Consider the following 45252-nt stretch of genomic DNA (forward strand, 5'->3'; position numbering starts at 1 on the left):
CCGGCAGTCCCTCGGCACGACGACGCGTGGCGAGCGCGTCCAGATACGCGTTGGCAGCGGCGTAGTTGGCCTGGCCGGGGCTGCCCATGACGCCGGCGACCGACGAGTACAGCACGAACGCCGACAGGTCGTGGCCGCGGGTCAGCTCGTCGAGGTGACGGGCGGCCTCGGCCTTGGGCGCGAACACCCGGTCGATCCGCTCGGGAGTCAGGTGATCGACAACGCCGTCGTCGATCACGCCCGCCGCGTGCACCACGGCGGTCAGCGGACGCGTCAGGCCGGCCAGCAACGCGGCCAGCGCGTCGCGGTCGGCGACATCACACGCGGCGACGGTCACGTCGGCACCGGCCGCCGTCAACTCGGCGTGCAGGTCGACCGCCCCCGGGGCATCGGGCCCACGCCTGCTGGTCAACACCAGCCGCCGGACCCCACGCGCCGTCACGAGATGACGGGCCAGAACGGCACCGAGCCCACCGGTGCCACCGGTGATCAGGACGGTGCCGTCGGGGTCGAGTCCATGGGGGATGGTCAGCACGAGTTTGCCGACGTGCCGGGCGCCGCTCATGAAGCGGAACGCGTCGCGCGCGTGCCGCACGTCCCAGGTCCGCGTCGGCAGCGGGGTCAGCGCGCCCGCGTCGAACAACGCGACCAGCTCCCGCAACATCCCCTGGATACGGTCCGTGTCCACCCAGCCGAGGTCGAAGGCCTGGTAGCGCACGGCCGGTAGGGTCGCGGCGTCGCGGATGTCGGTCTTGCCAAGTTCGACGAACCGGCCGCCGTCGCGGAGCAGGCCAAGCGAGGCGTCCACGAAGTCACCGGCCAGCGCGTTGAGCACCACGTCGATGCCGGCGCCCGCGAACCGCTGCGCGAACTCCAGGGTCCGCGAGGACGCGAGGTGGTCGTCGTCGACGCCGAGTGCGCGCAGGGTGTCCCACTTGGACTCGCTCGCCGTGGCGTACACCTCGGCGCCCAGCCACCTCGCCAGTTGGACGGCCGCCATGCCGACGCCGCCCGCGCCGGCGTGCACGAGGACCTTCTCCCCCGCGGCGAGTCCGGCCAGATCGACGAGCCCGTGGTAGGCGGTGAGGAACGCCAGCGGCACCGAGGCCGCCGTCTCGATCGACCAGTCGGCCGGCACCGGGACCAGCAGTCGTTCGTCGGTCACGCCAAGCGGTCCGAAACCGCCGAACAGCATGCCCATCACACGGTCGCCGACCTTCAGGCCGGTGACCTCGGGGCCGATCTCGGCGACCACACCGGCCGCCTCCGAGCCGTACAGCCCGCCTTCGCCCGGGTACATGCCGAGCGCGTTCAGCACGTCCCGGAAGTTCAGCCCGGCGGCACCGATCGCCACCCGCACCTGCCTGCCGGCCAACGGACCGGCGACCTCCGGGCACGGCAGCAGCGCCAGATCGTCGAGGGTTCCCTGCCGGGTCACGCCGAGCCGCCACGGAGTGCCGCCGGGCGGCACCAACGGCCCCGACGCGAGCGGCGCCAGGCGCGGCACGCGGACCTCGCCGCCCCGGACGGCCAGTTGCGGCTCACCGGCCGCGAGCACCGGCAGCACGTCCGCCACGACCGACGCGGGATCGGTGACCTCGTCGAGGTCGAGCAGCACGAGCCGACCCCGGTGCTCGATCTGCGCGGTGCGGACCAGCCCCCAGCACGCGGCGGCGGCGGGGTCGGTGACCGGCTCGTCGTCGACGGACACCGCGCCGCGGGTGACCACCATCAGGCAGGAGCCGGCGAACGGTGGTTCGGCGAGCCATTCCTGGACGAGAGCCAGCGTGCGGTGGGTTGCCGTGCGGGGGTCGTTCTCGCGCGGCAGGCGCAGCAGCACCAGCTCGGGCACCTCACCGGTCAGCTCGGTGAGCGAGTCGACCAGGGGCGCGGTGAAGCCCTCGGCGCGCTCGTGGCCGCCGGGTTGAGGTACCCACTCGACGCGCAGCAGCGTCTCGCCCGTGGTGGAGTCGGGGGTGGGCGCGGCCGGGGCACGCAGGTCCAGAGCGCCGACGGACAGCACCGGCCTGCCCGCCGGGTCCGAGGCGAGGACTGACACGGTGTCGGTGTCCGCGCCGAGCAGCCGCACCCGCAGCGCCGAGACCTGGGTGGCGTGCAGCGTCACGTCCCGCCAGGAGAAGGGCACCCGGCCCATGGTGGAGTCGCGGAGCAGGAGCCCGGGGTGCAGCACGGCGTCGAGCAGCGTCGGGTGGATCCCGTAGCCGGCGGCGTCGGACGCGTCGGGCAGCGTGATGTCCGCGTACAGCTCGTTTCCACGCTGCCAGACGGCAGTCACGCTGCGGAACGCCGGGCCGAAGTCGAGTCCCAGCTGCGCGTAGGTGTCGTAGAGCCGTGTGACATCCACCGGTGCGGCGCCGGCCGGCGGCCATTCGGTGGTGTCCAGCCCTGGCTCCTCGGGGGCGGCGGGCTCGACCGAGCCGGTCGCGTGCCGGGTCCACTCCAGACCGGTGTCGGCCCGGCGGGAGTACACGCCGACCTGGCGCGCGCCCTCGCTGTCCGGTGCGGCCAGCCACACCTGGATGTCCAGCGGTTCGGTCCCGCCGAGCACGACCGGCACCAGGATGGTCAGTTCCGCCAGGTGTTCGCAGCCGACGTGGTCACCGGCGTGCAGTACCAGTTCGACCAAACCGGCGCCGGGCACCAGGTTCCGGCCGCCGACCCGGTGGTCACCGAGCCACGGGGTGACCGCCGTCGACAACCGTCCGGTGAGCACACACTCACCGGTCCCCGCGACGGTGAGTACGGCGCCGAGCAGTGGGTGTCCGGCCTCGGTCAGTCCCAGCGCGGACACGTCACCCGCCCTGGCCACGACCTCGGGCCAGAACCGTTCGTGGGTGAACGCGTAGGTGGGCAGGTCGTGGTCGATCACCGCACCGGTACCGACGTAGAGCGGCGCCCAGTCGACCGTCACGCCCGCGACGTGCAGGCGGGTGAGCGCCCCGACGAACGCGTCCTGCTCATCACGGTCGCGGCGCAGCGCGGGGACGGCGAGTCCGGTGTCGGCGGCGAGCGCGGACAACGTACCGTCCGGACCGATCTCGAGGAAGCCGGTGATTCCGGTCTCGGCGGCCTCGGTGAGTCGGTCGGCGAACCTGACGGTGTCACGGACGTGGTTCACCCAGTACTCGGGGTCGGTGACCGCACCGGCGATCGAGATCTCCGGTTGGTGGAACACGATCCCCGCGATCGCCGCCCGGAAGTCGTCGAGCATCGGGTCCATCAGCGGTGAGTGGAACGCGTGCGACACCGGAAGCCGCTTGTGCTTGCGGTCACCGACGATGGCCATCACCTCGGCCTCGACACCCGCCACCACAACGGAGTTCGGGCCGTTCACCGCGGCGATCGACACACCGTCGGTCAACGTCAGCTCGTCCTCGCCGGCCTGTACGGCCACCATCGCGCCGCCGGGCGGCAACGCGCCCATCAGCGACGCGCGAGCACTCACCAGACGACACGCGTCCGACAGCGACAACACACCCGCCACGTGAGCCGCCGCGATCTCACCGATCGAGTGCCCGACAACCAGATCCGGCCGCACACCGAACGACTCGACCAGACGGTACTGCGCGATCTCCAGGGCGAACAGGGCGGGCTGCGCCCACGTGGTGTCGTCCACCAGACTCGGATCGACACCCCACATCACCTCGCGCACCCGAGGATCCAGCTCCGCGAACACCGCCTCGATCGCCGAGGCGAACACCGGGAACCGCGCATACAACTCACGACCCATACCGAGACGCTGCGCACCCTGACCGGCGAACAACATCCCCAACTTCACCCGCGCGGGCGCCACACCGGTCACGACACCCGGCGCCCGGCCATCGGCGCGCCACGCCGCCAACGTCTCGCACAGCTCGGCCGTGGTCTCGGCTGTCACGCCGAGCCGGTGCTCGAACGACACCCTGGCGGTCGTCAACGACCGCGACAGATCCCCGACGGCGACGTCCCTGGTCGACAGATGCGCCAGCAGTGCGTCGACCTGAGCGGCCAACGCGTCCGCGCCACGACCGGACAACACCACCGGCACCGAAGCCGACACCGAGGCGACCGGCTCCGCGTGGGCCGTCTCGGGCGCCTGCTCCACCACGACATGCGCGTTCGTGCCGCTCACGCCGAACGACGACACGGCCGCACGACGGACCCGGCCGGTCTCCGGCCACGGGGTCGCCTCGGTCACCAGCTCGACACCGCCGGTCGACCAGTCCACATGGGACGATCGGGTCGCGGCGTGCAGCGTCGGCGGGACCACGCCGTGGCGCATCGCCTGCACCATCTTGATCACACCGGTCACCCCCGCGGCCGCCTGCGCGTGCCCCAGGTTGGACTTGACCGAACCGAGCAGCAGCGGCCGTTCCCGGTCGCGGCCGTACGTGGCGAGCAGGGCGGTCGCCTCGATCGGGTCGCCCAGCGGTGTGCCCGTGCCGTGCCCCTCCACGACGTCGACGTCCTGGGTGGACAGTCGAGCGTCGTCGAGCGCGGCGCGGATGACCCGTTGCTGCGCGCGGCCGTTGGGCGCGGTGAAGCCGTTGGAGGCGCCGTCGGCGTTGACCGCCGAGCCGCGGACCACGGCCAGCACCTGGTGCCCGTGGGAGACCGCGTCGGACAACCGCTCCAGCACCAGTACACCGACGCCCTCGGACCAGCCGGTGCCGTCGGCGTCGTCGGAGAACGCCTTGCTGCGGCCGTCGCGGGCCAACCCGCCCTGGCGGCTGAACTCCAGCAGCGGTCCCGGGGTGCACATGACGTTCACACCGCCGGCCAGCGCGAGAGCGCACTCCCCCGCCCGCAGCGCCTGCGCCGCCAGGTGCAAGGACACCAGCGACGACGAGCACGCGGTGTCGACGGTCACCGCCGGGCCCTCGAAGCCGAACGTGTAGGCGATCCGCCCGGACGTGGCACTGGCGGCGATGCCGGTGCCGACGTCGCCGGTGGCGTCGTCCAGCGACCGCATCATCAGGTACTGGTAGTCCTGACCGTTGGTGCCGATGAACACCCCGGTGCGGGACCCGCGCAGCCGCGAGGTGTCGATGCCGGCCCGTTCCAACGCCTCCCAGCTGGTCTCCAGCAGCAGCCGCTGCTGCGGGTCCATGGTGAGCGCCTCACGGGGCGAGATGCCGAAGAAGCCGGGGTCGAAGTCGGCCATCCCGGACAGGAACCCGCCCTGCTGGCTGACCTCCATGCCGCGGGCGTCGACGTCGGCGTCGTGGAGGACGTCGGTGTCCCAGCCGCGATCGGTCGGGAGCGGCCCGATCGCGTCCCGGCCGTTGACGACCAGATCCCACAGGTCCTCCGGCGAGGACACGTCACCGGGCAGCCGGCAGCTCATGCCGACGATCGCGATCGGTTCCGTGGCCGCGGCGACGAGCTGCCGGTTCTGCCTGCGCAGGCGGTCGGACTCCTTGACCGCCGCGCGCAGCGCCTCAACGACCTTGTCGCTAGTCATTCTCAACTCCGTCCAGTGCCGCACGCACCAGGTCGTCCACGGACATGTCGTCGACCGCGTCAGCTCCGGTCTCGGTCCCGTTCGCCAGCGCCAGCAACGGTTCCAGGACGCCCAGGTCCCGCAGTCTGGTCAGCGGGACGGTGGCCAGCAGCGCGCGCACCGTGGTCTCGTCGTCCGGCTCGGCCTGGTCGTCGCCGAGCAGCTCACCAAGCAGGTGGGCGGCGAGGTCGGCCGGGGTCGGGTGGTCGAACACCAGGGTCGACGCGAGGGACAGGCCGGTCACGGCGGTGAGCTGGTTGCGCAGCTCCACGGTGGCCAGCGAGTCGAACCCGAGGTCACGGAACGGCTTGTCCGGGCCCACCTCCGACACGTCGGGGTGTCCCAGCACCTCCGCGGCCCGCTCGCGAACCAGGTCCAGCAACAGCTCCTGCCGCCCCGCCTTCGGCGCGGCGCGCACCTGGTCGCGGAACTCCTCCGGTGCGGGCAGTTCGACGCCGTTCTGTTCGCCGTTGCCGGGCAGGTCCCGCAGCAGCGCCGGCCCGCGGCCCGTCGGACCTCCCTGCCCGGCGAGCGCGGCGACCAGTGCCGTCGCGCCCGGCTCGGCGACCAGCTCGACGAGCGCGGCGCACGCCAGGACCGGGTCCATGAAGGCGATCCCGGCGCGTCGCGCCGCCTGGGTGGCCTCGGCGTCGTCCGCCATCCCGCCGCCGGCCCAGGCGCCCCACCCGATGGAGGTGGCGGCCCTACCCGTGGCGCGCCGCCGTTCGGCGAGCGCGTCGAGCACGGCGTTGGCGGCGGCGTAGCCGGCCTGGCCTGGGTTGCCGATGGTGGCGGTGGCCGAGGAGAACAGCACGAACGCGTCGAGGTCGCCGGTCAGCTCGTCGAGCAACAGCGCCGAGTCGACCTTGGCGCGGAACACCTCGGTGAACCGGTCCGGGGTGAGCCGGTCGAGTACGCCGTCGTCGAGCACCCCGGCGGTGTGCACGACGGCCGACGGCGGGTGTTCGGCGAGCAGCGCCGCCAGCTGGTCGCGGTCGGCGACGTCGCACGCGGCCAGCGTGACCCGGGTGCCGGCCAGCTCCTCGACGAGGCCCTCGGTGGCGGTGCCCCGTCGGCTGGCGAGCACCAGGTGGTCGGCTCCCGCCTTCGCCATGGCTCGTGCCACGTGCGCCGCGAGCGCGCCGGAACCGCCGGTGACCAGCACCGTTCCCCGTGGCGTCCACCGGGGACGGTCGGCCGGGGCTGGGGCGGGAGTGAGCCTGCGGGCGTAGACGGCGGTCGGACGGATCGCCAGGTGGTTCTCGTCGATCCCGCCCAGAGCCACCGCGAGGCTCGCGGCGCCGCGGTCGTCGAGGATCTCCGGCAGGTCGACCAGGCCGCCCCAACGGTCCGGGTACTCGAGTGCCGCGACCGTGCCCAGCCCGTGGATCGCGGCCTGGGCCGGGTCGGCCGGGATCTCGCTGCCGACGGTCATGGCGCCTCGGGTGGCGCACCACAGCGGCGCGGACAGTCCGGCGTCGCCGAGTGCCTGGAGCAGGGTGGTGGTGCGGGCGGCGTGGTCGCCGGCCTGGCCAGCGCCGGGCAGGGCGAGAACACCCGTGACGCCGGCGACACCGGCGGTGGCCGCGCGCAGCATGTCGGCGGTGGCGTACCGGTCGCCCGACGGCAGGACCACCGTGTGCGCGCCGAGCGCGGCGGTGACCGAGGCGGTCCACTCCGGCGGCGGTCCGTCCTCGGGGACCACCACGAGCCAGGTGCCGGCGACCGGCCGTGCCGGCACGTCGACCGGCCGCCAGTCCGCGCGGTAGCGCCAGCTGTCCACGGTGGCCTCGTCGGCGCGGCGGCGTCGCCAGTCCGACAGCGCCGGCAGCACCTTGGCCAGGGCGTCGCCGTCGACGTCGAGCGCGGACTCCAGGCCGGCGAAGTCCTCGTCGGTCACCGTGTTCCAGAAGTCGCCCCCGGTGCTCGCTGGGGCGGTGACGGCCTGTGGCCAGTAGCGGCGGCGCTGGAAGGCGAAGGTGGGCAGGTCGGTCCGAACGGCGCCGGTGCCCGCGAAGAACGCCGCCCAGTCCACCGGTACCCCGAGGGTGTGGGCGGTGGCGAGCGCGGTGACCAGCGTGGTCTCCTCGTCGCGGTCGCGGCGCAGTGCCGCGATGCCGCCGGTGAGCGCGGTGAGGGTCGCGTCGGGGCCGATCTCCAGGTAGGTGCCGGTGAATTCGGCGACGTCGTCGGCGAAGCGGACGGTGTCACGGACGTGGGTCACCCAGTACTCGAGATCGGTGACGTCCTTGGCCATCCGGATCACCGGGGTACGTGGGGTGATCCCGGCGACCGCGGCGCGCAGGTCGTCGAGCATCGGCTCCATCAGCGGCGAGTGGAACGCGTGCGACACCGCGAGCCGCTTGTGCCTGCGATCCCCGACGACGGCCATGACCTCGGACTCGATCCCCGACACCACGACGGACTCCGGCCCGTTGACCGCCGCGATCGACACCCCGTCGGTCAGCGTCAGCTCCTCGGGCGCGCACTGGAGCGCGACCATGGCGCCGCCCTCGGGGAGTGCCTGCATCAGGCTGGCGCGTGCCCGCACCAGCGTGCACGCGTCGTCGAGCGAGAAGACCCCGGCGACGTGTGCGGCGGCGATCTCACCGATCGAGTGGCCGACCACGAGGTCGGGCCGCACACCGAAGGACTCCACCAGCCGGTGCAGCGCCACCTCCAGCGCGAACAACGCGGGCTGCGCCCACCCGGTCCGGTTCAACTCCACGGCGTCGGTGCCCCACATGACCTCACGCAACCCGGGGAACCGATCCACGATCTCGTCGAACGCCGACGCGAACACCGGGAACCGCGCGTGCAGCCCCCGGCCCATGCCCGGACGCTGCGAACCCTGACCGGAGAACACGAACGCCAGCGGGCTCGTGCGGGGGGTCTCGTGCAGCAGCAGGTTGGGGGCGCGGTCACCGTCGGCCAACGCGGTCAGCCCGGCGACCAGGCCTGCCCGGTCGCCGGCGAGGACGGCGGCGCGGACGTCGAGCGTCGCGCGCGTGGTGGCCGAGGCCGCCGCGACATCCAGCGGCCGGGCGTCGGTCTCGGCGAGCCGAGCCAGCAGCCGCCTGGCCTGCGCCGCCACCCCGTCCTTCGAGCGTGCCGACACGAGCACCGGCACCACGGTCGTCTCCCGACCGGCCACGGAATCGACCGGCTCCTCGGGAGCGGCCTCCAGGATCATGTGGGCGTTGGTGCCGCTCGCACCGAACGCCGAGACCGCCGCGCGCCGTGGCCGGTCGGTGTCCGGCCACGGGGTGTTCTCGGTGAGCAGCTCGATCGCGCCGGACGACCAGTCCACGTGCGACGACGGCCGGTCGACGTGCAGGGTGCGCGGCAACAGCCCGTGCCGCATGGCCGCCACCATCTTGATCACGCCCGCGACCCCCGCCGCGGACTGGGTGTGGCCGATGTTGGACTTCACCGAGCCGAGCAGCAGTGGAGTCTCACGGTCGCGGCCGTAGGTGGCCAGCAGCGCGCCCGCCTCGATCGGGTCGCCGAGCGTGGTCCCGGTGCCGTGCGCCTCCACCGCGTCGATGTCCGATGTGGCCAGTCCGGCGGCGGCGAGCGCGCGACGGATGACCTTGCGTTGCGCGGGACCGCTCGGCGCGGTCAGGCCGTTGGAGAAGCCGTCGGAGTTGATCGCCGAGCCACGCACGACGGCGAGCACCCGGTGTCCGGCAGCGCGGGCGGCGGAGAGCCGCTCGACGACCAGCATGCCGACCCCCTCCGACCAGCCGGTGCCGTCGGCCGAGTCGGCGAACGCCTTGCAGCGGCCGTCGGAGGACAACGCGCCGAGCCCACCGAACTCGACGAACACCGCCGGGGACGACATCACGGTGACACCGCCGGCGAGCGCGGCCGTGCACTCACCCGACCGCACGGCGGCGGCGGCCAGGTGCAACGCCACCAGCGACGACGAGCACGCCGTGTCGACCGACACCGTCGGACCGTGCAGGCCGAACGTGTACGCGACACGACCGGACAGCAGGCTGCCGGACTGCGCGGTCTGCCAGTAGCCGTCGGTGTCGCCGATCGGGGGCCGGTAGTCACCGGTGCCGCCGCCGACGAACACGCCGATGTCCTGGCCGTCGACCGACATCGGGTCGATGCCGGCCCGTTCCAGCGCCTCCCACGTGACCTCGAGGACGAGCCGCTGCTGCGGGTCCATCACCATCGCCTCGGCGGGCGAGATCGCGAAGTGACCGGCGTCGAACTCGGCGGCGCCCGGCAGGAACCCGCCGCGCCGCGCCACACTCGCGCCTTGGCCGTTCCGGTCGCCGTCCCGCAACCCGTCGAGATCCCAGCCGCGGTCGGCGGGCAGGTCGCCGGTGGCGTCACCGCCGTCGACCACGAGCCGCCACAGGTCCTCGGGAGAGGAGATCCCGCCGGGGTAGCGGCAGGCCATACCAACGATGACGATCGGATCGTCGTCGGCGGCCGTGCCGACCACCTCGGCGTTCTCCTCCGCGCCGTCGCCGGTCAGCTCGGTCAGCACATGCGCGGCGAGGGCGGCCGGCGTCGGGTGGTCGAACACGAGCGTCGAGGCCAGGTTCAGGCCGGTGGCGGCGTTGAGCTGCCTGCGCAGATCCAAGGAGGACAGTGAGTCGAAGCCGAGCTCGGCGAACGGCCACACGGGCTCGATGTCGGCCGCACCCGAGTGGCCCAGCACGGTCGCCACGGTCTCCCGCACGAGGGTCAGCACGTGGGAGGCGCGGGCCGCCTCAGGAAGGGCCGCCAGCTCGGCGCGCAGTGCGTTCGTGGTCTGGCCGGAGTCGTTCTGGTCGGCGTCGCGCAGGGCGGCGAGGGCCTCGGGCAGTTCGTCGAACAGTCGGCTGTCGCGCCCGGCCGTGTGGGCGGGGGCGAACCGATCCCACGCGACGTCGGCGATCGCCACCGACGGCCCGGTCGCGGCGGGCAACGCGGCCAGCGACAGGGTGGCGTCCATGGCGGGCAGGCCCGTCAGCCGCAGGTGGTTCTCGTGGTTGCCGGCCTCGGCGGGGGTGACGCCGGCCCACGCGCCCCACGACACGGCGAGCGCGGGCAGACCCTCGGCGTGTCGCATCGCGGCGTAGGCCTCCAGCGCGGCACCCGCGACGGCCGTGTGGGTCTGGCCGCGCAGCCCGCAGAACCCGGCGAGGGAACCGAACAACACGAACGCGTCCAGCTCATGGTCGGCGACGGCGGCGGCCACCGACCCGGCGGCGGCGAGCACCTCACGCACCAGCACTTCCAGCCCGGGGTCTCCGGTCACCTCGGCGTCGACCAGTACGACCGCGCTCGGCGCCCGGTCGGCGACCACCGAGGCGAGCCCGGCGGTGTCGTCGGCGGCACAGGTCACCACCGTGGTGTCGGGGCCCGCCTCGACGCCGTCGCGACGGGTGGTCAGCACGACGTGCTCGGCGCCGTTGTCCAGCAGCCACCGCGCGGTCGCCGCGCCCATGGCACCCGCCGCGCCGACGACCAGCACGGTGCCGCGGGGTTGCCACGCCTGGCCCGCTGTCGCGCGGACGACCCGGCGGGCGGCCACACCGTCGGCGCGCACCACCACCTGGTCCTCGGTGCCGTCGGTGAGGACGGCGACGAGGGCGTCGGGAACATCGCCGCCGGGCAGGTCGACGAGGCCACCCCAACGCCTCGGGTGCTCCAGCGCCGCGATCCGGCCGGCGGCCCACAACGCGGCCTGGCCGGGTGCGGTGACGCCGGTGTGCACGGCGCCGCGGGTCAGGCACCACAGCGGCGCGGACACTCCCGCCGCGATGAGCACGGTGACCAGTTCGGCCGGCCACGCGAGGCGGGGCGGGACCGAGGAGTCCAGTGCCAGCAACGAGATCACGCCGGTGACCTCGCGCGCGTCGCTGGTGGCGAGCACCAGGTCGACGACCAGCTCGGCGGCGTCGGCGGCCGGGTCGGCCACTGTCACCACCTCGGCGCCGAACGCGGCGGCCACCGCGTCGGCGTCGGCCGAGCCCGCCGCGGCGAGCACGAGCCAGCGACCACCGGGGTGCGCGGTCGGTGTGACCGGGACCCAGTCGGCCCGGTACCGCCAGCTGTCGGCGGTGGTGCGGCCGAGGTTCGCGCGCCACGTGGCGAGCGCGGCGGTGTCGCCGCGGTCGACGGCCGCCCAGAACTCGGCGTCCACGGGCAGGGCGGTCGCCGGGGTCCTGGGCCAGTAGCGGGTGCGCTGGAACGGGTAGGTGGGCAGGTCGACCCGGCGGGCACCGGTGCCGTCGAAGAGCACCGCCAGCTCGACCGGCACGCCGGTGGCGTGCAGCGCGGCGAGCGCGGTCACGAACGTGGTCTCCTCGTCGCGATCCTTGCGCAGCGACGGGATTCCGTCGACGAGCGCGGACAGTGTCGCGTCCGGCCCGATCTCCAGGAAGGTGGCGGCGTTCGCGGCGGTGACGTCGTCGGCGAAGCGGACGGTGTCGCGCACATGGTTGACCCAGTAGTCGACCGACCCGACGTCCTTGGTCAACGCGATCGTGGGTCGGGCGAACACGATCCCGGCGATGGCCGCACGGAAATCGTCCAGCATCGGGTCCATCAACGGTGAGTGGAACGCGTGCGACACCGCGAGCCGCTTGTGCTCACGGTCCCCCACCGCCGCCATGACCTCGGCCTCGACACCCGCGAGAACGACATTGTCCGGACCGTTGACCGCCGCGATCGACACGCCGTCGGTCAGCGTCACGTCGGCGCTCCGGATGGCGACCATCGCGCCGCCCTCGGGCAACGCCTGCATCAACCGGGCGCGCGCCTCCACCATCACACACGCGTCATCCAGCGAGAGAACACCGGCGACGTGCGCGGCGGCGATCTCACCGATCGAGTGGCCGACCACGACGTCGGGCCGCACCCCGAAGGACTCCACCAGCCGGTGGAGCGCCACCTCGAACGCGAACAACGCGGGCTGCGCCCACCCGGTCCGGTTCAACTCCACGGCGTCGATACCCCACATGACCTCACGCAACCCGGGGAACCGATCCACGATCTCGTCGAACACCGACGCGAACACCCGGAACCGCGCATGCAGGCCCCGGCCCATACCCGGACGCTGCGAACCCTGACCGGAGAACACGAACGCCAGCGGGCCGGGCTCGCCGGTGACCACGCCGGTCGCGACCTCACGCGTCCCCAACCCTGACGCCAACAGCACCGACCGGTACGGCAGGTCGGCCCGGGCGGTCGCCAGCGTGTAGCCGACGGCCAGGGTGTCGGCCTCCGCCTTCAGTCGTTCGACCTGCTCGGCCAGCGCCGCGCGGGAACGGCCCGACACCGGCCACGGCACGACCGTGGGGACGACCGTCGTCTCCGGCTCGGTCACGGCGATCGGCGGTGCCTGCTCGACGATCACGTGCGCGTTCGTCCCGCTCACGCCGAACGCCGAGACACCGGCGCGCATCGGCCGTCCGGTCGCGGGCCACGGGGCGGCCTCGGTCAGCAGGTCGATCGACCCGCCCGACCAGTCGACGTGCGGGGTCGGCTCGTCGACGTGCAGCGTGCGCGGCAGCAGCTCGTTGCGCATGGCCAGCACCATCTTGATCACCGCGGCCGCTCCGGCGGCGGCCTGGGTGTGGCCCAGGTTCGACTTCACCGACCCGACCAGCAGCGGAGTCTCGCGCTCACCGAACGTCGCGAGCAGCGCGTGCGCCTCGATCGGGTCGCCGAGCGTGGTCCCGGTGCCGTGCGCCTCCACCGCGTCGATGTCCGACGCTGACAGTCCGGCGTCGGCGAGCGCCGCGCGGATGACCCGCTGCTGTGACGGCCCGTTCGGCGCGGTCAGGCCGTTGGAGGCGCCGTCGGAGTTCACCGCGGAGCCGCGCAGCACCGCCAGCACCTCGTGTCCGTTCGCGACCGCGTCGGACAGCCGCTCCAGCACGAGGACACCGACGCCCTCGCCCCAGCTGGTGCCGTCGGCGGCGGCCGCGAACGCCTTGCAGCGGCCGTCCGGCGCGAGGCCGCCCTGGGTGGAGAACTCGACGAACGCGTCGGGTGAGGCCATCACCGACACGCCACCGGCGAGTACGAGCGAGGCGTCCCCCGACCGCAGCGCACGCAGGCCCCAGTGCATGGCCACCAGCGACGCCGAGCAGGCGGTGTCGACGGTGACCGCGGGGCCCTCCAGTCCGAGCGCGTAGGCGACCCGGCCGGACAGGACGCTCGCGGTGGTACCGGTCGCGATGTAACCGGCGACCTCGGCGCCCTCGCCGCGCACGACGTTGGCGTAGTCCTGGCCGTTGGTGCCCACGAACACGCCGGTTCGGCTGCCGCGCAACGTGGTCGCGTCGATCCCGGCCCGCTCCAACGCCTCCCACGCGGTCTCCAGCAGCAGCCGCTGCTGCGGGTCCATGGCCAGCGCCTCACGCGGCGAGATGCCGAAGAACTCGGCGTCGAAGTCCGCGATCCCGTCGAGGAAACCGCCCTCACGGGTGATCGACCCACCGGCGGCGAGCCCGGCCAGGTCCCAGCCCCGGTCGGCGGGGAACCCGGACACTCCGTCCTCGCCCTGGGCCAGCAGCCGCCAGAACTCCTCCGGCGAGGACACCCCGCCCGGGAACCGGCAGCCGATACCGACGATCGCGACCGGCTCGTCGGTCGCGACGGTGGTGGTTGTCTCGTCCGCGCCCGAGGTGCCGCTCAGTTCCGCCACCAGGTGCTCGGCGAGCGCGCGGGCGTTCGGATAGTCGTAGACCAGCGACGCCGGCAGGGTCAGCCCCGTGGCGGCGGCGAGCGCGTTGCGCAGTTCCAACGTGGTCAGCGAGTCGAACCCGAGGTCGCGGAACGCCTTGCCGGCGTCGACGGTCGAGCCGTCGGCGTGCCCGAGCACCGCGGCGATCTGGGCACGAACCAGGTCGAGCACGTCGCGGGCGGCCGGGGCGGGCCGTGCCGGATCGCCCGCCGGGCGGATGGCGGCGACCTCGGGCAGGTCGGCGAGCAGCGGCAGCGGGCGCAGCGCGCCGTGCACGCCGGCGTACCGCGCCCAGTCGACGTCGGCGACCGCGCTCACCGCGTCGTGACCGGCGATGGCGTCGGCGAGCGCGGCGAGCGCGCGGTCGGTGGCCATCGGGGTGAAGCCGCCGCGTCGCACGCGTGCCGCGACGTCCTCGGTGTCGGCCATGCCGCCCTTGGCCCACGGCCCCCACGCCACCGACGTCGCGGGTTCTCCCCTGGCGACGCGGTGTTCGGCGAGCGCGTCGAGGTAGGCGTTGGCGGCGGCGTAGTTGGCCTGGCCGGCGGCACCGAGGAACCCGGCGGTCGAGGAGAACAGGACGAACGCGTCGAGGTCACCGGTCAGCTCGTCCAGGTTCGCGGCGGCGGTCGCCTTCGCCCGCAGCACCGCGTCGAGGTCGGCCGAGGTCACGGTGTCGAGCACACCGTCGGCGATGACCCCGGCGGCGTGGAAGACCGCGGTGACCGGGGTCTCGGCGAGCAACGCGGCCAGCTGGTCGCGGTCGGCGACGTCGCAGGCGGCGACACTGACCTGCGTGCCGCCGGCCACCAGCTCGGCGGCGAGATCGGACGCGCCGGGTGCCTCCACACCCCGGCGCGACACCAGCAGAAGGTGCTCGGCGCCGAGCCCGGCGAGCCAGCGGGCGACGTGCCGGCCGAGTCCGCCCGTGCCGCCGGTGACGAGCACCGTGCCGCGGGGAACGTACGGGGTCGGGACGCCGGGCGTCGCGCCCCGCACGATCCGCCTGGCGAACACGCCGGTGGCGCGGACGGCGACCTGGTCCTCCTGCCCGCCCAGCACGGCGTGCACCCGGGACACGGCGACGTCATCCGGCTCGGGCGGGACGTCGACCAGCCCGCCCCACCGGTCCGGGTGTTCGAGCGCGGCGACCCGGCCAAGGCCCCACACCATCGCCCGCGCCGGCTCGGAGGGCGTGTTCTCGACGGCCACCGCCCCGGAGGTGAGGCACCACAACGGCGCCGCGACGCCCGCGTCGCCCAGTGCCTGGACAGCCGTGGTCGTGAGCGCCAACCCGTTGTCGGCGAAGGCGAGCAACGAGACCACGCCCGTGACGTCGGTCTGGTCACGCAGCCGCCGCGCCACACCGGCCCGGTCCGCGTCGGTCACCTCGACGACCGTCGCGTCGGGAGCGACCGCTGACCAGGCGTGCCCGCCGGGCGGGGTGAGCAGCAGCCAGTGGCCGGACAACCCGGCCGGCGCCGGCGAGATCGGCCGCCACACCGCGCGGTGGCGCCAGTTCCCGGCCGAGGCGGGCGGCGGCGCCGGCCAGAAACGCCGGCGCTGGAACGGATAGGTCGGCACGTCGACGGTGCGGGCGCCGGTGCCGGAGAAGAACGCGCGCCAGTCGACCGGCGTGCCGGCCACCGCCAGGCCCGCGACCGCGGCGGTCAGGGCCGCGACCTCGGGGCGGTCCGCGCGCAGCGCGGGAACCGGTGTCGCGTCGGTGAGCGACTCGGCCACCATGCCGCACAGCACGCCGTCCGGCCCCAGCTCCAGGTACCGGCGGGTGCCGAGCGAGGCCAGGGTCGTGACGCAGTCGGCGAAGCGGACGGTGCGCCGCACGTGCTCGGTCCAGTACTCGGGCGTGCACACCGTCTCGGTGGCGACCTCGCCGGTCAGTCCGGACACCAGGGCCAGGCGCGGTGGGTGGAACTCGACGGTCGCGGCGACGTCGGCGAACCCGGCGAGCATCGGGTCCATGAGCGGCGAGTGGAACGCGTGGGAGACCGGCAGCCGCCTGTGCTTGCGGTCGCCGACAGCGGCGAGCACCTCGGCCTCGACACCGGCCAGCACGACCGACGACGGCCCGTTGACCGCGGCGACCGACACACCGTCGGTGAGCGTCAGCTCCCGCTCGGCGGCCTGGACGGCGACCATGACACCGCCCTCGGGCAACGCTGCCATGAGCTGGGCACGGGCGGCGACCAGCCGGCACGCGTCGTCGAGGGAGAACACCCCGGCCACGTGCGCGGCGGCGAGCTCACCGATCGAGTGGCCAGCCACGTACTCGGGCACCACACCCCAGAACTCCACGAGCCGGTAGAGCGCGACCTCCAGCGCGAACAGCGCGGGCTGCGCCCACCCCGTCCCGTTCAGCTCCTCGGCGTCGCCGCCCCACACGACCTCGCGCAGGCCGTCGAAGCGGTCCACGATCTCGTCGAACGCGGCGGCGAAGACGGGGTGCCGGGCGTGCAGTTCGCGACCCATCCCGAGGCGCTGGGCGCCCTGCCCGGTGAACAGCACGGCGAGGCCACCGGTCAGGTCCGGCCCGCCCCGGTGCAGCCCCGAGGACGGCACGCCGTCACGCAGCGCGGTCAGCCCGCGCCGCAGCTCGTCGTGGCTGTCGGCGAGGACCGCGGCACGGTGGTCGAGGCCGGACCGGCCGAGCGCGCTCGAGTACGCCAGGTCCAGCAGGGACGTTCCGTCGTCCACGATGGACATCAGGTGTGCGGCGGCGGCACGCAGCGCCGGCTCGGACCTGGCCGACAGCATGACCGGCAGCACGGCAGGAACCGTCCCGGCGGGTCGCGCCGGCTCCGGCTCCTCGTCCGGTGCCTGTTCCAGGATCACGTGCGCGTTGGTGCCGCTGATGCCGAACGAGGACACTCCCGCCCGCAGGGGGCGACCGGCGGCGGACCATTCCCGCTGCTCGGTCAGCAGCTCGACCGACCCGGACGTCCAGTCCACATGCGAGGACGGGCGGTCAACGTGCAGGGTCTTCGGCAGGACGCCCTCGCGCAGCGCGAGCACCATCTTGATGATTCCGGCGACACCCGCCGCGGCCTGGGTGTGCCCCAGGTTCGACTTGACCGAGCCGACAGGAAGCGGGGTGTCCCGGTCCTGGCCGTAGGTGGCGAGCAGGGCCTGCGCCTCGATCGGGTCACCGAGCGGGGTCGCCGTGCCGTGCGCCTCAACGGCATCGACCTCCGACGTGGACAGCCCGGCCGACGCGAGCGCCGCGCGGATGACCCGCTGCTGCGACGGCCCGTTCGGCGCGGTCAGCCCGTTGGACGCGCCGTCGGAGTTGATGGCCGAGCCACGCACGACCGCGAGCACCGGGTGCCCGAGTTCACGGGCCCGCGACAGTCGCTCGACCAGCACGACGCCGGCACCCTCGGCGAGGGTCATGCCGTCGGCGGCCTCGGCGAACGCCTTCGTACGGCCGTCCGGCGCCAGCGCGCGCTGGCGACTGAACCCGACGAACGGGGCGAGGCTGCTCATCACGGCGACCCCGCCGGCCAGCGCCAGGTCGGTCTCACCGTCACGTACCGACTTCACGGCCAGGTGCAGCGCGACCAGCGACGACGAGCACGCGGTGTCCAGGGTGACCGCCGGTCCCTCCAGCCCGAGCAGGTAGGCGACCCGGCCGGACAGCACGCTCGACGACGAGCCGGTCATGAGGTACGCCTCGGCGCCGTCCATGCCACCCGTGTTGCCGTAGCCCTGGTCGCTCGCCCCGAGGAACGCGCCGGTTCGGCTGCCGCGCAACGACTCCGGGTCGATCCCGGCCCGCTCGATAGCCTCCCACGCGGTCTCCAGCAGGACCCGCTGCTGCGGGTCCATGGCCACGGCCTCGCGCGGGGAGATGCCGAAGAACTCGGCGTCGAAGTCGGCGGCGTCGCGCAGGAACCCGCCGCGCACGGCGTAGGTGCGTCCGGGTGCGTCCGGGTCAGGGTCGTAGGCCGTCTCGATGTCCCAGCCTCGGTCGGTGGGCAGCTCGGACGTGGCGTCGACCCCGTCGATCACCAGCCGCCACAGTGCCTCCGGCGAGCTGACCCCGCCCGGGTAGCGGCAGGCCATGCCGACGATCGCGATCGGCTCGCCGTCGGCGGCCGCCACGGTGGTCGTCACCGTCGGCGTGGTGGCGGTCGACGTGCCGAGCTCGTTGGCGAGGAACGTCGCCAGTGCCAGCGGGTTCGGGTGGTCGAAGACCATCGTGGCCGGCAGCCGCAGCCCGGTGGCGCGGGTGAGCCGGTTGCGCAGGTCCACCGCGGACACGGAGTCGAAACCGACCTCGCGGAACGCGCGCCGCTCGGGCAGCGCGTCGGCCGAGGCGTGGCCGAGGACAGCGGCTGCCTCGGCGCGGACCAGCTCCGAGAGCAGACGTTTCTGCTCCGCGGCCGGTTGCGCGCGCAGCCGGGCGGCGAACGCGTTGTCCGACACGGCTTCCGTGGGGACGGCCGCCCGCAGCTCGCGGACCTCCGGCACCTCGTCGAACAGGGTGGTCTCGCGGGCGGCGGTGAAGACCGGGTAGTAGCGCGCCCAGTCGACGTCGGTGACCGCGATCGCGGTGTCGTCGTCGGCAAGCGCGCGGCCGAGCCCGGTCATCGCCAGGGCCGGATCGAGGTAGACCAGTCCGCTGCGCAGCACGCCGTACGGGTCGCGCTCGCCGATCCGCTCGTCGTCGGGCCACTTGCCCCAGTGCAGCGACAGCGCGTGGCGTCCCCTGGCGCGGCGGGCGGCGGCCAACGCGGCGAGGTAGGCGTTGGCGGCGCCGTACGCGCCGTGGTCGCCGCTGCCCCACATGCCGGTGATGGACGAGTACATGACGAACGTGTCGAGCTGGTCGCCGAGCAGTTCGTCGAGGTTGCGGGCGCCCAGCACCTTCGCCGCGATCACATGGGAGAACTCGTCGAGCGAGGTCTGCGCGATCGAGCCGACACGGATGACCGCGGCGGCGTGCACGACGGTGCGCACCACCCGGCCCTGCCCGGCCAGATCGTCAAGCATCGCGGCGAGCGCGGCGCGGTCGGACACGTCGCAGCGGCGGACCTCGGCGCCGTCGACCTCGAGGTCACCGGAACGGCTGGTGAGTACCACGTCCCGCGCTCCGGCCTCGACCAGCCAGCGCACCAGGTCGGGGCCGATGGCGCCGGTGCCGCCGGTGACCAGCACGGTCCCGGTCGGTCGCCAGGTGTCCGCGGGGACCTCCGACGGGCGGGCGCGGACCACGCGGCGGGCGTACACGCCGGAGCCGCGCAGGGCCACCTGGTCCTCGACTCCGCCGGCCAGGACGGCCGCGAGGCGGCGGGCGGCGGTCTCGTCGAGGACGTCGGGCAGGTCGACGACACCGCCGACGGCCTTCGGGTGTTCCAGCGCGGCGGTCCAGGCCAGGCCGTGTACCTGGGCCTGGGCGGGGCTGGGGACCGGGTCGTCCGTGCCGGTGGTGACCGCGCCTCGGGTGGCGAACCACACCGGCGCGGAGGTACCGGACTTGATCAGCGACACGGTCAGCGCGAACCCGAGCGGCAGCGCCGGGTACCGCTCGCCGTGGTCCTGCGCGAACGCGAGCGCGGACAGGATGCCGTCGGCCTCGCCCGCGCGCGCCAGTCGTGCCGCGAGCACCTCGCTGTCCACACAGCTCTCATCGAGCTGGACGGGGACCGCGTCGGGCAGCGCGGCGAGCAGGTCGGCCGGCTCGTCACCGGCGTGCAGCAGCAGCCAGCGGCCCGTCGGGGCACCGGAAGTGGGAGTGGTCGGGCGCCAGGCGACGCGGTAGCGCCACCCGTTCACCGTCGCCCGCTCGGACCGGGAACGGCGCCAGCCGGCCAGTGCGGGCAGGACCGCGGCCAGCGACTCGGTGTCGACATGCAGGCTCGCGGTGAGCGCGGCGAGGTCGGCACGCTCCACCGCGGACCAGAACTCGGCGTCGGCGGGGTCGGCGTGCCTCGGGGCCGGGACGTCGAGCCAGTAGCGCTCGCGCTGGAAGGCGTAGGTGGGCAGCGGGACCGGGCGAACGTCACCGACGACGGCCCGCCAGTCCACCACCACGCCGCGCGTGAACACCTCGGCCAGCGAGGTCACGAACCGTGCCATCCCGCCGTCGTCGCGCCGCAGCGTGCCCGCCACGACCGTCGGGTCGGCGTGCTCGCCGATCGCGTCCTCGATGGCCGGGGTCAGGACCGGGTGCGAGCTCACCTCGACGAACGCCCGGTAGCCGCGTTCGGTGAGCGAGGTCACCGCACCGTGGAAGCCGACCGTGTCGCGCAGGTTCTCGTACCAGTAGGCGGCGTCGAACGCCGGGGTCTCGATCCACTCGCCGGTGACCGTGGAGAAGAACGGCACCTCGGGCGTGCGCGGCACCACCGGCGAGAGCACGTCGAGCAGAATCCCGTGCAGGGCCTCGACGTGCGCGGAGTGCGACGCGTAGTCCACGGCCACGGTCTTCACCCGAGCACCGGTCCGGGCGACCCTGGCGGACAGTTCGGTGAGCGCCTCCGGGTCGCCGGACACCACGACCGAACGCGGCCCGTTGACCGCGGCGAGCGAGATCCGATCGTCGGTGGTGAAGCCCGCCAGGTCGGCCGCGGAGATGCCGAGCGACACCATCCCGCCCCGGCCCGCCAGCTCCGCGTTGATGGCCTGACTGCGCCGCGCCACGACCAACGCCCCGTCCTCGACGGACAGCGCGCCCGCGACGACGGCGGCGGCGATCTCACCCTGCGAGTGGCCGACGACGGCGTCCGGGGTGACCCCGTGCGCCTGCCACACGGCGGCGAGCGAGACCATCACCGCCCACGACGCCGGCTGCACCACGTCGACCCGGTCGGCCGGTGCGTCGCCACGCAGCACGTCGACCAGCGACCAGTCGATGTGCGGGGCGAGCGCGGCCGCGCACTCGGCGACCCTGGCGGCGAACACCGGCGACTCGGCCAGCAGCGCGGCACCCATGCCGATCCACTGCGAGCCCTGGCCGGGGAAGACGAACACCGTGTCGCCGGTGACGTCGGCGACGCCCTCGACGACGCCGGGGTGCGGCAGGCCCTGGGCGAGCGCGGCGGCACCGGCCGCCGGGTCCTCGCCGAGCACGACGGCGCGGTGCTCGAAGGTCGAGCGACGGGCCAGCGCGGCGGAGATCCCCGCCCGGTCACCGATCCCGGCCAGGTTGGCCGCGTTCGCGGCGAGTGCCGCCGGGGTCCGGCCGGACAGCACCCACGGGGTGATCCCGTCGTGCGGACCGGCTTCCGACGCCGGACGCTGATCGGCCGACTCCAGCACGATGTGCGCGTTGGTGCCGCTGACGCCGAACGAGGACACGCCCGCGCGCAGCGGGCCGTCCCACGGGCGGTTCTCGGTGAGCAGTTCGACGCTGCCGGCCGTCCAGTCCACATGGGACGAGGGCGGGTCGGCGTGCAGCGTGCGTGGCAGCATCCCGGCCCGCATCGCCAGGACCATCTTGATCACCCCGGCGACACCGGCCGCGGCCTGGGTGTGACCGATGTTCGACTTGACCGAGCCGAGGTACAGCGGGGTGTCGCGGTCGCGGCCGTAGGTGGCCAGCAGTGCCTGCGCCTCGATCGGGTCACCGAGCGAGGTGCCCGTACCGTGCGCCTCGACCACGTCGATGTCCGTGGTGGACAGTCCGGCGGAGGCGAGCGCGGCGCGGATGACCCGTTGCTGCGACGGGCCGTTCGGCGCGGTCAGCCCGTTGGACGCACCGTCCTGGTTGACCGCGCCGCCACGGACGACGGCCAGCACGTCGTGTCCGGCGCGGCGCGCGTCGGACAGGCGGGTGACGACGAGAACACCGGCGCCCTCGCCCCAGTTGGTGCCGTCGGCGTTGTCGGAGAAGGCCTTGCAGCGGCCGTCGGGGGCCATGCCGCCCTGGCGGGAGAACTCGATGAAGTTGTTGGGGGTGGCCATGATCGTCACGCCGCCGACGAGAGCGAGGTCGCACTCGTCGGCCCGCAGTGCCTGCCCGGCGAGGTGCAGGGCGACCAGCGAGGAGGAGCACGCGGTGTCGACGGTCATCGCCGGGCCTTCGAGCCCGAGCACGTAGGACAGCCGCCCGGAGATGACGGACCCGGAGATGCCGGTGGCGGCGTGCCCGCCGAGGTCGGTGTTCGCCGTGGTGACCAGGTTCCCGTAGTCCTGGCCGTTGGTGCCCATGAACACCCCGGACCGGCTGCCGCGCAACGATCCCGGCGTGATCCCGGAGCGCTCGATCGCCTCCCACGCGGTCTCCAGCAGGATCCGCTGCTGCGGGTCCATGGCCAGTGCCTCGCGCGGGGAGATGCCGAAGAACCCGGCGTCGAACGACGCGGCACCGTCGAGGAACCCGCCCTCACGGGTGGCGCTGCGGGCCTGTCCGTCGCCGTGGAGGCCGTCGAGGTCCCAGCCCCGGTCGGTTGGGAAGCCCCGGATGCCGTCCTCGCCCTCGACGAGCAGCCGCCAGAACTCCTCGGGAGTGTCGGCGCCGGGGAACCGGCAGGCGAGACCGATGATCGCGAGCGGCTCGTCGGTGGCGGCCCGCACGTGGTCGACGGTGTCCTCGTCCGCCTCGCCGAGCACCGTGCCGAGGATGTGGTCGGCGAGCACCCGCGCGGTGGGGAAGTCGAACACGAGGCTGGCGGGCAGGGTCAGCCCGGTCGCCTCTCCGAGGAGGTTGCGCAGTTCCACGGCGGTGAGCGAGTCGAAACCCAGTTCGCGGAACGCGGTGTCGACGCCGATGGCCGCCGGGCCGGGGTGTCCGAGGACTCCGGCGGCGCCACCGCGGACGAGGTCGAGCACCAGCGCGGCACGGCGGTGCTCCGGTGCGTCGAGCAGCCGCTCGCGCAGCCCGCCGTCCGCGCGGGCGACCACCTCGGCCGCGCCGGGGAGGTCGGTGAGCAGCCGGTTGCGGCGGGCACCGAGCATGGCGGTGAGCCAGCGGTCGAGCGCGAGGTCGGCGACCATGACCGTGGCCGCGTCCTCCCCCACCGCCTGGGCCATGGCGGTGAGCGCGAGGGCCGGGGTGAGCAGTCCCATCCCGGACCGCCGGACGCGTTCGGCCGCCGCCCGCGACGCGGCCATGCCCTCGCCCGCCCAGGAGCCCCACGCGATGGTGGTCGCCGGGAGCCCGTCGGCGCGGCGACGGTGTGCGATCGCCTCCAGCGCCGCGTTGGCCGCCGCGTAGTTGGCCTGGCCGGGGTTGCCGACCGTGCCGGCGACCGAGCCGAACAACACGAACGCGTCGAGGTCGCCGGTCAGCTCGGCCAGGTTGCGCGCGCCGGTGACCTTCGCCGCGGACACCGCCGCGAACCGGGTCGGGTCGAGGTCGGCCAGCAGGCCGTCGTCGGTGACCCCGGCCGTGTGGATCACCGAGGTCACGGGGTGTTCGGCCAGCAGCACGGCCAGCGCGTCGCGGTCGGTGGCGTCGACGGCGGCCACGGTCACCTCGGCGCCGAGCCCGCGCAGTTCGTCGGCCAACGCGTCGGCACCTGGCGCGGCCGGGCCTCGCCGGCTCGCCAGCAGCACGTGGTCGGCGCCGTTCGCGGCCAGCCATCGGCCGACGTGTGCGCCCAGCGCACCGGTACCGCCGGTCACCAGCACGGTGCCCCGTGGCCGCCAGGTCTCGCCGGTGTGTGCGGAGGCCTGGACGATCCTGCGGCCCAGCGCGCGGGTGCCGCGCAGGGCGACCTGGTCCTCACCGGCGTCCGCGGTGAGCACTCCGGCGAGCAGTTCGGTGTCCACCTCGATGTCCACGGCGGGCGCCAGGTCGACGAGGCCGCCGATCGCACGGGGGGACTCGAGGGCGGCGACGCGTACCAGGCCCCAGACCGCGGCCTGGTCGGGTTCGGGGCGGTCGTCGGTGGACGTGGAGACGGCGCCCCAGGTGAGAGTCCACAGCGGCGTGTCCGCGGGGAGTGTCTGGATCAGGGCTGCGGTCGCGGTGACCGGGTCGGGGCCGCAGGTCAGCAGGTTCAGTACACCGGTGTGGCCGGTGCCGGTGAGGTCGTCGGCGAGGGTGGCCGTCTCGATCCCGGGGAGCGCGGCCACGAGTGCCGCCGCGTGGTTCGGCACCTCGTCGGGCAGCACCGCGAGCCAGCGGCCGGACAGTGCCGTCGGTCGCACCGCGAGTTCGGTCCAGGTTTCCCGGTACCGCAGCATGTTCGTGGCCGCGTTGGCGCGGGCCTTGGTTCGCCACGACGACAGCGCCGGGGCCATGGTGGCCACCGTCTCAGGGTCGAGGCCGAGAATGACGGCGAGGTGGTTGAGGTCGTGGGTCTCGACGGCTGACCAGAACGCCTGGTCGGCCGGGTCAGCGGCGATCGGGCGGCCGCCCTTGGGCCAGTAGCGTTCGCGTTGGAAGGCGTAGGTGGGGAGTTCGACCCGGTGCGCGCCGGCGAACAGCGACGTCCAGTCCACGGTGGACCCCGTGACGGTGAGCCTGGCGAGGCCGGTGATGAACGCCGTCGGCTCGTCGCGGTCCTTACGCAGCGACGGAATCCCGTTGACCAGGGCCGACAGTGTTCCGTCTGGGCCGATCTCCAGGAACCTGCTCGCCCCCGTCGCGGCGACGTCGTCGGCGAACCTGACCGTCTCCCGGACATGGTTGACCCAGTAGTCGACCGACGAGACGTCCTTCGCCAGCGGAATGACGGGCTCGGCGAAGGTCAGCCCGCCGATCGCGGTGCGGAACTCGTCGAGCATGGGGTCCATCAGCGGCGAGTGGAACGCGTGCGACACCGCCAGCCGCCTGTGCTCACGGTTCCCCACCACCGCCATGACCTCGGCCTCGACACCCGACACCACCACCGAATCCGGACCATTCACCGCAGCGACCGACACACCCCCGGTCAACACCAACTCGCCCTCGGAACACCGCACCGCCACCATCGCGCCACCCTCAGGCAACGCCTCCATCAACCGAGAACGAGCCTCAACCAACACGCACGCGTCATCCAACGAAAACACACCCGCCGCATGAGCCGCCGCGATCTCACCGATCGAATGGCCAGCCAGACAGTCCGGCACAACACCGAACGACTCAACCAACCGGAACAACGCCACCTGCAACGCGAACAACGCCGGCTGCGCCCACCCCGTCCGACTCAACTTGTCGACATCACTACCCCACACAACCTCACGCAGCCCCGGAAACCGGTCCACGACATCATCGAACACCGACGCGAACACCGGGAACCGCGCATGCAGCTCGCGACCCATGCCCAACCGCTGGGCACCCTGGCCGGAGAACAGGAACGCCAGTGAGCCGCCCTCCGCGACGCCACGCGCGATCTCCGTCCCGTCCAACACCACCGCCCGGTGGGCGAAGGAGGACCGGGACAACAGCGAGTGTCCGACGTCGAGTACCCGCGCGTCCACCGCGGACAGACTGGCCAACTGGTCGCCCAGTGCCGCCGCGGTCCTGGCGGTCACCACCCACGGCACCGACCGGTCCTCGGTGACCGGTACCGGCGCCTCGACGGGCTGTTCCAGGATCACGTGCGCGTTGGTTCCGCTGAACCCGAACGAGGACACGGCCGCCCGGCGCGGCCTGTCACTCTCCGGCCAGGCGAGGCCATCGGTCGTCAGCGTGACCGATCCCGCCTCCCAGTCCACATGGGATGACGGCTGGTCAACGTGCAGTGTCGGCGGTACGAATCCGTGCCGCATCGCCGCGATCATCTTGATCACGCCGGCCACACCCGCGGCGGCCTGCGTGTGTCCCAGGTTCGACTTGACCGAGCCGACCAGAAGTGGGGTCTCCCGGTCCTGCCCGTAGGTCGCGAGCAGCGCCTGCGCCTCGATCGGGTCACCCAACGTCGTGCCCGTACCGTGCGCCTCCACCACGTCGACGTCCGCCGCCGACAGACCGGCCGACGCGAGCGCCGCACGGATCACCCGCTGCTGCGACGGCCCGTTCGGCGCCGTGAGCCCGTTCGACGCCCCGTCGGAGTTCACCGCCGAACCCCGCACCACCGCGAGGATCGGATACCCCAGCCGCCGCGCGTCGGACTGCCGCGCCAGCGCGACCATGCCGACACCCTCGGACCAGCCGACCCCGTCGGCCGACTCGGCGAACGAACGGCACCGCCCGTCCGGCGAGAGCCCCCGCTGGCGGGAGAACTCGATGAACGAGTTCGGGGTGGACATGACGGTGACGCCACCGGCGAGCGCGAGGTCGCACTCACCGGCCCGCAGTGCCTGCATCGCCCAGTGCATCGCCACCAGCGACGACGAGCACGCGGTGTCGATCGTGACCGCCGGGCCCTCCAGCCCCAGCACGTAGGCGACCCGGCCGGACGCGACGCTCATCGACGTGCCGCTGCTCTGCAGACCCTCGAACTCGCGGCCACCGAGCAGTGAGGTGTAGTCGTTGTACATGACGCCGGCGAACACGCCGGTCCTGCTGCCCCGCAACGACACCGGGTCAACCCCGGTGCGTTCCAACGCCTCCCACGACACCTCGAGCAGCAGTCGTTGCTGCGCGTCGGTCGCGAGCGCCTCACGCGGACTCATGCCGAAGAACGCCGCGTCGAACGCGCCGGGGTCGGCCAGGAAGCCGCCGGAACGGGTGTAGGACGTGCCGGGGTGGTCGGGATCGGGGTGGTACAGCGTGTCCAGGTCCCAGCCACGGTCGGTGGGGAAACCGGTGATCGCGTCGGTGCCCTCCCGGACGAGCCGCCACAGCTGGTCCGGCGTGGTCACCCCGCCCGGGTAACGGCACGCCATGGACACCACGACGATCGGATCGTCCGACACCGCGCGACTCGCGACCGTCACGGGCCCGTCCGGTGTGCCGGTGGCGAACAGCTCGTCGTACAGGTATCCGGCGAGCACGGCGGGCGCCGGGTGGTCGAACACCGCGGTCGCCGGCAACCGCAGCCCGGTGGCCGCGCCGAGCCGGTTACGCAGCTCCACCGAGGTCATCGAGTCGAAGCCGAGGTCGGCGAACGACCGGCCTGCCTCGACCGAGGCGACCTCGTCGTGGGCGAGCACCGCCGCCACGGTGGTGCGCACGAGATCCAGGAGGGCGGCCCTGCGCCGGGGCTCCGGCAGCCGCGAGAGGCGCGAGAGGAGTCCGGTGGCGGCGGCCGACCGCGCGGCCCGCCTGGCCGGCATCCGGATCAGCCCGCGCAGCAGCGGCAGCACCGGCTGGGTACGCAGGATCGACAGGTCGAGTCGGACCGGCGTTACCACGGGGTCGGTGCCGGCGAGTGCCGCGTCGAACAACGCCACACCGTCCGCACGGGACAGGGCGGGCAGGCCGGCACGGGCCAGCCGGTCGAGGTCCGCGGTCATCCCGTCGGACTCCCACGCGCCCCACCCGAGCGACAGCGCCGGCAGCCCCAACTCCGCGCGGTGGTGCGCCAGTGCGTCGAGGAAGGCGTTGGCCGCGGCGTAGTTCGCCTGCCCGGGCGTCGGGAATGTCCCGGCCAGCGAGGAGAACAGCACGAACGCGGAGAGGTCTCGGTCCTGGGTCAGCTCGTGCAGGTACCAGGCCGCGTCGGCCTTCGGCGCGAGCACGGTGGCGAACGACTCGGGTGTCTGCGAGCCGAGCATGCCATCGGCCAGCACCCCCGCCGTGTGCACGACGGCGGCGACCGGGTGCTCGGCGAGCAGCCCGGCGAGGGCGGCCCGGTCGGCGACATCGCAGGCGAGCACCTTCACCGCCGCACCGAGCGCGGTCAGCTCGTCGACCAGGGCGGCCGCGCCCGGCGCGTCCGGGCCCCGCCTGCTGACCAGCAGCAGCCGGCCCGCACGGTGCTCGGTCACCAGGTGACGGGCCAGCACCGCGCCCAGCCCACCGGTGCCGCCGGTGATCAGCACGAGCCCATCGCCCGCGAACGGCGACGTCGGCTCGGGTTCCGCGGCGGGCACGCGGGCCAGGCGGGGCGCGAGTGTCCTCCCGTCCCGCAGCACCAGTTCGGGTTCTCCGGTGGCGAGGGCGACCCGCAGGAGATCCGCGTCGACCGGGTTGTCGACCGAGTCGTCGAGGTCGATCAGGCCGACGCCACCCCGCAGTTCGGCGCTGGCGGAGCGGGCCAGTCCCCACACCGCGGCCGCCGCGGGATCCACGCCGGTCGTGGCGCCCCTGGTGAGAAACACCAGCCGGGTGTCGTCGGGACGGGCGGAGAGCAGGGCCGTCGCGGCGGCGGTCAGTTCGCGGGCGGCCACGACCGGGCGGCCCGTGCCCATCAGCGAGACCAGCGTGACGGCTCCGCCCGGCAGTTCGGCCGGTGTGGCACCCACGGTGTCGGCGATCCCCCACGGGTCCGTGCCGACGACGGTGATCGAGCCGTCGAACGCGGCATCCGCCCGGACCGGCGTCCAGTCAACTCGGAACAGTGAGTCCAGGTCGCGGCCCGGCGCGGTACCGGAGGGGACCCGCACTGTCAGTGACTCGACCGACAGCACCGGCTCCCCCGCGCCGTCGGCCACGGTGATCGACACCGCGTCGTCGGCCAGTGGCGAGATCCGCACCCGGACGGCGGTCGCGCCGGTGGCGTGCAGCGACACACCCTCCCAGCCGAAGGGCAGCGCACCCGCCGCCGCGCCGGGCAGGTCGGCGAACCGCACCGCGTGCAGTACCGCGTCCAGCAGCGCCGGGTGCACGCCGAACGCGTCGGCGGCGACCCCGTTGGGCAGGGTGACCTCGGCCAGCACGTCCCGGCCGTCGCGCCAGACCGCTGACAGGCCACGGAAGGCCGGGCCGTACGCGAAGCCGTCGAGCGTGTCGTAGAACTCGCCCAACTCCACCGGGTCGGCGGCGGAGGGCGGCCACTGGTCGAGCCCGCTGGGGCCGTGCTCACCGACGCTCTCGACCAGCACGCCTGTGGCGTTCGCGGTCCACGGCCCTTCCTCGACGTCCTCGCCTCGGGTGTACACGGTGAGCGTGCGACGACCGTCATCGGGCGGGCCGACCCACAGCTGCACCCGCACGCCGCCGTCGGCGGGCAGTTCGAGCGGTGCGACGAGGGTCAGGTCGTCCACCCGGTCGCAGCCGACCTCGTCGCCGGCGCGGATCGCGAGTTCCAGGAACGCGGTGCCGGGCAACAGGATCCGACCGTCGACGACGTGGTCGGCGAGCCAGGGATGGGTCCGCACGGACAGGCGACCGGTCAGCAGCACCCCCTCGGCACCCGCGAGCGACACGGCCGCCGCGAGCAGCGGATGATGGGCGGCGCCGAGACCGGCCGCCGTGGGGTCCGACGCCGCGCCACCGACCGAGCGGGGCCAGAAACGCCTGTGCTGGAAGGCATACGTCGGCAGGTCGACCCGGCGGGCTCCGGTGGCCGCGAAGTACTCCGGCCAGTGGACCGCCAGCCCCCGCACGTGCAGCCCGGCCACCGCGGACGCGAACGCCTCGGTCTCGGCCTGCCCGGCACGCATCGCGGGCACGGTCGCGATCTCCGTACCGTCCACACAGGACAATGTCATGGCGGACAGGACGGCGTCCGGACCAAGTTCGAGGAACGTCGTCACGCCGTGGTCGGTGAGCCAGTCGACACCGTCGGCGAAGCGGACCGTCGCGCGCAGGTGCTCGACCCAGTAGTCCGGTGAGGTGACCTGTTCGACCGTCGCGAGCACCCCGGTCACGTTGGACACGAACGGGATCAGCGGCGCCCGCAACTCCAGTCCCTCGACCACCGCGCGGAACTCGGCGAGCACCGGGTCCATGAGCGGCGAGTGGAACGCGTGGGACACGGCGAGCCGTCGGGTCCTGCGGCCCAGTTCGCTGAAGTGTTCGGCCACCTCGGTGACCGGGCCGGCCGCACCGGACACGACGACCGCCGAGGGCCCGTTCACGGCGGCGATCGACACCGGCGCGCCGTCGGGCAGCACCGCGGCCACCTCGTCCTCGCTCGCCAGCAGAGCCACCATCTCGCCACCCGCCGGCAGGGCCTGCATGAGCCGGCCCCTGGCGGCGACCAGCGCGCAGGCGTCCGGCAGCGACAGCGCCCCGGACACGTGCGCGGCCACCAGCTCGCCGATGGAGTGCCCCGCCAGGAAATCGGGGGCGACACCGAGGGAGGTGACCAGGCGGTACAGCGCCACCTCGACGGCGAACAGCGCGGGCTGCGCGAACTCGGTGCGCGCCAGGGTTTCCTCACCGAGGGAGGTGTCGTCTCCCCACATGACCTCGAGCAGGGGGCGGGACAGGTGCGGGGCGAGTTCGGCGGCCACCGCGTCCAGTTCACGGGCGAACACCGGGAACCGGTCGTACAGCTCACGACCCATCGCGATCCGTTGACTGCCCTGACCGGTGAACAGCACGGCGAGCTTGCCCCGGCCGCGCACGGTGACGACCGTGGTGCCCGGCGCGGGCTCCCCGGCGGCGAGCGCGGCGAGGCCGGCCACGACGCCCTCGGTGTCCCTGGCGACGAACGCGGCGCGGTGTGACAGCGCCGCCCGCGAGGTCGCGAGCGAGAACGCGAAGTCCACCGCGGATACCTCGGGTGCGCGATCGAGCAGACGAGCCGCCTGGGCGGACAGCGCGTCGGCGGTCCGCGCGGACAGCACGACCGGCACTCCCGTCGCGGTGGTCACGGGCTCGGCCTGGCCGGTTGGCTCCGGCTCGGGGGCCTGCTCGATGACCGTGTGCGCGTTGGTGCCGCTGATCCCGAAGGACGACACGGCGGCGCGGCGCGGCTGCCCGGTCGTCGGCCACGGGGTGTTCTCCCGCAACAGTGCGACGCCACCCGCCGACCAGTCCACGTGGGACGACGGGGTCCTCAGGTGCAGGATCCTGGGCAGCATCCCGTGGCGCATGGCCATGACCATCTTGATCACACCGGCGACCCCGGCCGCGGCCTGGGTGTGGCTGAGGTTGGACTTGACGGCGCCGACGTGGAGGGGGCGGTCACGGTCGCGTCCGTAGGTGGCGATCAGCGCCTGGGCCTCGACCGGGTCGCCGAGCGCGGTGCCGGTGCCGTGCGCCTCCACCGCGTCGATCTGGTCCGCGGACAGCCTCGCGTTGATCAGCGCCTGCTCGATGACGCGCTGCTGAGAGGGCCCGTTGGGCGCGGTGAGCCCGTTCGACGCACCGTCCTGGTTGACCGCGCTGCCGCGGACGACCGCGAGGACCTCGTGGCCGTTGCGGCGCGCGTCCGACAGCAGCTCCAGCACGAGCAGCCCGGCACCCTCCGACCAGCCGGTGCCGTTGGCGCCGTCGTCGAAGGAGCGGCAGAACCCGTCGGCCGCGAGCCCGCCCTGGCGGCCGAGCTCGGAGAACGAGACCGGGCTGGACATGATCGTGATGCCGCCGGCCAACGCCAGCGTGCATTCCCTGTCCCGCAGGGACTTCGTCGCCAGGTGCAGCGCGACGAGCGACGACGAGCACGCGGTGTCGATGGTGACGGCCGGACCGTAGGTGCCGAACAGGTAGGACAGCCTGCCCGACAGCACCGAGTTCGCGGCGCCGGTGAGCTGGAAGCCCTCGACGTCCTCGTCGGGGCCGACCGCGTACTGGTGGCCCATGGAGCCGACGAACACGCCGGTCTGGCTACCCTTGACCGAGTGCGGGTCGATGCCGGCCCGTTCGAAGGCCTCCCACGCGACCTCGGCGAGGACCCGCTGCTGGGGTTCCATCGCCAGCGCCTCGCGGGGCGAGATGCCGAAGAAGTCGGCGTCGAAGTCGGCCGCGCCCGCCAGGAACCCGCCGGCCTCGGTGAGGTCCGGGTCGACGTCCCAGCCTCGGTCGGTGGGGAAGGGCCCCACCCCGTGGCGCCCGCCCGCCACGAGCTCCCACAGGTCCTCCGGCGAGGCGACCCCGCCGGGATACCGGCAGGCCATGCCGACGATCGCGATCGGCTCGGTCCCGGCCGCCTCCAGCTCACCGAGCTGTTGCTTGGTGCGCCGAAGATCGGCCGATGCCCGCTTGAGGTAGTCGCGAAGCTTCTGCTCGTTGTCCATCAGGTCCGCTCGTCTCGACAACCGGCAGGACGCACCGCACACCTCCTGTACCCGCGAGGAGCGGTACACACGGGGAGAAATCTGGCGTTGCCGAGTCTGGTTGCCCGCTCGCGCGGATTTCCCTAGATCAGAGCGGTGCCTACTTTCCGAAGTTGGTGTCCATGAACTCGAACAGGTCGTCGTCGGACGCCTCGTGGAGGCGGTCGGCGACGTCCTCGGACGAGTCGAGCGACGTGGCGGTGCCGGTGTAGCGGCGGGACAGGGCGGTGAGCCGGGCGCCGACGCCGGAGTCCGGTGGAAGCGCGGACAATGCCTCCTCCAGGCCGTCGAGTTGCTGGAGCAGCCGCGTCACAGGGTCGATGTCACTGTCGGGCACCAGCCGCGACCGCAGGAACTCGGCCAGCGCGTCGGCCGTCGGGTAGTCGAAGATGACCGTGGCCGGCAGCCGCAGTCCGACGGCCGACGCCAGCCGGTTGCGCAGCTCGATCGCGGTGACCGAGTCGAACCCCAGCTCCTTGAACGGGGCCTCGCCGGAGGGGTCGCCGTGCCCGAGTACCGCGGCCACGTGGTCGCGGACCAGCTCGGTCAGCAGCCGGTCGCCTTCCAGCTTCGGCAGCACGGCGAGCCGGTCGGTCCACGCGGCGCCGGCGGCGGCCGCCGCGACACCGCGACGCGCGGGGGTCGCCACCAGGTGCCGCAGCAACGCGGGCGCGGACGTCGCGGTCAGGCGGGCGCGGTCGATCCGCATGGTCACCAACGCCGGCTCGGGGCGACCGAGCGCCGCGTCGAACAGCGCCAACGCCTCATTCGGCGCCATGCCCGCCATCCCGTCGCGGGTCATCCGCTCCTCGTCGCCGTTGGCCAGGTGCCGCAGCATGCCGGCGCGTTCGTTCCACAGTCCCCAGGCCAGCGACTGGCCGGGCAGCCCGGCGCCACGCCGATGGGTCGCCAGCGCGTCGAGGTAGGCGTTCGCCGCGGCGTAGTTGCCCCGGCCCGCGCCCCCGAACGTGCCGGCGACCGACGAGAACAGGACGAACGCGGCGAGGTCCAGGTCGCGGGTCAGCTCGTGCAGGTGCCAGGCCGCGTCCGCCTTGGGGCCCATGACGGTGCGCAGGCGCTGCGGCGTCAGGGACTCGATCACGCCGTCGTCGACCACCCCGGCCGTGTGCACCACGCCGGTCAGTGGCACTCGTAGCCGCGCGAGCAGGCCGGCCACCGCTGCCCGGTCGGCCATGTCACAGGCGACCACGTCGACGGTCACGCCGAGCCCGGTCAGCTCGGCCACCAGGTCGGCCGCACCGGGGGCCTCGGGTCCCCGGCGGCTGGTGAGCACCAGGTTCCGGATCCCGTGTTCGGTCACCAGGTGGCGGGCGACCAGAGCGCCGAGCGCCCCGGTGCCGCCGGTCACCAGCACGGTGCCGGCCGGGTCGAGCGTCCGTTCCGGCTCGGGTGCGGGCCCGGCCGGCACGAGTCGGGGTGCGAACACCGCACCGTCGCGGACGGCGATCTGCTCCTGCCCGGCCGCGAGTGCGGCCAGCACACGCTCGACGGGCAGCTCTCCCACCAGGTCGAGGAGCGCGAACTGGTCCGGGTGCTCGATCTGCGCCGAGCGCACCAGCCCCCACACCGGGGCGGCGGCCAGGTCCAGGTCGTCCGAACCGGTCGCGTCCACGGCGCCCCTGGTGACGAGCACCAGCCGGGTCTCCGCGGCGACGAGCCAGTTCCGCACCAGGTCCAGTGCGTGGTCCGCGTCGGACACCGCGGCGAACACGGTGTCCGGGACGCCCCTGGCGACCAGGTCGGCGAGGCTGGTGTCGCGGTAGGTGTCGTCCAGCCGGAAACCGTCGGCGCCGAGCACCCGCCAGGTCCCGGTGGCGGGGGCGCTGGCCGCGGGCAGCCACCGGACCCGGTGCAGGCCGTCGGTGGCGGCGCGGCCGACCACCACCGGCTGGGTCGCCAGCGCGCCGACCACCAGCACCGGTGCGCCCGCCGGGTCGTGCGCGACGACCCGCACCCGCTCGCCGGTCTCGTCCGGGGTGACGCGCACCCGCAGCCGGGTGGCGCCGGTCGCGGCCAGCGACACGTCGGTCCACGAGAACGCCAACCGTGCCTCGTCGCCGGGCCCGGTCAGCAGAACGCTGTGCAGCGCGGCGTCGAACAGCGCCGGGTGGAGGCCGAACCCTTCCGTGGCAAGGCCTTCCGGCAGCTCGATGTCGGCGACGACCTCGTCACCGGCACGCCACGCCGCGCGCAGGCCCTGGAACGCCGGGCCGTAGGCGTAACCTCGGTCGGCGAGTTGTTCGTACCAGCCGGTCAGGTCGACGGGTTCGGCGTCGGTGGGCCACGCGAACTCCGGCACCGGCACGGTGTCGGGCGAGAGCACCCCGACCGCGTGCCGGACCCACGTGCCGTCGCCGCGTGCCTGCCTGGCGTGCACGGCGAACGCGCGTCGCCCGTCCTCGCCTGGTTCCTCGACGACCACCTGGACACTCAGTTCGCCGGTGAGCACCAGCGGCGCCAGGAGCGTCAGCTCCTCGATCGAGGCCGCGCCGACCTCGTCGCCCGCGCGCACCACCAGGTCCGCGAACGCCGCGCCGGGCAGCATCACCTCGTTGGTCACGACGTGGTCGGCGAGCCACGGCTGCGCTCGGGTCGAGAGCCTGCCGGTCATGACGAGCTGTTCACTGCCCGCCACGGGGACCACCGTGTCGAGAACGGCGTGCCCCGCCGTGTGGGGGCCCGCGCCGGGCGAGCCGACCGGCAGCCAGTACGACGTGTGCTCGAACGCGTAGGTGGGCAGCGGGACACCACGTCCTGTCGGGAACACCGTGTGCCAGTCGACCGCGACACCGGCGGTCCACGCCCGGGCGACCGACGCCACGAACCGGTCCAGCCCACCCTCGCCATCACGGAGCGTGTCCAACACCGGGACGTCGACCGTCTCGCTCAGACCCATCGTGAGCACCGGATGCGGACTCACCTCGACGAACACGTCGTGCCCGTCACCGGCGAGCACCTTGACCGTCTCCTCGAACCGCACCGTCTCGCGCAGGTTCCTCACCCAGTACCCGGCGTCCATGGCGGTGCCGTCGACGTGGGCCGCGTACACGGTGGAGTGGAGCGGGATCTCCCCTGTCCTCGGCCGGATCCCGGCCAGGACCTCGGTCAGCTCTTCGGCGATGGTGTCGACGTGCGCGCTGTGCGACGCGTAGTCGACCGCGATCCGCTTCGCGCGGACACCGTCGGCGTGGCACTGGGCCACCAGCTCGTCCAAGGCGTCCGGGTCGCCGGACACGACGACCGACGCCGGGCCGTTGACCGCGGCGACCGACACCCGCCCGTCGAACTTCTCCAGTCGTAGCGCCGCATCGGCGGCGGGCAGGGCGACCGACAGCATCCCACCTCGCCCAGCCAACTCACGACCAATGACCCGCGAACGGATCGCCACAACCCGAGCCGCGTCCTCAACAGACAACACACCAGCAACACACGCCGCCGCGATCTCACCCTGCGAATGCCCCACCACCGCCGCAGGAACAACCCCGTAACCCCGCCACACCGCAGCCAACGACACCATCACCGCCCACAACAACGGCTGCACCACATCCACCCGCTCCAACCCCGGCGGGTCGTACGGGTCCCAGTCCACGAACGACCTCAACGCGGCGGCGCACTCCGCGAAACGCTTGGCGAACACCGGGGACTCCGCGACCAGCCGATCCGCCATCCCCACCCACTGCGAACCCTGACCAGGGAACACGAACACCACTCGGCCAGTGGACGCGGTACCGACCACCACATCCGCCGACTCCCGACCAACGGCCAACGCCGCCAGCCCCGCCTCGTGGTTGCCCACGACGACCGCCCGATGCTCCAACGCGGCCCGCGTAAGAGCCAGCGAGAACCCCACATCACCAGGCGCCTGTTCCGGCAGACTCCCCAGCAACCGCCGCGCCTGCGCGGCCAGCGCGGCGGGGGTCCTCGCGGACAACACCCACGGCGCGGGTCCCGCGTGCTCTGGTTCCGAGTGGTCCGTGTTCCCCGGCGTGGGTTCGGGGCCCTGCTCGAGGATCACGTGCGCGTTCGTGCCGCTGAGCCCGAACGACGACACCGCCGAACGGCGCGGCCGGTCCCGTTCCGGCCAGGCCCGGCCCTCGGTGACCAGGTCGACCGCCCCCGCCGCCCAGTCCACCTTGGTCGACGGACGGCCGACGTGCAGTGACGCGGGCACCACGCCGTGGCTCATGGCCGCCACCATCTTGATCACGCCGCCGACCCCGGCCGCGGCCTGCGCGTGCCCGATGTTCGACTTGAGCGAGCCGAGCAGCAGCGGGGTGTCGCGGTCCTGGCCGTAGGTGGCCAGCAGGGCCTGTGCCTCGATCGGGTCGCCAAGAGTGGTTCCGGTGCCGTGCGCCTCGACCACGTCGACGTCCGTGGTGGACAGCCCGGCCGACGCGAGCGCCGCCATGATCACCCGCTGCTGCGACGGACCGTTGGGCGCGGACAGGCCGTTCGACGCGCCGTCGGAGTTGACCGCCGAACCCCGCACCACCGCCAGCACCGGATGCCCGTTGCGTCGCGCGTCAGACAACCGTTCCAGGGTGAGCATGCCGACGCCCTCGGACCACCCGACACCGTCCGCGTCGTCGGAGAACGGCTTCGAGCGGCCGTCCGGCGCGAGCCCGCGCTGGCGGGAGAACTCGACGAACACCTGTGGCGTCGACATGATCGCGACCCCGCCGGCGAGCGCCAGGTCACACTCCCCCGCCCGCAGGGCCTGCAGAGCCCAGTGCAGGGCGACCAGCGACGACGAGCACGCCGTGTCGACACTGACAGCGGGCCCTTCCAGCCCGAGCACGTAGGCGATCCGGCCGGACGCGACACTGCCCGCCCACGCCGTGCTCAGGTAGCCCTCCAGCTCCCGGGGAACCCGCTCGCGGTTGCCGCTGTAGTCGTTGTACATGACCCCGGCGAAGACACCGGTTCTGCTGCCCCGTAGCGACGTCGGGTCGATGCCGCCGGATTCCAGCGCCTCCCAGGCGGTTTCGAGCAACAGCCGCTGCTGGGGGTCCATCACCAGCGCCTCGCCGGGAGTGATCCCGAAGAACACCGGGTCGAAGTCACCCGGGCCGTCGAGGAAACCTCCCCTGCTGACGTAGGAGGTTCCCGACGCGTCCTCGTCGGCGCCGGCGAACAGGGCGTCGAGGTCCCAGCCTCGGTCGGCGGGGAAGTCGCCGACGGTCTCGCCGCCGGTGGCCACCAGGCGCCACAGGTCCTCCGGGGTTTCGACGCCGCCGGGGTAGCGGCAGCTCATCCCGACGATCACCACGGGGTCGTCGTCGGGCGAGGGCGCGACCCGGTCGGTGACCGTCACGCGCGTGGTCCTGCCGCCCAGCTCGCCGTCGAGGAACCGGGCGAGCGCGGCCGGGGTCGGGTAGTCGAAGACCAGCGTGGCGGGCAGCCGCACGCCGACGGCCGTGGCGAGCCGGTTGCGCAGTTCGATCGCGGTGAGCGAGTCGAAACCCAGTTCCCTGAAAGGAGTCGTGCCGTTCGGGGAGCCGTGGCCGAGCACGACCGTGACGTGGTCGCCGACCAGGCCGGTGAGCAGTCGTTCCCGTTCCGCCTCAGGCAGTCCGGCGAGCCGGTCGCGCCAGGTGGATCCGCCGTCCGAGGCGGTGCGCCGCGCCGGTCCGCGCACCAGGTGGCGCAGCAGCGCGGGAGCGTGGGCGAGCCTGGCGCGGTCGACCCGGACGGGCACGAGCACCGGCTCGGTACGGGCGATGGCGGCATCGAACAACGCCAGCCCCTCGGCCGCGGACAGCCCGACGATCCCGTCGCGACCGAGGCGGTGCACGTCACCGTCGTCGAGGTGTTCGGTCATTCCGCTGCGGTCGGCCCAGAAGCCCCAGGCGAGCGACAGTCCCGCCAGTCCGGACGCGCGGCGGTACGTGGCCAGCGCGTCGAGGTAGGCGTTGGCGGCGGCGTAGTTCGCCTGACCCGCGGAGCCGAAGGTGCCGGCCACCGACGAGAACAGCACGAACGCGGCCAGATCCATGCCCTCGGTCAGCTCGTGCAGGTGCCTGGCGGCGTCGGCCTTCGGCGCCATCACCGTGGCGAGGCGGTCGGGGGTCAGCGAGGTGACCACGCCGTCGTCGAGCACCCCGGCGGCGTGCACGACCGCGGTGAGCGGCGCCGGCAGCCGGGACAGCAGCGCGGCGACCGCCTCCCGGTCGGCCACGTCGCAGGCGACCACGTCGGTCCGCGCGCCCAGTTCACCCAACTCGGCGACCAACCCGGCCGCGCCGGGGGCCGCGAGGCCTTTCCTGCTGGTGAGCACGAGGTGCCGCACACCGTGCGTGGTCACCAGGTGCCTGGCCAGCAGCGCGCCGAGTGTCCCGGTGCCGCCGGTGATCAGCACGGTGCCGTCCGGGTCGAGGACCGGCTGTCCGGCGGGTTCCGGTCCCACCCTGGTGAGCCGGGCCGCGAGGACCCGGCCGTCGCGGATGGCGAGCTGGGTCTCGCCGGCGGCGAGCGCGGCGCGCACGTCCTCGGAGGGCAGGTCGCCGGCGATGTCGATGTCGCCGTCGATGTCGAGCAGTGCCAGCCGGTCCGGGTGTTCGAGCTGTGCGGACCGGACGAGGCCCCAGACAGGCGCGGCGGTCAGGTCGACCGGGTCGGTTCCGGTGGCGTCGACCGCCCCGCGGGTCACCACGACGAGCCGGGAGTCCCCGGTCGCGAGCCAGTCCCGCACCACCGTCAGCGCCGTGTGCACATCGGACACGTCGGTGAAGCGCGTGTCGTCGTCCGTGACGGCGGCGCTCAGCGCGGGCGACCACGTCACCCGGTACAGGTGATCGGAGCCGGTGGGCCGCTCGGTCACGGCCGCGGTCACCAGCTTCTCGACGGCCAGCACGGGTTGCCCGGCCGGATCGTGCGCGACGAGGCCGAACCCGTCGCCTCGTGGCGTGACGCGAACCCGCAGCCGGGTCGCGCCGGACGCGGCCAGCGACACGCCGGTCCACGCGAACGGCAGTCGCAGGTCGTCCTCGGGGTCGGCCAGCAGCTGTGCCGCGTGCAGCGCGGCGTCCAGCAGTGCCGGGTGCAGGCCATACCCGTCGGCGTCGCAGTCGTCGGGCAGCGCCACCTCGGCCAGCACGTCCTCGCCGGCCCGCCACGCGGACCGCAGACCCTGGAACGCCGGGCCGTAGGCGAAACCGTGGGCCGCGCGTCCGGCGTACCAGTCGGTCAGGTCGACGGGTTCGGCGTCCGATGGCCACTCCAGGGCGGGCAGTGCCGGCACACCGGGGGCGAGCACGCCCTCGGCGTGCCGGGTCCGGTCGCCGTCGGTGTCCGCGTGCACGGCGAACGTCCGCCGCCCGGTCTCGTCCGGCGGGTCGACCACCACCTGCACGGGCACGTCGCCGTTGAGCGTGAGCGGCGCCAGCAAGGTCAGTTCCTCGACGGTCCCGGCGCCGACCTCGTCGCCCGCACGCACCACCAGGTCGACGAACGCCGCCGCGGGCAACAGCGTCGCGCCAGCGACGACGTGGTCGGCCAGCCATGGCTGGGCGCGAGTCGAGAGCCGTCCGGTGAGTACCGTCTGCTCGCCGCCGCCGACCCGCAGTGCCGCGCCCAGCAGCGGATGTCCCGCGGCGGACAGTCCCGCGCCGCCGACGTCTCCGGTTCGGGTGCCGGCGGGCAGCCAGTAGCGCTGGCGTTGGAACGGATAGGTGGGTAGCTCGACGCGGCGCCCGGTCGGGAACACGGTGTGCCAGTCGACCGCGACACCGGCGGTCCACGCCCGAGTGACCGACGCCAGGAACTGGTCCAGCCCGCCTTCGTCGTGGCGGAGCGTGCCGAGCACCGGGACGTCGACCGTCTCGCTCAGACCCATCGTGAGCACCGGATGCGGACTCACCTCGACGAACACGTCGTGGCCGTCACCGGCGAGCACCTTGACCGTCTCCTCGAACCGCACCGTCTCGCGCAGGTTCGTCACCCAGTACCCGGCGTCCATGCGGGCCGGATTGATCCGTTCGGCCTGGACGGTGGAGTAGAGCGGGATCTCTCCTGGCCTCGGGCGGAGGTCGGCCAGTTCGGCCACGAGTTCGGCTCGGATGGTGTCGACGTGCGCGCTGTGCGAGGCGTAGTCGACCGCGACCTGCTTCGCGCGAACGCCTCTGGCCTCGCACTCGGCCCGCAGTTCGGCCAACGCGTCGGGGTCGCCGGACACGACCGCCGAGCCGGGGCCGTTGACCGCCGCCAACCAGAGCCTGCCGACGTAGGTTCCCAGGCGCGCGGTGACCTCACTGGCGGGCAGGGCGACCGACAGCATCCCACCTCGCCCAGCCAACTCACGACCAATGACCCGCGAACGCACAGCCACAACCCGAGCCGCGTCCTCAACAGACAACACACCAGCGACACACGCCGCCGCGATCTCACCCTGCGAATGACCCACCACCGCCGCAGGAACAACCCCATAGTGCCGCCACACCTCCGCCAACGACACCATCACCGCCCACAACAACGGCTGCACCACATCCACCCGCTCCAAACCCGGCGGGTCGTACGGGTCCCAATCCACGAAGGACCTCAACGCGGCGGCGCACTCCGCGAAACGCTTGGCGAACACCGGGGACTCCACCAACAACCGATCCGCCATCCCCACCCACTGCGAACCCTGACCAGGGAAAACGAACACCACTCGGCCAGTGGACGCGGTACCGACCACCACATCCGCCGACTCCCGACCGGCGGCCAACGCCGCCAGCCCCGCCTCGTGGTTGCCCACCACGACCGCCCGATGCTCCAACGCAGCCCGCGTGAGAGCCAAGGAGAACCCGACATCACCAGGCGCCTCCCCCGGCAGATACGCCAGCAACCGCTCCGCCTGCGCGGCCAGCGCGGCGGGGGTCCTCGCGGACAACACCAGTGGGCCGGCGGGCGCGTCGGGACGCTCCGGCACGGCCGGCTCCGGCGCGGCTTCCAGGATCACATGCGCGTTCGTGCCACTGATCCCGAAGGACGACACCGCCGCCCGCCTCGGTCGGTCGGCCGACCATTCCCGGTTCTCCGTGACCAGCTCGACCGAACCCGCCGACCAGTCCACATGCGACGACGGCCTCTCCGCGTACAGCGTCGCCGGCACGATCCCGTGCCGCATGGCCAGCACCATCTTGATCACACCGCCGACCCCGGCAGCGGCCTGGGTGTGACCGACGTTGGACTTCAACGATCCGAGCAGCAGCGGCGTGTCCCGGCCGTGGCCGTAGGTGGCGAGCAGGGCCTGCGCCTCGATCGGGTCACCGAGCGACGTGCCCGTGCCGTGTGCCTCGACCACGTCGACGTCGGCGGTGGACAGACCGGCCGACGCGAGCGCGGCGCGGATGACCCGCTGCTGCGACGGCCCGTTCGGCGCGGTCAGCCCGTTGGAGGCGCCGTCGGAGTTGACCGCGCTACCCCGCACCACCGCCAGGATCGGCAGCCCGTCACGGATGGCGTCGGACCGCCTGGCCAGTGCCAGCATGCCGACGCCCTCGGACCAGGCGACCCCGTCGGCGGTGTCGGAGAACGCCTTGCAGCGACCGTCCGGGGACAGCCCGCCCGCGCGGGAGAACTCGACGAACGCGGTCGGGGTGGCCATCACGGTCACACCGCCCGCCAGAGCGAGATCGCAGTCACCGGACCGCAGTGCCTGCATCGCCCAGTGCAGCGCCACCAGCGACGACGAGCACGCCGTGTCGACGGTGACCGCGGGCCCCTCCAAGCCGAGGACGTAGGCGATCCGACCGGAGACCACGCTGCCCGCCGAGCCGGTGCTCAGGTACCCGGCGAGCTCGTCGGGAACCCGCGCGTCGCGGGTGGCGTAGTCGTGGTGCATGACCCCGGCGAAGACACCTGTTCTGGTGCCACGTAACGACGTCGGGTCGACGCCGGCACGTTCGAGTGCCTCCCACGACGTCTCGAGCAGCAGCCGTTGCTGCGGGTCCATCACCAGCGCCTCACCCGGTGAGATCCCGAAGAACACCGGGTCGAAGTCTCCTGCCCCGTCGAGGAAACCGCCCCGCCCGACGGTGGACTCGTCCGCGGACAGCGCGTCGAGGTCCCAGCCCCGGTCGGTGGGGAACCCCGAGGTCCCGTCGGTGCCCGAGAACACCAGCCGCCACAGGTCCTCCGGCGACTCGACACCGCCGGGGTAGCGACAGCTCATGCCGACGATCACGACCGGATCGTCGCCTGGGTCGTGGCGCGTCACCCGGTCCGGCACGGCCACGTCGGTGTCGGCGCCGACCAGTTCGGCCACCAGGAACTTCGCGAGCGCGGCCGGGGTCGGGTGGTCGAAGACGACCGTGGAGGGCAGGCGCAGCCCCAGTTCCGCGGCGAGCCGGTTGCGCAGTTCGATCGCGGTGAGCGAGTCGAACCCGACCTCCTTGAACGGGGTGGCCACACCGGCGGCGGCGTCGACGCCGAGGACGGCGGCCGCGTGCTCACGCACCAGCGCGGTGACGAGAAGTTCTCGTTCACCGGCGGGCGTCGTGGACAACCGGGTCCGCCAGGACGACGTCGGCGCCGCGTCCCGCCGCGCGACCCCACGGATGAGTCCTCTCAGGACAGTGGGCGCGGTCGCCGGTGACAGCCGGGCCCGGTCGATCCTGGCGGGCACCAGCACCGGTTCGGTCCGGCGAAGCGCGGCGTCGAACAACGCCACACCCTCCTCCGAGGCCAGGGCGACCACACCGTCCCTGGCCAGCCGTGCCAGGTCGGTGTCGGCGAGGTTCTCGGTCAGCCCGCTCGCCCTGGCCCACAGGCCCCAGCCCAGCGCGTGCGCCGGCAACCCCTCGGCGTGGCGGTGGTGCGCCAGCGCCTCCAGGTAGGCGTTGGCCGCCGCGTAGTTGCCCTGGCCGGCGGCCCCCAGGGTCGCCGCGACCGACGAGAACAACACGAACGCGGCCAGGTCGATGCCCTCGGTGAGCTCGTGCAGCAGCCACGCCGCGTCCGCCTTCGGCGCCATGACAGCCCGCAGGCGTTGGGGCGTCAGCGATTCGATCACGCCGTCGTCGAGGACCCCGGCCGCGTGCACGACCGCGGTCAACCGGCGGTCGATCCCCGCGAGCAGCGCGGCCAGCGCTGCCCGGTCCGTCACGTCACAGGCCGCGACCGTGACGTTCGCGCCCGCCTCGGTCAGCTCGTCGCGCAGCCTCACGGCACCGGGCGCGGCGAGCCCCCGGCGGCTGGTCAGCACGAGGTGACGGACGCCGTGTTCGGTCACCAGGTGCCGGGCGAGGACCGCGCCGAGACCACCGGTCCCGCCGGTGACGAGCACGGTGCCGTCGGGGTCGAGCGGCCACCCGGCCGGCTCGGCCTGGCCCGCCGGGGTGAGTCGGGGCACGAGGAGACCGTCGCGGACCGCCAGTTGGGTCTCGCCCGCCGCGACGGCCCCTCGGATGGCGTCCGCCACACGTTCGACGGGCAGGCCCGCGGGGAGGTCGGCGAGCGCGAACCGGTCCGGGTGTTCCGTGATGGCCGAGCGCACGAGCCCCCACACGGGAGCGGCGGTCAGGTCGACGGTGTCCGAGCCGGTCGCGTCGACCGCGCCGGTGGTCACCACGACGAGTCGGGCGTTCCCGCTCGCCAGCCAGTTCCGCACCAGTTCCAGTGCGGAGTAGACGTCGGGTGCCCGCGCGAACTCGACGTCCTCGCGGTCACCGGCTCCGGCGGTCACCGGGACCCATCGCACGCGGTGCAGGTGCTCGTGACCACCCGTGCGGCCTGCCGGCACCGGGCGGGTCACCACGGCGTCGACGGACAGTACGGGGGCGCCGGCGGGGTCGTGGGCGACGAGGCGGACGTTCTCGCCGTCGGGGGTGATCCGCACGAGCAGGCGGGTGGCTCCGGTGGCGGCCAGCGACAACCCGGTCCAGGAGAACGGCAGTCGGGTCTCCCGGTCGTGGCCGGGCAACAGGTGCATGGCCTGCGACGCGGCGTCCAGCAGCGCCGGGTGGATGCCGAACCCCGTGTGGTCGAGTCCTTCCGGCAGTGCGACCTCGGTGATCACGTCGGAGCCGAGCCGCCGGGCGGCACGCACGCCCCGGAACGCCGGGCCGTACCCGTGGCCCCGGGTGTCCAGGTCGTCGTACCAGCCGGTGAGGTCGACCGGGTCGCCGGCCGTCGGCCGGTCGAAGCCGGGACGTGCCGGCGGGTTCTGGTCGAGCACACCCTCGGCGTAGCGGTCCCACGCGCCGTCGCGACCGGTGGCGTACACGCCGACCGCGCGGCGGCCGTCGGCGCCGGGCGCGTCGACGACGACCTGCATCGAGACGTCTCCGTCGAGGACCAGCGGGGCGAGCAGCGTCAGCTCCGCCACGGTGCCCGCTCCGACCTCGTCACCGGCGCGCACCACCAGGTCGGCGACGGCCGCGCCGGGCAGCAGGATCTGGCCGGACACCGTGTGGTCGGCCAGCCAGGGGTGGGTGTGGGTGGACACGGTGCCGGTGAGCACCACCTGGTCGCCGCCCGCGACCCGGATGGCCGTACCGAGCAGCGGATGCCCGGTGGCGGCGAGTCCGGTGGTGGCCTTCTGGTCGCCCGACGGCAGCCAGTACCGGTCGCGTTGGAAGGCGTAGGTGGGCAGGTCGACACGGTGCGCGCCGGCGAACAGCGGCGCCCAGTCCACCGCGCGGCCCGTGACATGAAGTCTGGCGAGACCGGTCAGGAACGCCGTCGGCTCGTCCCGGTCCTTGCGCAGCGAGGGAATCCCGTCCACCAACGCCGACAGCGTCCCATCGGGGCCGATCTCCAGGAACGTGTCCGCACCTGTCGCAGCGACATCGTCGGCGAAACGCACGGTGTCCCGAACATGCCGTACCCAGTACTCCAGGTCAGTCACGTCCTTCACCAACGGAATCACCGGCTCGTGGAACGCGATCCCGGCAATCGCCTCCCGGAAGTCATCCAGCATCGGATCCATCAACGGTGAATGGAACGCGTGCGACACCGCAAGACGCTTGTACTCACGGTCACCCACCGCCGCCAGAACCTCAGCCTCAACACCAGCCAACACAATGTTGTCCGGACCATTGACCGCCGCGACCGACACACCATCCGTCAACGTCACGTCCGCCGTACGGACCGCGACCATCAC

Annotated in this window: 3 protein-coding genes (1 of these 3 cut by a window edge); all 3 read right to left on the reverse strand. The window is 73.5% G+C overall.

Annotated elements, in window-relative coordinates; all coding sequences use genetic code 11:
- Positions 1-5488, reverse strand: the start of a protein-coding gene (locus BLA60_RS45950; RefSeq protein WP_425427123.1) for a type I polyketide synthase. Its footprint begins 15038 nt before the window's first position; the window shows 5488 of its 20526 coding nt (coding positions 1-5488); it begins with the start codon at positions 5486-5488; its stop codon lies off the left edge, out of view.
- Entirely contained in the window at positions 5457-32108 is a 26652-nt protein-coding gene (locus BLA60_RS36360; RefSeq protein WP_075137621.1) for a type I polyketide synthase, read from the reverse strand. The genes BLA60_RS45950 and BLA60_RS36360 overlap by 32 nt, the downstream gene beginning before the upstream one ends.
- Positions 32109-32247: 139 nt before the next feature.
- A partial coding sequence (locus tag BLA60_RS45125) for an SDR family NAD(P)-dependent oxidoreductase (RefSeq protein ID WP_425427124.1) occupies positions 32248-45252 on the reverse strand: 13005 nt, incomplete at its 5' end.

It is taken from the genome of Actinophytocola xinjiangensis, from assembly GCF_001921215.1.
GTDB classification, from domain to species: Bacteria; Actinomycetota; Actinomycetes; order Mycobacteriales; family Pseudonocardiaceae; genus Actinophytocola; species Actinophytocola xinjiangensis.

Excerpts from the sequence above, each read along its gene's own strand:
- BLA60_RS36360 (WP_075137621.1), bottom strand. The coding sequence starts at position 32,108 with ATGGACAACGAGCAGAAGCTTCGCGACTACCTCAAGCGGGCATCGGCC.